Annotated in this window: 47 protein-coding genes, 1 tRNA gene and 1 pseudogene; 19 read left to right on the forward strand and 30 right to left on the reverse strand. The window is 69.8% G+C overall.

The window, feature by feature from the left end:
• The 10 genes and pseudogenes from ACFPZ3_RS68515 to ACFPZ3_RS68560 all read right to left on the reverse strand — a co-directional run.
• A pseudogene (locus ACFPZ3_RS68515) lies at nucleotides 1-327 on the reverse strand (ribulokinase); the annotation flags it as partial.
• Between the two features lie 33 nt (nucleotides 328-360).
• Nucleotides 361-1377, reverse strand: a complete 1017-nt coding sequence (locus ACFPZ3_RS68520) for a LacI family DNA-binding transcriptional regulator (protein ID WP_379525060.1) — start codon at nucleotides 1375-1377, stop codon at nucleotides 361-363.
• Nucleotides 1378-1424: 47 nt separating this feature from the next.
• A complete protein-coding gene (mmsB, locus tag ACFPZ3_RS68525) occupies nucleotides 1425-2684 on the reverse strand; it encodes a multiple monosaccharide ABC transporter permease (RefSeq protein ID WP_379525061.1) in 1260 nt (419 codons plus the stop codon).
• A 5-nt stretch (nucleotides 2685-2689) separates the two neighbouring features.
• Nucleotides 2690-4219: a multiple monosaccharide ABC transporter ATP-binding protein gene (mmsA, locus tag ACFPZ3_RS68530; protein ID WP_379525062.1), complete on the reverse strand. Its 1530-nt coding sequence runs from the start codon at nucleotides 4217-4219 to the stop codon at nucleotides 2690-2692.
• Nucleotides 4220-4273: 54 nt separating this feature from the next.
• Nucleotides 4274-5383 carry a multiple monosaccharide ABC transporter substrate-binding protein gene (chvE, locus tag ACFPZ3_RS68535; protein ID WP_379525063.1) on the reverse strand — a complete coding sequence of 370 codons (1110 nt, stop codon included), beginning with the start codon at nucleotides 5381-5383 and terminating at the stop codon, nucleotides 4274-4276.
• A 194-nt stretch (nucleotides 5384-5577) separates the two neighbouring features.
• Nucleotides 5578-6561: a galactofuranose ABC transporter, permease protein YjfF gene (gene yjfF, locus ACFPZ3_RS68540; protein ID WP_379525064.1), complete on the reverse strand. Its 984-nt coding sequence runs from the start codon at nucleotides 6559-6561 to the stop codon at nucleotides 5578-5580.
• Complete coding sequence (locus ACFPZ3_RS68545) at nucleotides 6558-7571, reverse strand: ABC transporter permease (RefSeq protein ID WP_379525065.1); 1014 nt, start codon at nucleotides 7569-7571, stop codon at nucleotides 6558-6560. Before ACFPZ3_RS68545 ends, yjfF begins: the two co-directional genes overlap by 4 nt.
• Nucleotides 7571-9082 (reverse strand): sugar ABC transporter ATP-binding protein, encoded by a 1512-nt coding sequence (locus tag ACFPZ3_RS68550; RefSeq protein WP_379525066.1) that lies wholly within the window; start codon nucleotides 9080-9082, stop codon nucleotides 7571-7573. Before ACFPZ3_RS68550 ends, ACFPZ3_RS68545 begins: the two co-directional genes overlap by 1 nt.
• Before the next feature lie 146 nt (nucleotides 9083-9228).
• Nucleotides 9229-10215: an ABC transporter substrate-binding protein gene (locus tag ACFPZ3_RS68555; RefSeq protein ID WP_379525067.1), complete on the reverse strand. Its 987-nt coding sequence runs from the start codon at nucleotides 10213-10215 to the stop codon at nucleotides 9229-9231.
• 75 nt (nucleotides 10216-10290) lie between these two features.
• Nucleotides 10291-11271, reverse strand: a complete 981-nt coding sequence (locus ACFPZ3_RS68560; RefSeq protein ID WP_379525144.1) for a LacI family DNA-binding transcriptional regulator — start codon at nucleotides 11269-11271, stop codon at nucleotides 10291-10293.
• Between the two features lie 240 nt (nucleotides 11272-11511).
• Between ACFPZ3_RS68560 and ACFPZ3_RS68565 the strand changes: the two genes are divergently transcribed.
• Nucleotides 11512-14907, forward strand: a complete 3396-nt coding sequence (locus ACFPZ3_RS68565) for an alpha-L-arabinofuranosidase C-terminal domain-containing protein (RefSeq protein ID WP_379525068.1) — start codon at nucleotides 11512-11514, stop codon at nucleotides 14905-14907.
• Nucleotides 14908-14946: 39 nt separating this feature from the next.
• On the opposite strand, the gene ACFPZ3_RS68570 is transcribed toward ACFPZ3_RS68565, so the two are convergent.
• Nucleotides 14947-15690 (reverse strand): metallophosphoesterase, encoded by a 744-nt coding sequence (locus tag ACFPZ3_RS68570; protein ID WP_379525069.1) that lies wholly within the window; start codon nucleotides 15688-15690, stop codon nucleotides 14947-14949.
• A 110-nt stretch (nucleotides 15691-15800) separates the two neighbouring features.
• Here ACFPZ3_RS68570 and ACFPZ3_RS68575 point away from each other — a divergent pair, with 110 nt between their 5' ends.
• Both ACFPZ3_RS68575 and ACFPZ3_RS68580 read left to right on the forward strand, forming a co-directional pair.
• On the forward strand, nucleotides 15801-16004 hold the full coding sequence (locus ACFPZ3_RS68575; RefSeq protein WP_379525070.1) for a DUF4236 domain-containing protein: 204 nt from the start codon (nucleotides 15801-15803) through the stop codon (nucleotides 16002-16004).
• Between the two features lie 113 nt (nucleotides 16005-16117).
• On the forward strand, nucleotides 16118-17596 hold the full coding sequence (locus ACFPZ3_RS68580; protein ID WP_379525071.1) for a pyridoxal-dependent decarboxylase: 1479 nt from the start codon (nucleotides 16118-16120) through the stop codon (nucleotides 17594-17596).
• On the opposite strand, the gene ACFPZ3_RS68585 is transcribed toward ACFPZ3_RS68580, so the two are convergent.
• A complete protein-coding gene (locus ACFPZ3_RS68585) occupies nucleotides 17587-18525 on the reverse strand; it encodes a helix-turn-helix transcriptional regulator (protein ID WP_379525072.1) in 939 nt (312 codons plus the stop codon). The two genes, ACFPZ3_RS68580 and ACFPZ3_RS68585, sit on opposite strands and share 10 nt — an antisense overlap.
• A gap of 68 nt (nucleotides 18526-18593) precedes the next feature.
• Here ACFPZ3_RS68585 and ACFPZ3_RS68590 point away from each other — a divergent pair, with 68 nt between their 5' ends.
• Entirely contained in the window at nucleotides 18594-19115 is a 522-nt protein-coding gene (locus ACFPZ3_RS68590; protein WP_379525073.1) for a nucleoside-triphosphatase, read from the forward strand.
• 152 nt (nucleotides 19116-19267) lie between these two features.
• Nucleotides 19268-20539: a TetR/AcrR family transcriptional regulator gene (locus tag ACFPZ3_RS68595; protein WP_379525074.1), complete on the forward strand. Its 1272-nt coding sequence runs from the start codon at nucleotides 19268-19270 to the stop codon at nucleotides 20537-20539.
• 43 nt (nucleotides 20540-20582) lie between these two features.
• Here ACFPZ3_RS68595 and ACFPZ3_RS68600 read toward each other — a convergent pair.
• A tRNA-Ala gene (locus ACFPZ3_RS68600) sits at nucleotides 20583-20655 on the reverse strand.
• 74 nt (nucleotides 20656-20729) lie between these two features.
• Between ACFPZ3_RS68600 and sigJ the strand changes: the two genes are divergently transcribed.
• Nucleotides 20730-21731: an RNA polymerase sigma factor SigJ gene (sigJ, locus tag ACFPZ3_RS68605; protein ID WP_379525075.1), complete on the forward strand. Its 1002-nt coding sequence runs from the start codon at nucleotides 20730-20732 to the stop codon at nucleotides 21729-21731.
• 1 nt (nucleotide 21732) lies between these two features.
• Here sigJ and ACFPZ3_RS68610 read toward each other — a convergent pair whose 3' ends face one another.
• From ACFPZ3_RS68610 to ACFPZ3_RS68635, 6 genes are all read right to left on the reverse strand, one after another.
• On the reverse strand, nucleotides 21733-22575 hold the full coding sequence (locus tag ACFPZ3_RS68610) for an alanyl-tRNA editing protein (protein ID WP_379525076.1): 843 nt from the start codon (nucleotides 22573-22575) through the stop codon (nucleotides 21733-21735).
• The gene (locus ACFPZ3_RS68615) at nucleotides 22572-23795 is read right to left on the reverse strand and encodes a CynX/NimT family MFS transporter (RefSeq protein WP_379525077.1); all 1224 of its coding nucleotides are present in this window, start codon (nucleotides 23793-23795) and stop codon (nucleotides 22572-22574) included. The genes ACFPZ3_RS68610 and ACFPZ3_RS68615 overlap by 4 nt, the downstream gene beginning before the upstream one ends.
• Nucleotides 23796-23923: 128 nt before the next feature.
• Nucleotides 23924-24595, reverse strand: coding sequence for an SRPBCC family protein (locus ACFPZ3_RS68620; protein ID WP_379525078.1), 672 nt, complete (start codon nucleotides 24593-24595; stop codon nucleotides 23924-23926).
• A 31-nt stretch (nucleotides 24596-24626) separates the two neighbouring features.
• The gene (locus tag ACFPZ3_RS68625) at nucleotides 24627-25004 is read right to left on the reverse strand and encodes a hypothetical protein (RefSeq protein WP_379525079.1); all 378 of its coding nucleotides are present in this window, start codon (nucleotides 25002-25004) and stop codon (nucleotides 24627-24629) included.
• On the reverse strand, nucleotides 25001-25363 hold the full coding sequence (locus tag ACFPZ3_RS68630) for a hypothetical protein (RefSeq protein ID WP_379525080.1): 363 nt from the start codon (nucleotides 25361-25363) through the stop codon (nucleotides 25001-25003). The genes ACFPZ3_RS68625 and ACFPZ3_RS68630 overlap by 4 nt, the downstream gene beginning before the upstream one ends.
• 11 nt (nucleotides 25364-25374) lie before the next feature.
• Nucleotides 25375-26076, reverse strand: coding sequence for a TetR/AcrR family transcriptional regulator (locus tag ACFPZ3_RS68635; RefSeq protein WP_379525081.1), 702 nt, complete (start codon nucleotides 26074-26076; stop codon nucleotides 25375-25377).
• A 44-nt stretch (nucleotides 26077-26120) separates the two neighbouring features.
• Between ACFPZ3_RS68635 and ACFPZ3_RS68640 the strand changes: the two genes are divergently transcribed.
• Nucleotides 26121-27479, forward strand: a complete 1359-nt coding sequence (locus ACFPZ3_RS68640) for a DHA2 family efflux MFS transporter permease subunit (RefSeq protein WP_379525082.1) — start codon at nucleotides 26121-26123, stop codon at nucleotides 27477-27479.
• Nucleotides 27449-27943 (forward strand): 2-thiouracil desulfurase family protein, encoded by a 495-nt coding sequence (locus tag ACFPZ3_RS68645; protein WP_379525083.1) that lies wholly within the window; start codon nucleotides 27449-27451, stop codon nucleotides 27941-27943. The genes ACFPZ3_RS68640 and ACFPZ3_RS68645 overlap by 31 nt, the downstream gene beginning before the upstream one ends.
• On the opposite strand, the gene ACFPZ3_RS68650 is transcribed toward ACFPZ3_RS68645, so the two are convergent.
• The 3 genes from ACFPZ3_RS68650 to ACFPZ3_RS68660 are packed head-to-tail and all read right to left on the reverse strand — an operon-like array spanning nucleotide 27919 to nucleotide 29388.
• Entirely contained in the window at nucleotides 27919-28299 is a 381-nt protein-coding gene (locus tag ACFPZ3_RS68650; protein ID WP_379525084.1) for a hypothetical protein, read from the reverse strand. The two genes, ACFPZ3_RS68645 and ACFPZ3_RS68650, sit on opposite strands and share 25 nt — an antisense overlap.
• Nucleotides 28300-28339: 40 nt before the next feature.
• Nucleotides 28340-28936 (reverse strand): TetR/AcrR family transcriptional regulator, encoded by a 597-nt coding sequence (locus ACFPZ3_RS68655; protein WP_379525085.1) that lies wholly within the window; start codon nucleotides 28934-28936, stop codon nucleotides 28340-28342.
• Nucleotides 28936-29388, reverse strand: a complete 453-nt coding sequence (locus tag ACFPZ3_RS68660) for a hypothetical protein (protein WP_379525086.1) — start codon at nucleotides 29386-29388, stop codon at nucleotides 28936-28938. The genes ACFPZ3_RS68655 and ACFPZ3_RS68660 overlap by 1 nt, the downstream gene beginning before the upstream one ends.
• A 38-nt stretch (nucleotides 29389-29426) precedes the next feature.
• On the opposite strand from ACFPZ3_RS68660, the gene ACFPZ3_RS68665 reads away from it, so the two are divergent.
• The 8 genes from ACFPZ3_RS68665 (at nucleotide 29427) to ACFPZ3_RS68700 (ending at nucleotide 37478) form a co-directional block, all read left to right on the forward strand.
• Nucleotides 29427-30104: a response regulator transcription factor gene (locus ACFPZ3_RS68665; RefSeq protein WP_379525087.1), complete on the forward strand. Its 678-nt coding sequence runs from the start codon at nucleotides 29427-29429 to the stop codon at nucleotides 30102-30104.
• The gene (locus ACFPZ3_RS68670; protein ID WP_379525088.1) at nucleotides 30101-31399 is read left to right on the forward strand and encodes a sensor histidine kinase; all 1299 of its coding nucleotides are present in this window, start codon (nucleotides 30101-30103) and stop codon (nucleotides 31397-31399) included. The genes ACFPZ3_RS68665 and ACFPZ3_RS68670 overlap by 4 nt, the downstream gene beginning before the upstream one ends.
• A gap of 41 nt (nucleotides 31400-31440) precedes the next feature.
• On the forward strand, nucleotides 31441-32427 hold the full coding sequence (locus tag ACFPZ3_RS68675; protein WP_379525089.1) for a lytic polysaccharide monooxygenase auxiliary activity family 9 protein: 987 nt from the start codon (nucleotides 31441-31443) through the stop codon (nucleotides 32425-32427).
• A gap of 157 nt (nucleotides 32428-32584) precedes the next feature.
• Complete coding sequence (locus tag ACFPZ3_RS68680) at nucleotides 32585-33961, forward strand: Dyp-type peroxidase (protein ID WP_379525090.1); 1377 nt, start codon at nucleotides 32585-32587, stop codon at nucleotides 33959-33961.
• Between the two features lie 131 nt (nucleotides 33962-34092).
• Nucleotides 34093-34773: a GAP family protein gene (locus tag ACFPZ3_RS68685; protein WP_379525091.1), complete on the forward strand. Its 681-nt coding sequence runs from the start codon at nucleotides 34093-34095 to the stop codon at nucleotides 34771-34773.
• Between the two features lie 40 nt (nucleotides 34774-34813).
• Nucleotides 34814-36610 (forward strand): Na+/H+ antiporter NhaA, encoded by a 1797-nt coding sequence (gene nhaA / locus ACFPZ3_RS68690; RefSeq protein ID WP_379525092.1) that lies wholly within the window; start codon nucleotides 34814-34816, stop codon nucleotides 36608-36610.
• A gap of 39 nt (nucleotides 36611-36649) precedes the next feature.
• Nucleotides 36650-37120, forward strand: a complete 471-nt coding sequence (locus ACFPZ3_RS68695) for a hypothetical protein (protein WP_379525093.1) — start codon at nucleotides 36650-36652, stop codon at nucleotides 37118-37120.
• A gap of 49 nt (nucleotides 37121-37169) precedes the next feature.
• Nucleotides 37170-37478, forward strand: a complete 309-nt coding sequence (locus ACFPZ3_RS68700) for a hypothetical protein (protein WP_379525094.1) — start codon at nucleotides 37170-37172, stop codon at nucleotides 37476-37478.
• Here ACFPZ3_RS68700 and ACFPZ3_RS68705 read toward each other — a convergent pair.
• Nucleotides 37465-37917 (reverse strand): hypothetical protein, encoded by a 453-nt coding sequence (locus ACFPZ3_RS68705; protein WP_379525095.1) that lies wholly within the window; start codon nucleotides 37915-37917, stop codon nucleotides 37465-37467. The two genes, ACFPZ3_RS68700 and ACFPZ3_RS68705, sit on opposite strands and share 14 nt — an antisense overlap.
• A 45-nt stretch (nucleotides 37918-37962) precedes the next feature.
• Here ACFPZ3_RS68705 and ACFPZ3_RS68710 point away from each other — a divergent pair, with 45 nt between their 5' ends.
• Both ACFPZ3_RS68710 and ACFPZ3_RS68715 read left to right on the forward strand, forming a co-directional pair.
• Nucleotides 37963-38940: a helix-turn-helix transcriptional regulator gene (locus ACFPZ3_RS68710; protein WP_379525096.1), complete on the forward strand. Its 978-nt coding sequence runs from the start codon at nucleotides 37963-37965 to the stop codon at nucleotides 38938-38940.
• A 48-nt stretch (nucleotides 38941-38988) separates the two neighbouring features.
• On the forward strand, nucleotides 38989-39837 hold the full coding sequence (locus ACFPZ3_RS68715; RefSeq protein WP_379525097.1) for a hypothetical protein: 849 nt from the start codon (nucleotides 38989-38991) through the stop codon (nucleotides 39835-39837).
• Here the strand turns inward: ACFPZ3_RS68715 and ACFPZ3_RS68720 are convergent.
• Genes ACFPZ3_RS68720 through ACFPZ3_RS68750 form a run of 7 tightly spaced genes read right to left on the reverse strand, consistent with a single transcriptional unit; the run spans nucleotide 39827 to nucleotide 46828 of the window.
• On the reverse strand, nucleotides 39827-40810 hold the full coding sequence (locus tag ACFPZ3_RS68720; protein ID WP_379525098.1) for an ABC transporter ATP-binding protein: 984 nt from the start codon (nucleotides 40808-40810) through the stop codon (nucleotides 39827-39829). The two genes, ACFPZ3_RS68715 and ACFPZ3_RS68720, sit on opposite strands and share 11 nt — an antisense overlap.
• Complete coding sequence (locus ACFPZ3_RS68725) at nucleotides 40807-41790, reverse strand: ABC transporter ATP-binding protein (protein WP_379525099.1); 984 nt, start codon at nucleotides 41788-41790, stop codon at nucleotides 40807-40809. Before ACFPZ3_RS68725 ends, ACFPZ3_RS68720 begins: the two co-directional genes overlap by 4 nt.
• Nucleotides 41787-42617: an ABC transporter permease gene (locus ACFPZ3_RS68730; protein ID WP_379525100.1), complete on the reverse strand. Its 831-nt coding sequence runs from the start codon at nucleotides 42615-42617 to the stop codon at nucleotides 41787-41789. Before ACFPZ3_RS68730 ends, ACFPZ3_RS68725 begins: the two co-directional genes overlap by 4 nt.
• A complete protein-coding gene (locus ACFPZ3_RS68735; protein ID WP_379525101.1) occupies nucleotides 42614-43594 on the reverse strand; it encodes an ABC transporter permease in 981 nt (326 codons plus the stop codon). Before ACFPZ3_RS68735 ends, ACFPZ3_RS68730 begins: the two co-directional genes overlap by 4 nt.
• Nucleotides 43591-45195 carry an ABC transporter substrate-binding protein gene (locus tag ACFPZ3_RS68740; RefSeq protein ID WP_379525102.1) on the reverse strand — a complete coding sequence of 535 codons (1605 nt, stop codon included), beginning with the start codon at nucleotides 45193-45195 and terminating at the stop codon, nucleotides 43591-43593. Before ACFPZ3_RS68740 ends, ACFPZ3_RS68735 begins: the two co-directional genes overlap by 4 nt.
• Complete coding sequence (locus ACFPZ3_RS68745) at nucleotides 45192-45902, reverse strand: PIG-L deacetylase family protein (protein ID WP_379525103.1); 711 nt, start codon at nucleotides 45900-45902, stop codon at nucleotides 45192-45194. The genes ACFPZ3_RS68740 and ACFPZ3_RS68745 overlap by 4 nt, the downstream gene beginning before the upstream one ends.
• Nucleotides 45899-46828 carry a GNAT family N-acetyltransferase gene (locus ACFPZ3_RS68750; RefSeq protein ID WP_379525104.1) on the reverse strand — a complete coding sequence of 310 codons (930 nt, stop codon included), beginning with the start codon at nucleotides 46826-46828 and terminating at the stop codon, nucleotides 45899-45901. Before ACFPZ3_RS68750 ends, ACFPZ3_RS68745 begins: the two co-directional genes overlap by 4 nt.
• 264 nt (nucleotides 46829-47092) lie before the next feature.
• Between ACFPZ3_RS68750 and ACFPZ3_RS68755 the strand changes: the two genes are divergently transcribed.
• Nucleotides 47093-47446 (forward strand): SPW repeat domain-containing protein, encoded by a 354-nt coding sequence (locus ACFPZ3_RS68755; protein WP_379525105.1) that lies wholly within the window; start codon nucleotides 47093-47095, stop codon nucleotides 47444-47446.
• Nucleotides 47447-47476: the final 30 nt, after the last annotated feature.

Consider the following 47476-nt stretch of genomic DNA (forward strand, 5'->3'; position numbering starts at 1 on the left):
CAGCGGGGTGCCGTCGGCCGTGGTGGGCAGCACGGTGCAGGCGGTGAAGTCGGTGCCGATGCCGACGACCTCCTCGGGCCGCACACCTGCCGCCGCGACCGCCTGGGGCACCGCGATCTTGAGCACGTCGATCCAGTCCTGCGGCGACTGCAGCGCCCAGTCAGGACCGAGGCGCACGTCCGTGCCAGGCAGGGTGGCCTCGATCACGCGGTGGGCGTACTCGTGGACGGCGCTGCCCAGCTCGGCGCCGTCACTCACGCGTACGACGACGGCACGCCCTGAGAGCGTGCCGAAGTCCACTCCTACTACGTATTTGTTAGCGTTCACATTGAACTCCAGGGGTTTCCGGGGGCATGCCCATCATCTACCGACGGGAGCCGTGCTGGACCTCACGACGAAGCTCGGCCGTACGACCAGGCGCTCGAACGCGGTGGGCCCCACATCGATCTGCCGCAGCAGCACCTCGATGCAGTGCCGGCCCACCACGTCGAAGTCCTGCCTGACCGTGGTGAGCGGGGGCGAGAAGAACTCCGACTCGGGGATGTCGTCGAAACCGACCACGCTGATCCGGCCGGGAACCGGCACCCCCTTCTCCGACAGGGCGCGCAGCACGCCGAGCGCCATCTGGTCGTTGGCCGCGAAGACGGCCGTGACCTCCTCCATCGCGGCCAGGCTCTTGCCCGCCTCGTAACCGGCGCGCGGGCTCCAGTCGCCCGCCAGCGGCTCCGGCACCGGGCGGCCCGCCTCCTCCAGCGCGGTCCGCCAGCCCTCCAGCCGGCCCTCGGTCTCCAGCCAGTCGTGCGGTCCGCTGACGTGCCAGACGGTCTCGTGGCCCTGGTCGAGCAAGTGCCGCGTGGCCAGCTTGGCGCCCTCCATCTGGTCGATGCACACCACCGACACGTCGGCCGCGTGCGTGCCCTCGACCGCCACGGCCGGCAGGCCGGCGGGCAGGTTCTCCAGGGCACGCCCGGCCGAGCGCTGCGGCGCTACCACGATGACGCCGTCCACACCCTGCTCGGCGAGGTAGTCGATGGCGTCGCTCACGCTGGTCGCGTCGATCGACTTCAGGCTGACGATGCTGACGAAGTAGCCCGCGGTCCTGGCCGCCTGCTCGATGCCGTAGATGGTGCTGGCGGGGCCGTACAGCGTGGTGTCGAAGGACACCACGCCGAGAGTCCTCGAACGCTTGGTGACCAGGGCCCGCGCGACCAGGTTGCGCCGGTAGCCCAGCCGGGAGATCGCCTCCTCCACGCGGGCCCGGGTGTCGGCCCGGACGTTCGGATGGTGGTTGAGCACCCGGGAGACCGTCTGATGCGACACGCCCGCCTCCTTGGCCACGTCGGCCATGACCGGCAAGCGGCGCTTGGGGGTCGTCACGGTCTCTCCTTTCGCTGTGCCCATTCGCCGGGCTTCGTGGATCCTACTCAGCGGGCGGCGCCGGCCCTGCGCTTCGTCCAGACGTCGAACGCGACCGCCGCCAGGAGCACCGCGCCCTTGACGAGCATGACCCGCTCGCTGGGCGAGCCGATCAGGGACATGCCGTTGTTGATGACCGCCATGATCAGACCGCCGGTGATGGCGCCGACGACCTTGCCCACACCGCCCTGCACGGCCGCGCCGCCGATGAAGGCCGCCGCGATGGCGTCCAGCTCGAAGCTGTTACCCGCGGTCGGGCCCGCCTGGTTGAGCCGGCCGGCGAAGATGATGCCGGCGATGGCCGACAACACGCCCATGTTCACAAAGATCCAGAACACGACGGACTTGACCTTGACGCCGGACATGACCGCCGCCTGGAGGTTGCCGCCGATGGCGTAGATCTGCCGGCCGAAGACCGTGCGGTTGGCCATCAGCGAGTACGCCAGCACGAGGATCGCCAGCAGCACCAGCACCCACGGCAGGTTCTTGAACCGGGCGAGCTGCACGACCAGGAAGAGGATCAGCGCGGCCCCGGCCACCATCTTCAGCGCGAACAGCCCCATCGGCTCGACCGCCTGGCCGTAGCCCTTGCGGGCACCCCTGGTGCGCCACTGGGCCGTGACCATGCCGACGACCGCGACGACGCCGATCAGCAGGCTGAACAGGTCGGCGCCGCCGAGCGGGCCGAGGCCGATGTTGCCGAGGTAGGTGTCGGTGAAACCGTTGGCCAGCGTGCGGACCTGGTCGGGGAACGGTCCGATGCCCTGGTTGCCCAGGACGGTGAGGGTCAGCGCCCGGAACAACAACATGCCGGCCAGCGTCACGATGAAGGCCGGGATGCCGAAGTAGGCGATCCAGTAGCCCTGCCAGGCCCCGATCAGCGCTCCGGCCACCAGCGTGGCGAGCAGGGCCAGCGGCCACGGCCATCCCATGTTCACCATGAGCACCGCGGACAGCGCTCCCGTGACCGCCACCACCGAGCCGACCGACAGGTCGATGTGCCCGGCGATGATGATCAGGATCATCCCGATCGCGAGGATCAGGACGTAGGAGTTCTGGACGATGATGTTCGAGATGTTCTGCGGCGTGAGCAGCGCACCGTCGGTCAGGACCGAGAAAAGCACGATGATCAGTGCGAAGGCGATGTAGATTCCGCTGGATCGCAGGTTGAGCGAGATGCCGCCGAGCGACACCCGGCCCGGCTGCCGCGGCCCTCCCCCATCGCCCTTGGCGCCGACCTGCACGTCGGCGGGCGTGATACTGCTCATCCGAGCTACTCCTGTCCCTTGGTCATGAGATACATGAGGCTTTCCTGGGTGGCCTCCTGGCGTGGAACCTCGCCGGTGATGCGTCCTTCGGAGAGTGTGTAGATGCGGTCGCACAGGCCGAGCAGCTCAGGCAGCTCAGAGGAGATCACCAGCACGGCCTTGCCCTCGTCGGCCAGGCGGTTGATGATCGTGTAGATCTCGTACTTGGCTCCGACGTCGATGCCCCGGGTCGGCTCGTCGAGGATGAGCACGTCGGGCTGGGTCAGGATCCACTTGGAGAGCACGACCTTCTGCTGGTTGCCGCCGCTCAGCTGGCCGACGACGCTGTTGACGCTGGGCGCCTTGATGTTCATGCTCTTGTGGAACTCTTCGGCGACCCGATACTCCTCGTTCTCGTTCACCAGGCCGCGCTTGGCCAGGCTGGGGAGCCAGGCCGCGCTGATGTTGCGCTTGACGTCCTCGATGAGGTTGAGCCCGTAGCGCTTGCGGTCCTCGGTGGCGTAGGCGATGCCGTGCCGGATCGCGTCCTGCACGTTGCGGATCTCGACCGGCTTGCCGTCCTTGAAGACCTTGCCGGAGATGTGCACGCCGTACGTACGCCCGAACACGCTCATCGCCAGCTCGGTGCGCCCGGCGCCCATCAGCCCCGCGAGGCCGACGATCTCGCCGCGCCGCAGCGTGAGCGCGGCCCCGTCGACCACCTTCCGGTCGGGCTGGCTGGGACTGTAGACCGTCCAGTCCTCGATCCGCAGCGCCTCCTCGCCGATCGTCGGCTCGTGGGGCGGGAAGCGGTTGTCGAGGGCGCGGCCGACCATGCCGGAGATGACGCGGTCCTCCGTCACGTGGTCGGCGGCCATGTCCAGGGTCTCGATCGTCCTGCCGTCACGGATGATCGTGACGGAGTCGGCGATCGCGATCACCTCGTTGAGCTTGTGCGAGATGATCACGCAGGTGATGCCCTCGTCCCGCAGCTCGCGCAGCAGGTCGAGCAGGTGCGCGGAGTCGTCGTCGTTGAGCGCCGCGGTGGGCTCGTCGAGGATGAGGAGCTTGACCTCCTTCGACAGCGCCTTGGCGATCTCGACGAGCTGCTGCTTGCCCACGCCGATGTCGGAGATGGGGGTCGTCGGGTTCTCGCGCAGGCCCACCCGCTTCATCAGCGCGGCGGCCTCGAAGTTGGTGCGGTTCCAGTCGATGAATCCGCGATTGGCGCGCTCGTTGCCGAGGAAGATGTTCTCCGCGATCGACAACTGGGGGCTGAGCGCCAGCTCCTGGTGGATGATGACGATGCCGGCGTGCTCGCTGTCACGGATGCCGCCGAACTCGCCGCGGTTGCCCTCGAAGAAGATCTCGCCCTCGTAGTCGCCGTGCGGGTAGACCCCGGACAGCACCTTCATCAGCGTCGACTTGCCGGCGCCGTTCTCGCCGCAGATGGCGTGGATCTCACCGCGTCGGACCGACAGATTGACGTCCTGCAGCGCTTTCACGCCGGGGAACGTCTTGGTGATCCCGCTCATCCGCAAGATGTGCTCGGTCATATTTCCCCTCGCTCAGGGAAAGCCCCGGGGAACACGTCCCCGGGGCTGAGGCCCTTACTTGAGCTGGTCCTCGGTGTAGTAGTTGCCGCCGATGATGACTTCCTTGTAGTTGCTCTTGTCCACGATCACCGGGTCGAGCAGGTACGAGGGCACGACCTTGTTGCCGTTGTCGTAGTCCTTGGTGTTGTTCACCTCGGGCTTGGCACCCTTGAGCACGGCGTCGGCCATCTTCACCGTCTGCTCGGCGAGGTTGCGGGTGTCCTTGAAGATGGTGGAGTACTGCTCGTCGGCGATGATCGACTTGACCGACTGGAGCTCGGCGTCCTGCCCGGTCACGATCGGGTACGGCTTGCCGTAGCCGGAGCTCTTCAGCGCCGACAGGATGCCGATGGACAGGCCGTCGTACGGGGACAGCACGCCGTCGACCTTGGTGCTACCCGTGTAGGACTTCGTGATGATGTCCTCCATGCGCTTCTGCGCCGTGGCGGGGTCCCACCGCAGGATGGCGGCCTGCTTGAAGTCGGTCTGGCCGCTCGCGATCTTCAGGGTGCCGTCGTCGATCTTCGGCTTGAGGACCGACATGGCGCCGTTCCAGAAGAAGGTGGCGTTGTTGTCGTCGGGCGAGCCGCCGAACAGCTCGACGTTGAACGGGCCCTTCTTGCCGTCTTCGACACCCAGGCCCTTGAGCAGCGAGGTCGCCTGCTGCACGCCGACCTTGGCGTTGTCGAAGGTGGCGTAGTAGTCCACGTTCGGGCTGTTGCGGATCAGCCGGTCGTAGGCGATGACCGGGATCTTGGCGTCGGCGGCCTGCTGAAGCTGGGAGGTGATCGCCGTGCCGTCGATCGAGGCGATGATCAGGAGCTTGGCGCCCTTGGTGATCTGGTTCTCGATCTGGTTGGCCTGCGTCGGGATGTCGTTCTCGGCGTACTGGAGGTCGACCTTGTAACCGAGCTTCTCGAGCTGCTGCTTGACGTTGTCGCCGTCGTGGATCCAGCGCTCGGAGGACTTGGTGGGCATCGTGACGCCGATTAGGGCGCCCGCGTTACCGGCGGCGGCCGTGGAGGAGGCCTCGGCGTCGACGGTTTTCGTGCTCGAACCACATGCCGTCATGGTCGCGGCGAGCGCGAGTGCGGACACCACGCCCCCGATTCGTCCCAACCTCATGTGCATCCCTTTCCATGGGGGTCGCGGCAGCGCTGGACGCGTGCGGCTGCCGGTATAGCGGGGGTATTCGATCACAGAACGTGACGAATCAGAACAAAGTTCGCGTTCACTTCCGCCGATTGTTATCGCTAACAAAGTCTATGTCAACGGCGCGACATAACCTGACGGAAACTTTCGGGTAACTTTCCCGCAGGTCAGCGACGCGAGCGCGCGGAGAACAGCCGTTGTAGCAGGATGAAGACGAAGAGCAACATTCCGATGAAGATCTTGGTCCACCAAGACGAGAACGTCCCTTCGAAGCTGATGATCGTCTGGATCAGGCCGAGCACGAGCACGCCGAGCACGGTGCCCAGCAGGAAGCCGCTACCGCCGGTGAGCAGAGTGCCACCGATGACCACCGCCGCGATCGCGTCCAGCTCCATTCCCGCCGCGTGCAGCCCGTAGCCGGACAACATGTAGAACGACAGCAGAACACCGCCCAGCGCCGAGCAGAACCCGCTGACCGTGTAAACAGTGATCTTGGTCCGGCCCACGGGCAGCCCCATGAGCAACGCCGACTGCTCGCTGCCGCCGGCGGCGTAGACGGAGCGGCCGAAGCGCGTGTAGTGCAGCACGTACGCCGCCACCCCCACGACCACCAGCGAGATGATCACACTCGGCGAGATCCACATGTCGGCGAACAGGTCGACCCTGGTCTGCGCGAACGCCGTGAACGTCGGGTCATCGATCGGGATCGACTCGGTGCCGATCGTGTAACACAACCCCCGCGCCAGGAACATCCCGGCCAGGGTCACGATGAACGGCTGGATGTCGAAGGCGTGCACGATGTACCCCATCACCAGCCCCAGCCCGGACCCGATGAGCAACACCAGCGGAACCACCAGGTACGGCGGCCACCCCGGCCCCTCCATGAGGCTGGCCGAGATCATCGTGGACAACGCCACCACCGACCCCACCGACAGGTCGATGCCCCCGGTGAGGATCACGAACGTCATCCCCACCGCCACCACCAGCAGGAACGCGTTGTCGATGAAGACGTTGAGTATCACCTGCCCGCTGGCGAACCCCTCGTAGCGGAACCCGCCCACCACGAACATCGCGAGGAACAGACAGGCGGTCACCAGGACCGGCAGGTACTTGGCGGGAACGGACGCCCGCCCGACGGTCAGCGTGGTCATGTGGTAACCCGCACCTTCTCCTCGGAGGCGGGGACGGGCGGAGCCGTGCGGCCTCTGCGGCGGAACGCCTTCGCGCGGAAGGACGGGGACTGGATGAGGCAGACCGCCGTCACGACCAGGGCCTTGAACAGCAGCGTGGTCTCCGGCGGCACGCCGATCGAGTAGATCGTGGTCGTCAGGGTCTGGATGATGAGCGCGCCCAGCACGGTGCCGCCGAGCGAGAACCGCCCGCCGGACAACGACGTGCCGCCGATCACCACGGCCAGGATCGCGTCCAGCTCGATCCACAGGCCCGCGTTGTTGCCGTCGGCGCTGGAGACGTTCGAGCTGACCATCAGCCCGGCCACGCCCGCGCACAGGGCGGCGAACGCGTACACCATGATGATGATCCCGCGCGACCTGATGCCCGCCAGCCTGCTGGCCTCGGCGTTGCCGCCGACGGACTCGATCAGCATGCCCAGCGCCAGCCGCCTGGTCAGGAACGCGGTGATCGCCAGCACCCCGAGCACGATGAGGATGCCGAACGGCACGGTCAGCCAGTAGCCGCCGCCGATCACCTTGTACGCCGGGCTGTTGACGGTGATGATCTGCCCGTCGGTGATGAGCTGGGCCAGGCCGCGCCCCGCCACCATGAGGATGAGCGTGGCGATGATCGGCTGGATCCCGATCCCGGCGACCAGGAACCCGTTCCACGCCCCGAGCACCAGGCTCAGCCCGAGCGCCAGCGCCACGGCGGTGAACAGGCTGGAGTCCTCGCTGATCTGCAGGCAGGCCAGCGCGCCCGAGATCGCCACCACCGAGCCCACCGACAGGTCGATGCCGCCGGTGGCGATGACCAGCGTCATGCCGAGCGAGACCAGGATCAGCGGGGCGCCGAAGCGCAGGATGTCGATCAGGCTCCCGTACAGGTGGCCGTCCCTGACCTGGATCGAGAAGAAGCCGGGCGTGAACACGTTCACCGCCAGCAGCAGGGCCAGCACCACCAGCGGCCACAGCAGGCGTCTCATCATCAAGCTCGCCCTCCGCTCGCGATGGTCTCCATCAGGACGTCAGTCGTCAACCGCTCGTCGTTGGGCAGCTCGGCCACCAGCCGCCGGTCGCGCAGCACCTCGACCTTGTGGCTGAGCCGCAGCACCTCCTCCAGCTCGGCGGAGATGAACAGCACGGCCACGCCGCCGTCAGACAGCTCCGTGACCAGCCGCTGGATCTCGGTCTTCGCCCCGACGTCGATGCCCCGGGTGGGCTCGTCCAGGATGAGCAGCCGGGGCTCCAGGATCAGCCACCTGGCCAGCACGACCTTCTGCTGGTTGCCGCCGCTGAGGTTGCGTACCAGGTGCTCGGGGTTGGGCGGGTTGATCTTCAGGGCCTTGATGTACCTCCCGACCAGCTCATCCTGCTGCTCGCGCGGCACCGGCCTGGTCCAGCCCCTGGTGGCCTGGAGGGCGAGGATGATGTTCTCGCGCATGGTGAGGTCGGGGATGAGACCGTCGGTCTTGCGGTTCTCCGAGCAGAACGCGATCTTCTGGGTCATGGCCGCGCGCGGCGTGCGTAACGAGGACGGGGTGCCGTTCACCACGATCTCGCCCGTTCCCGCGTGGTCGGCGCCGAACAACAACCGGGCGATCTCCGTACGGCCGGAGCCGAGCAGCCCCGCCAGGCCCACGACCTCGCCCTCGTGGATGGTCAGGCTGAACGGCTCGATCGCCCCGGCACGGCCCAGCCCGCGCGCCTCGACCAGCGGGCGGTCGAACACCTTGGCCTCGCCGTGCAGCCGCTCCAGCGCGGCCAGCTCCTGGCCGATCATCTTGGCGACCAGCTCGACCTGCGGAAGCTGTTTCGTCAGGTACTCGCCGACGAGCCGCCCGTTACGAAGGATCGTCATACGATCCGAAATTTCGTAGACCTGGTCGAGAAAGTGGGAGACGAAGAGGATGGCGATGCCCTCCTCCTTCAGCCGCCTCATCACCCTGAAGAGCTGCGCGACCTCGTCCGCGTCCAGGCTGGATGTGGGCTCGTCCAGGATCAGCACCCTGGCGTCGATGTCGATCGCCCGCGCGATGGCCACCATCTGCTGGATGGCCGGCGAGTACGACGACAGCGGCGCCGACACCTCCAGGCTCAGCTCCAGCCGGGCCAGCAGCTCGCCCGCCCTGACCCGCATGCGCTTCCAGTCGATGCGCCCCAGGCGGCGCGGCTCGCGGCCGAGCAGGATGTTCTCGGCCACCGAGAGGTTCGCGCAGAGGTTGACCTCCTGGTAGACCGTGCTGATCCCGGCCTGCTGCGCCTCCAGCGGGCTGCCGAACGCCACGGGCACGCCGCCCAGGTCGACGGTGCCCGCGTCGGCGGGGTGCACGCCGGTGAGCACCTTGATCAGAGTGGACTTGCCCGCACCGTTCTCTCCCATGAGCGCGTGCACCTCGCCGGGCAGCAGCCGCAGGTCCACACCGTCCAGGGCCTTCACCCCCGGGAACTGTTTGCCGATCCCGCTCATCGTCAGGACCGGCGGGGGCGATATGCCCATCTCGCCTCTTCCGTCTTCATGTTTCGTCACTACGCTCCCTCGGCCCCGCCGTCCAGCTCCCATGCCCCCGCGCTCAGGAAGCCGGAGGCACGGGCGGCGCCCGTACCCCCGGAAAGAACCCCAGCCGGCGTGCGGGGGCAGGTGGATCAGTACTGGCGGGAGGACAGGGCCTGCTTGGCCTGCTCCTGGGTGAACGTGGTCTCCTCGGTCACCACGCGGGTGGGCACCTGCTCACCCTTGAGAACCTTCTTGGCCAGGTCCATGAGCTGCGGGCCGAGCAGCGGAGAGCACTCGACGATGAAGTTGATCTTCCCGTCCGCGAGCGCCTGCATGCCGTCCTTCACCGCGTCCACAGTGATGATCTTGATGTCCTTGCCGGGTACCTTGCCCGCGCCCTCGATCGCCTCGATCGCGCCCAGACCCATGTCGTCGTTGTGCGCGTAGAGCACGTCGATGTCCGGGTTGGACTTCAGGAAGGCCTCCATGACCTCCTTGCCCTTGGCCCGGGTGAAGTCACCGGTCTGCGAGGCGATGACCCTGAACTTCGGCTCGCCCTGGATGACCTCCTGGAAGCCGGCCTTGCGGTCGTTGGCCGGCGCGGAACCCGTCGTGCCCTGCAGTTCGACGATGTTCACGGTGTCCTTGGAGTCCTTGTACTCCTCGGTCAGCCACTGACCGGCCTTCTTGCCCTCCTCGATGAAGTCCGAGCCGAGGAAGGTCTTGTAGAGGGAGGTGTCCTTGGAGTCCACGGCGCGGTCGGTCAGGATGACCGGGATCTTCGCGTTCTGGGCTTCCTTGAGCACCGTGTCCCAGCCGGACTCCACCACCGGCGAGAAGGCGATGACGTCCACCTTCTGCTGGATGTAGGAGCGAATGGCCTTGATCTGGTTCTCCTGCTTCTGCTGGGCGTCGGAGAACTTGAGCGTGACACCCGCGTTCTTGGCCGAGTCCTGGACGGACTTGGTGTTCGCGGTCCGCCAGCCGCTCTCCGCGCCCACCTGGGAGAAGCCCATGGTGATCGCATCGCCACCGCCACCCGTACCGGCGCTGGTGGTGCCACCGCCACTGCCACACGAAGCCACCGACATCGCGGTAAGACCGGCGAGCAACAACGCCGAGATCCTCTTTAACACGTGGGGGGTTCCCTTCTCATGTGAGCGCTAACAACCCAGGTCGGCCGCCAGCGCGTCCTGCCTTCCCGTACGGACTCACACCCGGGTCGTGCTGACCCTGGCGACGAACATGGGCGGCACCACGAGCCGTTCGGGCTCCTGGGGACCACCTTCGAGCTGCCGCACGAGCACCTCGATGCTGTGCCTGCCCACCGCGTCGAAGTCCTGCCTGATGGTCGTGAGCGGCGGCGAGAAGAACTCCGACTCGGGGATGTCGTCGAAACCGACCACGCTCACCCGTTCTGGCACTCTCACCCCCTGCTCGGTGAACGCCCGCAGCACGCCCAGCGCCATCTGGTCGTTGGCGACGAAGACCGCGGTCACGTTCGTCATGCTCGCCAGGCTGCGCCCCGCCTCGTATCCCGAGCGCGGGCTCCAGTCCCCGGCGAGCGGTCGCGGGGCCTCGCGGCCCGCCTGCTCAAGCGCGGCCCGCCAGCCGGCCACGCGCCCTTCGGCCTCCAGCCAGTCGGAGGGGCCGCTGACGTGCCACACCGTCTCGTGGCCCAGCGACAGCAGATGCTCGGTGGCGAGCCTGCCTCCCTCGACCTGGTCCACGCTGACCACGGACACCTCTCCCGCCTCCCCGCCTTCGACGGCGACGGTGGGGACCCCGAGCGGGAGGTCGGCCAGGGCCTGGGCGGCCGAGCGTTGCGGCGCGACCACCACGATGCCGTCCACAGCCTGGTCGGCCAGGTAGTCGAGGGCGTCGCGGACGCCGGCCCTGTCGATCGACTTCAGGCTGACGATGCTGACGAAGTAGCCGGCCGCCCTGGCCGCCTGCTCGATGCCGTAGACGGTGCTGGCCGGGCCGTACAGCGTGGTGTCGAAGCTGACCACTCCGAGTGTTCTGGAGTGCTTGGTGACCAGGGCGCGGGCGACGAGGTTGCGGCGGTAGCCGAGCTTGTCGATCGCTTCGAGCACCCGCGTACGGGTCTCGCCGCGCACGTTCGGGTGGTCGTTGAGCACACGGGAGACCGTCTGGTGCGACACGCCCGCCTCCTTGGCCACATCGGCCATGACCGGCGGTCGGCGCCCCAGGGTGGATCTCACGCCCGTGCTCCCTTCCTGGCTTGGCCCCGACTGTGAACGCTAACAACCCGTCTCGTCAAGGGTCCGCGAGATTACGGTCGGATTACACGAGTTCACCCGGCCGGGCCCTTGACGGGCTGCGTGAGCGGTCCTTAACTGGTCGCGAATCGCCGTTGTTAACGCTCACTTCATTGTTAACGCTAACAGCCCTTGAGGAGCCCCCCGCTCATGCTGCGAATCGCCTTATCCGCCCTGCTCCTAGCGGGTTTGATCGTCGCTCCCCCGGCCGTCGCCGCGGTGGCGGAGCCGATCCCCGAAGGCGCCGTCGTGGACCAGTTCGACGGCACCACGCTCGGCGAGGACTGGGCGGTGTTGTCGCCGGACGACTCCCGCTGGAGCCTGTCGGGCAGCGCCCTGCACCTGGACACGCTGGCCGGTGACACCCACCAGGCCACCAACAACGCCAGGAACCTCTTCCTCGTGGACGTCCCCGATGGCGACTTCGAGGTGGTGGCCAGGCTCAGCGCGCCGGTGACGCTGGACTACCAGAGCGCGGGCCTGCTGGCCTGGCAGGACTGGGACAACTACGTACGCGCCGGGCTGGCCCACGTGGGGTTCGCCGGCGGACCGGTGATCGAGACGGCCACCGAGGTCGGCGCGGCCTTCACCTCGAACTTCGCGGCCAGGCCCGGCTCGGCCGCCGAGATCGTCAAGCTGGCCAGGACCGGCGACGAGTTCGTCTCCTCCTACTGGGACGGCGCCGCCTGGGTCCAGGCGGCGAGGATGACCGCCGCGCTGAAGATCGGGCAGGTCGGCCTGTTCGGGCTCTCGGCGCAGAACGGCACCTCCGTCCGGGCCGACTTCGACTATTTCGCGATCAAGGCGGCCGAGGGCGCGGCCGTGGTGCCGGAGGGGGCGTTCACGTTGCGGGCGGCGGCGCTGCCGTACCTGTCGGCCGACCGCTCTGGCACGGTGCGCGCCTCGGCGAAGGCCCCGATGACGGGCCTCGCCGTCGCGGCGGAGCCCAGCGGCGACGGGGTCAAGCTCAAGGACGTGGCGAGCGGCAGGTACCTGGAGGCGGCGGCCAAGGTCCGGCTGAGCACGAACGCCTCGGTCTTCCGGCTCATGGACGCCGGCGGCGGCAAGGTCACCGTCTCCTCGGGCGACCGGAACCTCTCGATCAGCGACGGGACGCTGGTCATGGGCACCGACACGACGAAGTTCACGGTCGAGGGCTACACCTCGGGCAAGCTCGCCGTGGACACCGGGGCCAAGGGCACCAAGGTCAGCCCCGACCTGTACGGCGTCTTCTACGAGGACATCAACCACGCCGCCGACGGCGGCCTCTACGCCGAACTGGTGCAGAACCGCTCGTTCGAGTTCAACGCGACCGACGAGCGCTCCTACACGGGCCTGACCGCGTGGTCGAAGACCGAGCGCGGCGCCACCGCCACCCTCGCGGTCACCGGTGAGGACCCGCTGAACGCGGGCAACCGCAACCACCTGCGGCTCGACGTGACGGGCGACGGCACGGCGGGGGTGAGCAACGCCGGGTTCAACCGCGGGCTGCCGCTCAAGGCGGGCAGACGGTACGACCTGTCGTTGTGGGCCAGGCGCTCGGAGGCGGGCCCGCTGACGGTCACCGCGGAGGACGGCAGGAGCGTCATTGGCAAGGCGACGCTGCAGGTCAAGGCGGGTGGCTGGGCCAAGTACAAGGCGTCGTTCACCTCCTCGGCCACCACCGACGCCGGACGCCTGATCGTCCAGGCCCCGGCCGGGCGGACCGACCTGGACATGGTCTCGCTGTTCCCCCGGGACACCTTCAAGGGGCACGGCATGCGGACGGACCTGGCCGAGCTGATCGCCGGCCTGGAGCCGCGGTTCCTGCGTTTCCCCGGCGGTTGCGTGACGAACGTGGGCACCTACGACCCGTACAGCGTGAACCAGGACCGGCGCCGCATCTACCAGTGGAAGGAGACGATCGGCCCGGTCGAGGAGCGGCCGACGAACTTCAACTTCTGGGGCTACAACCAGAGCTACGGCATCGGTTACTACGAGTACTTCCAGTTCGCCGAGGACATCGGGGCCGAGGCGCTGCCGGTGTTGTCGGTGGGCGTGAACGGCTGCGGCGAGAACCGGCCGCTGACCGACGAGGCCAAGCTGGCCCAGTGGGTGCGGGACACCCTTGACCTGATCGAGTTCGCCAACGGCCCGGTCACCTCCGCCTGGGGGAAGAAGCGGGCGCGGATGGGGCATCCGAAGCCGTTCGGGCTGGAGTACATCGGGCTCGGGAACGAGGAGATCTACGAGGAGTTCTTCGCCAACTATCCGAAGTTCGCGGACGCGATCAGGGCGAAATATCCCACTATCAAGATCCTCAGTAATTCGGGGCAGACGTCGCAGGGCGGCTGGTTCGACCGGATGTGGCAGTTCGCCCGCGACCAGAAGGCCGACCTGGTCGACGAGCACTACTACAACAACCCCGACTGGTTCCTGGCCAACAACCACCGCTACGACTCCTACGACCGGAGCGGGCCGAAGGTGTTCGTGGGCGAGTACGCCTCCAGGGGCAACACGTTCTACAACGCGCTGAGCGAGGCGTCGTTCATGACCGGCCTCGAACGCAACTCCGACGTCGTGCGGCTGGCCTCGTACGCGCCGCTGCTGGCCAACGTGGACTACGTGGACTGGACGCCGGACCTGATCTGGTTCGACAACGACCAGGCGTACGGCTCGCCGAGCTACCACGTCCAGCGCCTGTTCTCCACGAACGTGGGCGAGCGCATCGTGCCCAGCACCTTCGAGGGCGAGGCCGAGCCCGTCGAGGACATCAGGGGCGCGGTCGGGCTGGGCGCGTGGAACACCGCCGTCCGCTACGACGACGTCAAGGTCACCGCGGCGGACGGCACCGTGCTGCTGGCGGACGACTTCTCGGCCGGCTCCGGCACGTGGTCGCCCGGCCTGGGCACCTGGGCCGTGCAGGACGGGGGTTACGTGCAGAGCGCGCAGGTCGAGGACGCCAGGTCCACGGCGGGCTCGGCCGGCTGGTCGAACTACACGATGGAGGTGACCGCCAGGAAGACCGCGGGGGCGGAGGGCTTCCTGGTGATGTTCGGGGTGCGTGACACCGGCAACTTCTACTGGTGGAACGTCGGCGGCTGGGGCAACACCCAGTCGGCCATCGAGAAGGCCGTCAACGGCGGCAAGTCCTCGGTCGCCACCTCGGCCACCACCGTCCAGACCGGCCGCGACTACCGTCTCAAGGTCCAGGTCAGCGGGCCTACGATCACGACCTGGCTGGACGGGCAGAAGGTCAACGAGTTCGTGGACAGCGCCAGGATCGAACCGCTGTACCAGGTGGTGTCGAGAGACGGGAAGTCCGTGACGCTCAAGGTCGTCAACGCGCAGGACTCGGCGGTGCGCGGCAGCGTGGACCTGGGTTCCGCGCGGTTCCGGCCGACGGCCATGGTGACCTCGCTGACCGGCTCGCCGTCGGACGTGAACTCGATCTCCGACCCCGCGCGGATCGCGCCGGAGCGGCGGCAGGTGAACGGCTTCTCCTCGGCCTTCGCCTACGACTTCCCGGCGTACTCGGTGACGTTCATCGAGCTCACCGAGCGGTAGACCAGGCTGGGGCGGGCCTCGCCGGAGGCCCGCCCTCCCCTACGGCACGACCCTGAAGTGGGTGGTCATCCGTCCCTCGTCGTCGAGCACGTGGAAGGCGATCAGCGGCGGCTGGTCGTAGTCGACGCTGTCGCCCAACCGCGGGCCACGCTCCCACGGCAGCTTGATCGTGGACACCACGCCCCCACCCACCAGCAGCGGCAGCCCGGCGAACGTGGTGGCGGCGGCCGTGTGCGCGTGCCCCACGAGCACGGCGGGCACGTTCGCGCGCCCGGCGAGCAGCGACTCCAGCCGCTCGGCCCGGCGCAGCCCGATCTCGTCCACCGGACCGTGCAGGACCACCGGCGGGTGGTGGAAGGCCACGAACACCGGCAGGTCCGCGCCGTCCAGCACGCCTTCGAGCCAGTCGAGCGTCTCGTCCTCCAGGTCCCCCGCGGCCTGGCCGGGGATGGACGAGTCGCACATCGCGTAGATCGCCCTGGAGGTGCGCAGGACCTGGTTGACCGGCCCGGCCGTGGCCTCCCAGCCCAGCAGGACCCGCCGGAACTCCTGCCTGACGTCGTGGTTGCCCGGGCCGACCAGCAGGGGGTGGCGGGAGCTGAGCAGCTTGGCGGCCGTCTCGTACTCCTCGGCGAACCCGTGGTCGGCGATGTCGCCGGTGACGAGCACGGCGTCGAAGTCGCCTGGCAGCGCGTCCAGGTAACGCAGGACGGCGTCGGCGCGGGGCACGCTCTCGGGCGTGGCGCCGATGTGGATGTCACTCACGTGAGCGATCACGATCATGGGCACGGTCCTTCCTGTTCTCCAGCCCACCGTAAGCCCGCCCTCGCCCGGGAACCCGGCGGCCCTCCCGTCCGTTCTTCCGGGTGAGCGCACGATGGCGGAGGAGGGACATGGGCTGGCACTACCGAAAGTCGATCAAGGTCGGGCCGTTCCGGATCAACCTGTCACGGCACGGCGTCGGTCACAGCTACGGCAACCGTCGCTTCCATGTCTCGACCACTCACGATGGCCGCCGCCACGTGACCGTGCGCCTGCCCGGCGGATTCCAGCTCGGCAAGACGTTCGGGAGCAGGCGCTACCGGCGGCACTACTGACCCTCGGCGGTCTCACGACCGCTTGAGATAGAACGGGCCGGAGGCGAAAGCCTCCGGCCCGTCCCCTTTCGTTCCCCCGCTCCTGGCTTCAGAGTGGGCGAATGAGCCCTCACATGACCCCTGAGGAGTTCCGCCGCCACGGCAAGCAGGCCATCGACTGGATCGCGGACTACCTCGCCGGCATCGAGTCCTATCCCGTGATGTCACAGGTCAAGCCGGGTGATATCCGGCACGCCCTGCCATCGGAGCCGCCCGAGCACGGGGAGCCGTTCGAGAACGTGCTGTCGGATCTCGGGCGGATCCTGCTGCCCGGCGTCACGCACTGGCAACATCCGGGCTTCTTCGCCTACTTCCCCTCCAACGCCAGCGGCCCGGCCGTCCTGGGCGACCTGCTGTCCAGCGGGCTGGGCGTGCAGGGCATGTTGTGGGTCACCAGCCCGGCGTGCACGGAGCTGGAGACGGTGGTGGTCGACTGGCTGGCCGGGCTGCTCGGCCTGCCTGAGCACTTCCGTACGGACGCGGCGGGCGGCGGCGTCATCCAGGACTCGGCGTCGAGCGCGTGCCTGGTCGCGCTGCTGGCCGCCCTGCATCGCGCCGGAGCCGACGGGATCGATCGCGACTACACCTTGTACGTCTCCTCACAGACCCACTCGTCCCTGGAACGGGCGGCGCGCATCGCGGGCCTCGGCACGGCCGGGGTCCGGGTCGTGGACGTCGATCAGGACACGCTCGCCATGGACCCCGGCCACCTGCGCGCCCTCATGGACCAGGACCGGGCGGCCGGCGCCGTGCCCGCCATGGTGTGCGCCACCGTCGGCACCACCTCCACCACGGCCGTCGACCCGGTGGCCGCGATCGGCGAGGTGTGCGCGGAGCGGGGCGTCTGGTTGCACGTGGACGCCGCCTATGCCGGGGTGGCGGCGATCTGCCCGGAGTTCCGCTGGCTCAACGACGGCGTGAGCGAGTACGCCGACTCCTACGCCACCAACCCCCACAAATGGCTCCTGACCAACTTCGACTGCACCGTCCTGTGGACCGCCGACCGCGCCCCGCTGCTCGCCGCCCTCTCGACCCTGCCCGAATACCTGAGGAACGCCGCCACCACGGCCGGAGCCGTCATCGACTACCGGGACTGGCAGGTGCCGCTGGGCCGGCGGTTCAGGGCGCTGAAGTTGTGGTCGGTGATCCGCTGGTACGGGGCGGAGGGGCTGCGCGCCCACATCCGCAAGGGCGTCACGCTGGCGGCGGAGCTGGCGGGGTGGGTCGCCGCGGATCCCGGGTTCGAGCTGCACGAGCCGCACCCGTTCGGGCTGGTGTGCCTGCGCCCGCTGTGGCCGGGGCTCGCGGAGGAGGAGGCGGACCGGGCGACGACACGGCTGATGGAGCTGCTCAACGCGAGCGGGTCGATGTACCTGACGCACACCAGGATCGCCGGCCGGGTGGTGCTGCGGATGGCCATCGGCGGCGTGGCGACGGAGCGGCGGCACGTGGAGCAGGCGTGGGAGCACATCCGCTGGGAGCACGCGGCCCTGTCCAGGACCCTGCCTCGGACGCTGCCTCAAACGCTGCCTCAGACGCTGCCTCATGAGTAGCGCGCGACGAGCTCGGCCCCGATCCTGGCCAGCTCGGCGCGGACCTCCTCCGGCTCCGCCACCTCCACCCGGGCGCCCCACCCGGCGAGCTGCTCGGCGATCGTCACCGCCATCGGCGCCGCGACCCGCACCCGTGCCCGGCCGTCCGCCATCTCCTCAAGGACCCGGCAGTGACGGCCGAAGTGATCGCGCAGGACGGGAAGGAGCCTGGCGGCGATGAGCACGGTGGCCGAGACCGTCGAGCGCCGCCGCTCCATCTCCTCGACGACGCCCTCCCACGCCTGGGACAGCTCGAAGTCGCCGGGCCGCTCGAACTCCAGCTCCGTCACCACGGCCTCGGCGATCCGGTCCACGCGGAAGGTGCGCTGGCCGCGCTCGGTCCCCGCCAGCAGGTACCAGACGTCGTCCTTGTCCACCAGCCCCCACGGATCGACCAGCCGTTCGGTACGGTCGCGGCGGCTCTCGTACACGAGCCTGACCCTGCGCCGCCGCACGGTGGCGGCCTGCAGGACCCGCACCAGCTCGGGCCGCTCCTTGTCCGGCTCGCCCCAGCGGGACGGATCGACCACCACCGCGTCGGCGGCGGCCTCCGCCTCGGCCCTGAACGTCTGCGGCAGCGCCCGCAGCAGCTTGCGCAGCGCGGACTTGACCTCGGGGGCGGCGGGCGCGGCCGGCCCGGCGAGCAGGAACAACGCCTGTGCCTCGTGCGCGGTGAGCCCGCTGAGGTCGGTCCGCGCGCCGCCCAGCAACTGCCACCCGCCGCCCCGCCCCGCCTGCGGGTAGACGGGGATGCCCGCCGTGGACAGCGCTTCGAGGTCGCGGCGCGCGGTGGCCACGGACACCTCCAGCTCCTCGGCCAGCTCCGCCGCGGTCACCCGGCCGCGCGCCTGCATGAGCAGCAGCGCGGCCACCAGTCGATCGGCTCGCATGACCCCTATTCTTGTGGGCAAACCGCTCGTTCATTGAGCACTTTCGCGGCGTCTGCCATCCTGGAGCGGTGTCCAGGCCGCGTATCCTGCTCACCGCCCCGCCCCGCACGGGCAAGACCACCGTCGTCCGCCGGCTCGCCGGGCTCCTGCGGGAGGCGGACGTGCCGGTGTGCGGTTTCCTCACCGACGAGCTGCGCGAGCACGGCCGGCGCGCCGGGTTCGCCGTGGCGGACCTCGACGGCCGCAAGGCCGTGATGGCGCACCTGTCATGGGTCTCGGGGCCGAAGATCGGCCGGTACGGCGTCAACGTGCCCGCGTTCGAACGCATCGCGCTGCCGGCCATGCAGCGGGCGCTGGACGCGAAGGGCGCGGTGGCGCTCATCGACGAGATCGGGCCGATGGAGCTGCTGTCGCCCGCGTTCCTGCCCCGTTGCCTGGCCCTGTTCACGGCCGGCATCCCAGTCGTGGCCACGATCCACCAGCGCAGCCACCCGGCGCTGAAGGCCCACATCGACGCCGAGCTGATCACCGTGACCCCGCAGAACCGCGACGACCTCCCGCGGTCCCTCAGCCGGCTGCTCACCTCCTGACGGGACGGCTCCTCCCGGCGCTGTACGACGACGCGGGATCATGATCCTTCCGTCGGCTCAGGACTCACGACGGGCCTTCCAGTACGCACAACCCTGACCTCGGCGTCGGAGCCAGGTAAGAACAGCGCCCGGTACGCGGGCATACTGGGACAGTGGAAGCGACATGCTCCGAGGACGTCTCGCCCCCGGCCGAGCACACCCGCCGTAGCGAACTACTCCGCATCGCCGCCGAGGTGTTCTCCCGCGCGGGTTATTCCGGCACGTCGCTGCGTGACATCGCCGACGCGGCCGGGATCCTGGCCGGGAGCCTCTACCACCACTTCCCGTCCAAGGAGTCACTCGCGATCGAGCTGATCTCCGCCTTCCACACGGAGATCGACGCGCTGGCCGATGTGCCGGAGAAGGACGCGGCGCATCCGCTGACCGGCATCGTGGAGTTCGCCGAGCAGGTCGGGCGGATCGCCGAGCGGCACCGGGCGGCGGTCCAGATGTGCCGCTACGACGCGCCGTCGAGCGCGACGGAGGCGCTGAGCACACTGGTCAGGCGGGAGCCGCTGGGCCTCAACAGCCGATGGGCGAAGCTGCTGAACGACGCCCGCGAGTCCGGCGCCATCCGCGCCGAGGTGGACCCGCCGATGTTGCGGACCGTGTTGTCCGGCGCCGTCCTCGACCTGGCGCTGCTGGCCGGCCCCGACCCGACCGTCGGCCTCGTGCGCTCGCTGACCTCGCTGCTGCTGCACGGCCTGGCCACCGACCGGCGGGCGCCCGCCCGGCTCGACGCCTCCGCCGCCTCCCGGATCGCCGCGGACCACGTCACGACATGGTCGGCGCTGGCGGCGGCCACCGGCGAGGGCCGCCGCGACCTGATCCTGGCCACCGCCCGCCAGGAGTTCGCCCGCCGCGGCTACGAGGCCACGACGATCCGCGACATCGCGGCCGCCTCCGGGGTGCGGCCGAGCAGCATCTACCGCCATTTCACCTCCAAGCAGGAGATCCTCACCGGCATCGTGGAGCGGTTCTCCCGCTTCCTGCTGGCCGGTTACGAGGCCGTCGCCGGGGCCCGCAGCACGGCGGCGGAACGCCTCGACGCCCTGTGCCGGTTGATGGCGTCGGCGGGGTCGTTGTTCCAGCCGGAGTTCGTGATCGTCAAGGACTGGTGGCGGGTGCTCAACTCGCCCGCCGACGCGCCGCCCGAGGACAACGCGACCCGGCTGCGCCTGCTGGAGAGCGTGATCTCCGACGGGATCGCGGCCGGGGAGTTCGTCAGGCCGCGGGATCCGGCGCTGCTCGCGGTGGCCATGCGCGCCACGCTCTGGGTGCCGCTCGGCGACTCCGCCTCCGCCCAGCGCCACGTCTTCCTGCGGCAGTGCCTGCTCGACGGCGCCGCCTCCGCTGAGGAGCGCGAGAGCATCCAGTCCCTTTGACGACGAAAACGGCGGTGTCTCCGAGGAAACACCGCCGTGTGTGTGGAGCTATGGGGATTCGAACCCCAGACCTCCTCCATGCCATGGAGGCGCGCTACCAACTGCGCCATAGCCCCTTGCGATCAGTAAGTGTAACGGAATCCGGGAGCCCTCGTGTCACGCCGAAGCCGCCGTGATACGTCTAGGAGTCATGCCGCCTTCAGATTTCGCCGAGCCCGCGAAGCCTCCAGATTTCGCCGAGCCCGCGAAGCCCTCTGATTTCGCCGAGCCCGCGAGGCCGTCAGGCTTCGCGGATTCCGCGAGCACCTTCGAGGAGCACCGGAGTCTGCTGACCGGAGTCGCCTACCGGATCCTGGGCAGCGTCGCCGACGCCGAGGACGTCGTCCAGGAGGCGTGGCTGCGCTGGTCGGGGGTGGACGAGGCGGCCGTCGCGGAGCCGAAGGCGTACCTGGTCAGGGTGGCCTCGCGGCTGGCCATCGACCGGCTGCGGTGGGCGAAGTCGCGGCGGGAGTCGTACGTGGGGCCGTGGTTGCCCGAGCCGATCAGCACCGCTCCCGACGTCGCCGAGCAGGCCGAGCTGGCCGACTCCGTGGAGCTGGCGCTGCTGGTGGTACTGGAGACGTTGTCGCCGCTCGAACGGGCCGTGTTCGTGTTGCGGGAGGCGTTCGACCTGCCGTTCTCCGAGATCGGGGAGATCATCGGGCGGGCCGAGCCGACCACCAGGCAGCTCGCGCGGCGGGCTCGCGACCACGTACGGGACAAGCGCCCGCGCTTCGACGTGGACCTGGACGAGCGCCGGCGCATCACCGGGCGGTTCATGAACGCCTCCGCGGAGGGGGACCTCGACGGGCTGATCGAGCTGTTCTCCGACCAGGTGACGATCGTCAGCGACGGCGGCGGCAAGGCCAGGGCGGCGCTGCGGATCATCACCGGCTCCGACAACGTCGGCCGCTACCTGCTGTCGATCAACACGCCGGGCAACATCGCCCGCTTCATGGCCTCGATCGGCATGGCGGACATTTCCGACCTGTCGTTCGGGATGGCGACGGTGAACAACTCCCCCGCCATGATCATCTCGGCCGGTGGGCGGGTGATCTCGGTCATCTCGCTGCTGGTTCTGGAGGGCAAGATCGAGACGATCTACCTGATGGCCAACCCGGAGAAGATCGCCCACCTCGAACCGGCGCCGTAGCTCACGCCGGCGGGGTCAGGCTGGTGCGCATGGTCAGGGCCGCCTCGTCGAGGGAGAGCGTGACCGTGGCTCCGCCCAGCGCCGCCGTAGCGCCCACGTGGGTGCCGCCGCACGGGATGGACGCCTCCCCCTCCGGCAGCGAGCAGTGCCAGGTCCTGCGCGCCGTCAGCCCGGGCCCCGGCACCTCCAGCCGGACCGGGGCGTCGGCGGCGGCCCACGCCTCCAGCTGGTCGTTCACCTGGCGGGCGACCAGCCGGACGACCGCCACGTCGAGGTCCTCCGTGGCGAAGCCCTTCTTGCGCAACGACTTGCCCAGCCGGTAGACGTCCACGCTGCCGTACGGGCCGATCCGCGAGGAGGTGATCGCCGCCTGGTCGAAGTCGGGACGTCCGAGCGAGTCGGCCCGCGCCTCCTTGCGCCAGCGGCCGGCCAGCGCCGCGTTGAGCGCGAGCGCGGCCAGGTGGCAGGCGGTGTGCCCGGCCGAGAGCGCTGCCCGGAAGTCCGCGTCCACCCACAGGTCGACCTCGGACTCCACGGGCAGCGGCCGCTCGGTGACGTGCACGACCAGCCACCGCCAGCCCTCGGCGCCGCGCCGGACCGGGATGTCGGCGCCGAGGAAGACCTCGCCGGTGTTCGACTGTGCCCCTGTAACGCAGTCGACGACCGGCAGGCCCCCGATCGTGCCGCGGTCGGCGGGCTGGTCGGGCCAGGTGTGGTCGAGGGGATGGAACGGCGTCTCGGCCACGACGAGACCGTGCCGGTCCCCCTCTACCGGCACGGTCCCGACGATCATGGAGCGGCCGCTGGTCAGGCCGCCGGGGAAGGTGACGAGGGTGGAATTCATCCGGTCATTGTGGCAGGGCTCCGCTCGTCCTCCAGGTAGCGGTTGCGGCCGACGTACAGGCCGGTGAAGAGCTGCACGACGAGCATCGCGAAGATCAGCGCGTACGGCAGCGTCCACCCCCCGGTCGCCTCCCGCAACACGCCCACGAGCAGCGGCCCCGCGCCCGCGATGAGGTAGCCGGCGCTCTGCCCGAACGCCGACAGCGCGGCCGTGGTCTCCGGCGTACGGGTGCGCAGCGCCAGCATCATCAGCGCCAGCGGGAACGACCCCATCCCCACGGCCACGAACACCACCCAGACCATCGCCGTGGAAGGCGGCGCGAACCACAACCCGAGGAAGCCGACCACGTAGGACGAGACCAGCCCCACCACGGCCGGACGCTGGTCACGGAAGCGGGAGGCGACCATGGGCACGACGATCGAGACGGGGATGTTCAGCGCGGTGAACACGCCGAGGATGACCCCGGCCTGCGAGGTGCTGTAGCCGCTGTCGGTGAGGATCGTGGCGAGCCAGCCGAACATGATGTAGGCGATCATCGACTGGGTGCCGAAGTAGATCGCGATCATCCACGCCAGCTTGCTCCCGAGCAGCCCCCTGATCCCCTTGTCCTGGCTGCCCGTGTCCCGCTCCGGCTCACTGCGCAGCAGCGCAAGCCACGGAATGGCGGCGACGACGGCCAGCGCCGCCCACACGCCGAGCGCGATGTGCCAGTCCCCCGACGCGCGCTCGATCGGCACGGTCGCGGCGGCGGCCAGCATGGTGCCGACCGCCAGCGCCGTGGTGTAGACGGTGGTCATGACCCCGGTGCGAGCCGGGAAGTGACGCTTGATCAGCGTCGGGATGAGCACGTTGCCGACCGCGCCGCCGGACAGCGCGACCGCGCTGCTCAGCAGGAACACCGGCGCCGAGCCGACCAGCGACCTGACCAGCAGTCCCGCGCTCAGCGTGACGAGGGCGAGCAGCAGCAGCCGGTGCTCGCCGATACGCCTGGCCAGCGTGGGGGTGATGACGCCCACGCTGGCGAAGGCCAGCACGGGTAGCGTGGTCAGCAGGCCGGTGGTGACGCTCGACATGCCGAGGGCGCTGGTGAGCTGGTCGAGCAGCGGACCTACGCTGGTGACGCCCGTACGCAGGTTGAGCGCGGCGAGGATGATTCCCAGCACGAGAAGCCAGGCCAGGGGGGTGGTTCTGCCTCGGGTCTCTTGGGCGAGCACGCTCATGCGGGGAAGGTCCTCCACTCATCAAGTCATGGGACGAATCATCTCCTTAACAGGACCGAAATGTACGTTTATTCCTGGTCATGACAAAACCCCCGGAACAAGGTCCGGGGGTTTTGTGCCGGGCGGGTTCAGAGCACCGGCCGCGGGCCCTCGGGAGGCTCTCGGCCGGGCGGCACCGGCCCCGGAGGAGGCGCGTGGCGGGGCGGCGCCGGCCTCGGAGGAGACTCGCGGCCGGGCGGCACGGGTCCCGGAGGGGGCAGCGCGCCCTCGGGCGGATAGTCGCCGCGCCCCACGGTGCCGGGCGGCATGGGCTGGTCGCTCTCGCCGTAGGAGGAGCCGGGCTGATGCGGCCCCGGCACGTCGCCGCGCCAGCCGCCGCTGTCCCTGCCGCTCGACTCGACGAACGTCTTGAAGCGCTTGACGTCACCGACCACGCGCAGGCGCACGAGCTGCAGCCAGTCGCCGGCCGTCTCGACGAAGCCCTCGGGGTCGTACTCCATCTGGAGCGTCACCCGGGTCGTGTCGTCGTCGATCCGGTGAAAGGTCACCACACCCGCGTGGTGGGGCTTGTCCTCACTGCGCCAGGCGATGCGCTCGTCGGGGTGCTGCTCGGTGATCTCGGCCTCGAACTCGCGCCTGACCCCGGCGATCTCCGCCACCCACGCCGTACGCGTGTCGCCGATCTGTTTGACCGACTCCACGCCGTCCATGAACTCGGGGAAGCTCTCGAACTGTGTCCACTGGTTGTAGGCCACCCTGACGGGGACCGCGACGTCTTCGGAATGTTCGATCGTGCTCATGGGGTCTGCCACTGCCCCCGCACAACGGGCGTTAACGCCTGCGCCACAGCCAGAACAGGCCCACGAGAGGCAGCACGAGGGGGATGAACAGGTAACCCTTGCCGTAGGCCGACCACACGGTCTCGTCGGGGAAGGCGGCCTGGTCGAGCAGGCTGAGCGTGCCGATGACCAGCACCCCGGCCAGCTCGATGCCGAGCGAGACCAGCGCCAGCCGGCGCGCGCCGCGCCAGAGCGCGACGGTGAGCAGGATGTAGACGACCGCCGCGAAGGCCGACAACGAGTACGCCAGCGGCGCCTCCCAGAAACGAGAGGCGATCTGCACGCCCGCCCGCGACCCCGCGGCCAGCGCGAACAACCCGTAGACGGCGATCAGCGCGCGCCCCGGCCCGGTGCCGATGGAGGTCGTCACGCCGCGCCCTGCCAGATCTGCAGCAGCCGGGCGGTCATCACCGCGATCGCGAACCCGGCCACGACCAGGATCGCGGGCCCCCACCTGCTCCGCTCGGCCAGCGCAAGGAACACCCCGGCCGGCGGGATCAGCACCTCGCCCCCGACGTATCCGAACAGCGTGACCTTGTCCGCGGGCCCCCCGCCGCCAGCCACCCCCGCGATCACGAAGCCCGCCTGCACCAGCACGGCCACTTCGAGCACGGCGAAGCCGACCAGCAGCACCATGCCCATGGGCCGGTCACGGATCGCGACGATCAGGCTCACCAGCATCAGCAGCAGCGAGCCGGGGATGACGATCGTGGAGACGATGGTGTTCATCGGGGGCAAGGCTATCGCCCGGGTACGCCGCCCCGGATCACGCCCTCGATCCCGTCCAGCACCCAGGAGAGCCCGCGCTCGAAGTTGTCGTCCGCCCCCTGCACACCCTGCTCGATCATCGGCGCCAGCCGGGGGAACTCACCGCTCTCGACGAGCTCCTTGATGTACGGCTCCGCCACCGCCGCCCGCTCGGCGTCGTTGATCCCGCGCTCCCGGGGCGCCCTCCGCTCCACGTGCTCTCTGACCACGAACCCGGTCATGTAGTCGTTGAACACCGCCAGGCACCGCCACGCCGTCAGCCGATCGAGCCCGAGCCCGTCGAACGCCGTCAGCTTCTGCTCCACGTGCCGCATCCCGTTGGGCCCGACGGCCACCCGCTGCGCGATCAGATCGACCCGCCAGGGATGCCGCCGCACCAGCTCGCGCTCGCGCCGGGCGAGCACCATCAGCGCGTCGCGCCAGCCGGCCGGCAACGGCTCCCCGGCCAGCGCCTCGGCGGCGATCTCGTCCGCCATGAGGGCGAGCAGGTCCTCCTTGCGCTCGATGTAGGAGTAGAGCGTCATGGCCCGCGCGCCCAGCTCGGCGGCCACGCGCCTGATCGACACCGCGTCCAGCCCTTCCGCGTCGGCGAGGGCGACGGCGGCGGCCACGATCGCCTCCCTGGTCAGCACCGGGCGGCGGGGTGGCGTGGGTCTCGACCAGATCGATGTCACGGCTCCGATTCTAGACAGCGTACGAAAGTGTTACGGTGTACGACATGCGATACGCCGTACGAACTCCCTTCTGGACCACGGGTCTGGTGGTCCTGCTCGGCGTCGTCATGACGATGCTCGACACCACGATCGTCAACGTCGCCCTCAGCACCCTGGCCCGCGACTTCCACACCACGCTCGCCACCATGCAGTGGGCCGTCACCGGCTACCTGCTGGCCCTGTCCATGACGGTCCCGGTCACCGGCTGGGCGGTGGGCAGGTTCGGCGGCAGGAACGTCTGGCTCGTCTCGCTCGTGCTGTTCATCGCCGGCTCCGCGCTCAGCGCCGCCGCCTGGTCGGTCTGGAGCCTGGTGGCCTTCCGCGCCGTACAGGGGCTGGGCGGGGGCCTGCTCCTGCCGGTCGGTCAGATGATGCTGGCCCAGGCGGCGGGCAAGGAGCGGATGGGCCGGGCGATGGGCATGATCTCCGTCCCCGCGATGCTGGTGCCCGTGCTCGGGCCGCCACTCGGCGGGGTGATCGTCGAGGGCCTCGGCTGGCGGTGGTTGTTCCTGGTCAACGTGCCGATCTGCGCGGTGGCGCTGCTGGCCGCGTTCCTGCTGCTGCCCCGCGAGGCGGGCGCGGGCCCGCGCGGCCTCGACCTGCTCGGCCTGGCGCTGCTCTCCCCCGGTCTGGCCGCCCTGGTCTACGGGCTGTCGGAGGTGGGCAACGGGGCCTCCCTCGCGCATCCGGTGTTGTGGGTCGGCGTGGTGCTGGTGGCCGCGTTCGCGGTGCGGGCGCTGCGGGCCCCGGGGACGCTGCTGGACCTGCGGCTGTTCGGTGATCGCACGTTCGCCGCGGCCGTCGCCGCGATGGTGTGCTACTCGGCCGCGCTGTTCGACTTCACCGTGCTCGTGCCGCTCTACAGCCAGCTCGCGGAAGGCGGCAGCGCGCTGGATGCCGGGTTGCTGCTGGCGCCGATGGGGATCGGCGCGGCGATCACGATGCCGATCGCGGGCAGGCTCACCGACAGCAGGGGACCGCGCGGGGTCGGCGCCGCCGGGGTGCTCGTGGCGGTGGCCGGGATCGTGGCGTTCGTGCTGCTCGGTGGCGGCCTGGTGCCGATGTTCGTGCTCGGGCTCGGGCACGGGTTGGTGTCCACCTCGGTGGTCGCGGCCGCGTTCAAGACGCTGGACCGGGCCACGATCCCGGCGGCGACCACGCTGAGCACGATCGCGATACGCCTGGCCGCGCCGTTCGGCGTCGCCGTGCTGGCCGTGCTGTTGCAGGTGTTCACCAGGGCGGGGGTGGAGCAGCCGTTCACGTACGTGTTCTGGGTGGTGGTCGCGCTGGCCGCCGTCTCGTTGTTGCCGATCGCGCTCATAGGATCGAAGACGTGGAGAAGATCCTCGTCAGCGCCTGCCTGATGGGCCGCAAGGTGCGCTACGACGGCCGCGCGAAGACCAGCTCCGACGCCTTGCTCGCCGGGTGGCGGGAGGAGGGGCGGCTGGTGACGTTCTGCCCGGAGGTGTCGGGCGGGCTGCCCGTCCCCCGTCCCGCCGCCGAGATCGAGGGCGGCGCGGGCGGGGCGGCCGTCCTGTCCGGCGGCGCGCGCGTGGTGGCGACGGACGGCTCCAACGTGACGGCGGAGTTCGTGGCGGGCGCGGAGGGGGCGCTCGGCGTCGCGCGTGCGCACGGCATCCGGATGGCGGTGCTCAAGGAGGGCAGTCCCTCCTGCGGCTCGCTGTCGATCTACGACGGTACGTTCCAGGGGCGGCGCACGCCGGGGCAGGGCATCACGACGGCGCTGCTGGAGCAGAACGGCATCCGGGTGTTCAGTGAGGACCATCTCCCTGAGGCCGCCGGCTACCTGCGCACCCTGGAGACGTAGAAGGAGCCGGTCAGGCCGGCGGCGAGGGCCAGCGCCATCGCGCTGTGATACCAGGTGAGCAGCGCGGTCGCCGCGCCCGGGCTCAACGTCAGCGACAGGATCCCCAGCATCACCCCGCCCAGCGCGGCCGACTGGGTGTAGATCAGCCCGTCCCACGCCCAGGCCCGGCCGGACAACGCGCCGTACGCCCCGGTGAGCATGGCCGCGGCGCACAACGTCTCGACGATCGTGGCCGGCACGATCACGGGTTCGCGCACGGGGCCGAGCGGCAGCCCGGCGTGCAGGAGCGCGAACAGCAGGAAGATCAGCGCGTGGAGCAGCAAGAGCCCGCCCAGTGCCCGGCGAAGTGCGTCCATGCCTCCACGCTCCCACCGCGCGCCGATCACGGAATCGTCCTCAGGGAGGCTGCTCCGCTACGCCGTTCGCGGTAGGCAGCAGCCGTCTCACCAGGCGGATCACCTCGTCGATGGTCACCTGCGCGTCCAGGGCGGACTCGCACGCGGCCACCTCGCGGCCCGCCTCGCCCATCATCGTGGTCAGCAGCACCACCAGCACGTGGCTCTCCCGCGTGTCCGCCAGGCCGAGCAGGCGCTTGTTGCCGCCGATCCAGTTCCAGCCCCGCTGCCTGCGCAGGGTGGTGAACTCGGCCGGCCCGTCGCTCTCCAGGAACAACCTGGCCACCTCGCGCTGCTCCCACGACCCCTCCAGGTAGGCGCGGGCGCCCGCCAGGAAGCGCTCCGCGGTGCCCTCGGCCGCCTTGGCCGCCCGGGAGGTGCGCTCCTCCTGGCCGCGCGTGAACTGCTCCCACAACGCCAGGAACAGGCCCGGTTTGCCGCCGAAGTGGTGGTAGAGGCTGCCGACGCTGATCCCCGACGCCGCCACGAGATCGGCGACCGTGGCCTCGGCGTACCCCTTGGCCAGGAAGACCTCGCGCGCCGCGCGCAGCAGCGCGTCGCGGGTGCCGCTCGACCGGCTCCAGCGTCGGCTCCTCACTAGTACTCCCAGGTGTCGGTACGCCGCTCATGGCTGATGCAGAACACCCCCGTGCCGTGCTCGCCCTTCACCAGGTCCACCCGGATCCAGCCCTCTGCGCGGGCGACCTTGGCGGTGAAGCCGCCGGCCGGGGTGGCCGAGACCAGGCGGCAACCTTCGTCCCCGAGCGTGAACGTCACCTCGCCGCCTTTCACGGTCACCACCTTGAGCGGTTTGCCTGGCGCCGGCGTTTTCGTATTTGTCGGCCTTTTCGTGGTGCGGCGGGGTGTCGGAGTAACGGCAGGAACGGGCGAATTGTCGGGTGGAGCGATGGTTGGCGCGAGGAATGGTTGAACATTCACATCATCCACGAACTCATTACGCAGCACACCCCGCACGCCGAACCACGAGACCGACACGGCGACGACGGTGGCCCCACACCAGATCGCGGCATATCGCATGGCTCGACGCATGAGAGGCATTATGTACGTCCCCGGTACGGTAGGTGCGCATGGCGACGGTTCTCGTAGTCGAAGACGATGAATTCGTCAGATCGGCGATCATCCACGAGCTCGGCCGGCGGCAGCACGCCGTCCGCAGCGCGGGTTGTGCCCTCGACGCGCTCAGGGAGATCTCGCAGTCCCCTCCCGACGCCGTCATCCTGGACCTCGGCCTGCCCGACCTGGACGGCTCGGAGGCGCTGCGGATGGTGCGCGGCATCTCCGACGTGCCGGTCATCGTGGCCACCGCCCGCGACGACGAGGCCGAGATCGTCAGGCTGCTGCGCGCGGGCGCCGACGACTACCTGGTCAAGCCGTTCTCCGGCGACCATCTCAGCGCCCGGCTCGACGCCGTGCTGCGCCGGGCCAGATCCGCGCCCGAGCCCCGCACGCTGCGGGTCGGCGGCCTGGTCGTGGACGTGGCCCGGCGCGAGGCCGCGCTCGACGGCGGCCCGCTCGCGCTCACCAGGCGCGAGTTCGACCTGCTCGCCTACCTCGCCGCCCGCGCCGACCGGGTCGTCACCCGCAAGGAGCTGCTGGCCGAGGTCTGGCAGGTGGCCTACGGCGACGACCAGACGATCGACGTGCACCTGTCGTGGTTGCGGCGCAAGCTCGGCGAGAGCGCCGCCCAGCCGCGCTACCTGCACACCGTGCGCGGGGTCGGCTTCATGTTGTCCGCGCCTCGATGAGAAGGACCTTGGCGGTGCTGATGGTGGCCGTCACCTCGATGGTCGCGCTGGCGTTCCTGGTGCCGCTCGCGCTGATCGTCAAGGAGACCGCGCAGACCAGAGCAGTGGCGGGCGCGGAACGGCAGGCGTCGGCGCTGGTGCCGGTGCTGGCGGTGACGACGGGGCGCGACGACCTCGGGCACGCGATGGCGCGTACCGAGGCGGGGCGGCGCGGCCTGCTCGCCATTCACGTCAACGGCGGCGCCACGGTGGGCACCTCCCGGGCGCCCGCCGCCGAGGTGGCCGGGGCCGCCGCGCAGACCAGGGCGAGCACGGTCGAGCTGGACGGCGGGTACGTGCTGCTGCGCCCCGTGGCGCTGGACGGCGACCGGGGCGCGGTGATCGAGGTGTTCGTCCCCGCAGACGACCTCAACCAGGGCGTCTTCACCTCCTGGGCGGTGCTCACCGGCGTGGCCGTGGTGCTCGTGCTCGGCTCCGTGCTGGTCGGCGACCGGCTCGGGGCCAGGGTCGTACGCGCCACGCGCCGCCTCGGCACGGCCGCCACCGCCCTCGGCTCCGGCGACCTGAGCGAGCGCATCCACCCAGAAGGCCCGCCCGAGCTCAAGGCCGCGGCGAACGCGTTCAACGCCATGGCCAACCACGTCACCCACCTGCTCGCCGCCGAACGGGAGCTGGCCGCCGACCTGTCCCACCGGCTGCGTACGCCGCTGACCGCGCTCAGGCTCAGCCTGGACCAGCTCGGCCCGCGGGCGGAGCCCAGCAGGCAGGCGCTGGCCCGGCTGGAGGGCGAGGTGACCACGATCATCTCGGCGGCCAGGCGGCCCGCGCGGGCGAACCGGTCGTGCGACGCGGCCGAGGTGTTGCGTGAACGGCTGGCGTTCTGGTCGGCGCTGGCCGAGGACCAGGGGCGGCCGTGGGAGCTGGTCGGGGCCACGTTGCCGGTGCGGGCCCCCGTACCGGCGGGGGAGCTGACGGCGGTGGTGGACGCGCTGCTCGGGAACGTGTTCCGGCACACGGCGGAGGGGACGGCGTTCAGCGTCACGCTGCACGAGGGCAGAGACAGCGTCGGTGTCCTGGTCGCGGACGCGGGGCCTGGAATCCCCGATCCCGAGGCGGCGCTGGAGCGGGGGGCCAGCGGGAGCGGGTCCACGGGGCTGGGGCTGGACATCGCGCGGCGGCTGGCGGAGTCGACCGGCGGGGTGATGCGGCTCGATCGCTCGTCGCTGGGCGGGGCTCAGGTGCAGGTGTGGTTGCGGCTTGAAAAGCTGTCTAAGCCAGCCTTAAAGGACCCTTAAGGCCGATATTTCCGGCGTTCGGGTGGCCCATGGTGTTCTGCATGCAGATCAACCGCAAGGCGTTCGTCGCCACCGCTCTGGCCGCCCCCACGCTCCTCGTGCTCGCCGTCGCCCCCGGCGCGGCCTACGCGCACGGCACCATGAGCAACCCGCCCAGCCGCTTGATGGTCTGCTACAGCGAGGGCCCGGAGAGCCCGAAGACGGCCGCGTGCAAGCAGGCCGTGGCGATCGGCGGCACGCAGCCCCTGTACGACTGGAACGAGGTCAACATCGCCGACGCCGCCGGCCGGCACCGCGAGATCATCCCGGACGGCAAGTTGTGCGGCGCGGGCCGCGACAAGTACCGGGGCTTCGACCAGGCACGGACCGACTGGCCGGCGACCACCATGACGAGCGGCGCCTCCCACACCTTCAAGTACCGGGCGACCGCGCCGCACAAGGGCGCCTTCGAGCTGTACATCACCAAGGACGGCTACGACCCGGCCAAGCCGCTGAAGTGGTCGGACCTCGAGGCCAAGCCGTTCCACACCGTGCAGAACCCGACGGTGGCCGACGGCTTCTACACGATGACGGCCAAGCTCCCGTCCCGGCAGGGACGCCACCTGATCTACGCGATCTGGCAGCGCAGCGACAGCCCCGAGGCGTTCTACTCCTGCTCGGACGTGGTCTTCGGGCAGAGCAACCCCTCCCCCGCGACCACCCCCACCGGCACCCCGACCGCCACCCCCAAGCCCACCCCGACGGCGGCCCCCACGCAGTCTCCTGGGAACGGCACCGCCATCGCCGCGGGCGTCGGCGTGACCCCCGTCACCGCGAAGGCGGGCGGGCAGGTGAAGGTGACGGCCGTGTGCGGCGGATCGCAGGTGCGGGACGTCACCTCCAACGCCTTCGCCACGGCCCGCAACCGGCCCGGCGCGTCCACGGCCGGATGGTCGCCCAGCCTGAAGGCGGCCAGGGCGGGAAAGCACGCGGTGACCGTACGCTGCGCGAACGGCGGCATGGCCAGAACCACGCTCACCGTGAATTGATCAGGAAATTCGGCTGGCCGCTTTCCGGGAAACTTTCTCATCCCCTCGCGAGTCTTACTGGTGGGGCGCGTTGAAAGACGGGGGATTTCTGGGAGCTATTCTCCCGTGACGCGCCAGGGGGCCCTATTTCATCGGAAACGGGGAAAGGGACACGGCAATGCCTGTCGACCTGAACAACGCACAACCCCTGGCCTGGGACTCGGCCACGCTCGACGCGGACACCAAGGCGATGCTCGACAATCTCCAGCCGAACATCCTGCGCGCACACGTGCGCGAGCACCTGTCCTTGCTGTTCGTCCGGTTCAACGACGTGGCGGAGGGCAAGGCCTTCCTGCGCCACATCGCGACCACGAAGATGAAGTCGGCGCGCAGGCACATGGAGGAGGTGCGCGACTTCGCCGCAGGTCGCCGCCGCGGCACTCCTTACGTGGGCATCGGCATCAGCAAGGCCGGCTACCGCGACCTCGGCCACTCGGTCGAGGACGTGCGCGAGTTCGCCGACCCGGTCTTCCGCGACGGCATGAAGCGCCGGGTGGGCCTGGTCGAGGACCCGCCGGTGGACCAGTGGGAGCGCACCTACCAGCGGGAGATCCACGCCGTCATCCTGATCGGCGACGCCGAGCCGGGACCGGTGGCCGCGCTGCGCGAGGAGATCCTCGGCGACCTGCCGGAGAGCGCCCGGCTGCTCGGCGAGGAGAGCGGGCAGGGCATGCGCAACCCGGCCGGCGACGGCATCGAGCACTTCGGCTACGTGGACGGCCGCAGCCAGCCGCTGTTCGTGAAGGACGAGGTGGACAAGGAGCCGAAGAAGCACTGGGACCCGGCCTTCCCGCTGGGCAACGTCCTGGTGCCCGACCCGTTCGCGCCGAACCCCGTCCGTCACCACGGCAGCTACCTGGTGTTCAGGAAGCTGGAGCAGAACGTGCGGGCGTTCAAGGAGATCGAGCGGGACCTGGCCGACGACCTGGGCCTGAAGGGCGATGACCGCCACCGCGCCGGCGCCATGCTCGTCGGCCGCTTCAAGGACGGCACCCCGCTGACGCTCAAGCCCAAGGCGGCCGGCGGGCCGGTGAACAACGACTTCACCTTCGACGACGACGAGGAGGGCTCGAAGTGCCCGATCGCCGGGCACATCAGGAAGACGAACCCGCGCTCGTTCGGACGTGACGTGCTCATGGCCAGGCGCGGGCAGACCTACGGCGAGCGCGCCGACGACCCGTCCGACGACTCCCCGCCGGAGGACCGGCCCAGCGGGGAGGTCGGGCTGCTGTTCATGGCGTTCAACAGCAGGCTGATCGACCAGTTCGAGTTCACGCAGCAGACCTGGGCGAACAACCCCGACTTCCAGGTCCCCGGGGTCACCGGCCACGACCCGGTCATCGGGCAGGGCGATCGCCATCTCAAGGTGACCTTTCCCAAGGTGTGGGGCAAGCCGGAGTTGTCCGTCCCGCAGGCCCAGGTGGGTCAGACGGTGACGATGAAGGGCGGCGAATACTTCTTCGCGCCGTCCCTGGCGTACCTGCGCAACCTCTAGGAAACACCGCTGGGGGCCGCGCGGCCCCCAGCGGTTTCGCCTGTTCGGCCGGGGAATGAGCAGAAGGATGTACGCCGGGTTCAGCCCGCCGGAGGAGGCGGGCAGGGGCCGGGAATCAGCATGATTTCCCTATGACGATCGCACTGCTGCTCACCCTCGCGGCCCTGGCGGTGGTCGACAGCACCAGCTTCGGCACCCTCGGCATCCCCGTCTACCTGCTGCTGACCTCCGACCGGTCGCGGGGACCCCGGCTGCTGATCTACCTGACCACCGTGGCGCTCTTCTACTACCTGGTGGGTGTGGCGCTCATGCTGGGGCTGTCCACGGCGATGAACGCCTTCGGCGACGTGCTGGAGAGCCGGCCGGTGCGCATCGTGGAACTCGTCCTCGGCGTGGGGCTGTTCGTGCTGAGCTACCGGTTCGACCCGAAGTGGCGGGCGAAGCGGGGCAAACCCCAGCGCACGTTCGAGCCCCGGACAGGCGGGCCGCGGACGATGGTGATGCTCGGGCTGACCGCCGGGGCGCTGGAGGTGGCCACGATGGTGCCGTACCTGGCGGCGATCGGGATCATGACGACCGCCGGCCTCGCGGTGACGCAGTGGGGGCCGCTGCTGGCGGCGTACGTGCTGGTCATGATCTTGCCGCCGCTGGCGCTCATGGGGCTGCGCGCGGTGGCGGGGAAGTGGCTGGAGCCGAAGCTGGAGCGGCTGCGCGCCTGGCTCACCAAGCACTCGGCGTCCATGCTGAGCTGGGGAATCGCCATCGTCGGGATTCTGCTGGCCAGGGACGCGGCCGTCTACCTGTTCACCTAGCCGCCTGACTTAGGATCAGATCTCCGGGGGGAGATCTGAGATGTTGCGGGCGTTCCTGAGGACCGAGGCCGGCAGCACGAGCGTGCTGCTCGTGGCCACCGTGCTGGCGCTGCTGTGGGCGAACTCACCGTGGAGCGGCACCTACGAGGCGTTCTGGCACACGCCGACAGGGATCTCCTTCGGCGACGCCCACTTCTCGCTGGACCTGCGGCACTGGGTCAACGACGGGCTGATGAGCGTGTTCTTCTTCCTCATCGGGCTCGAGGTCTCCTACGAGGTGCGGCTCGGGCAGCTCAGGGACCGGCGGCTGATCGCGGTGCCGGCCGTGGCGGCGTTCGGCGGGATGCTCGTGCCGGCCGGCGTCTACCTGCTGCTCAACTTCGGCGGTCCTGGAGCCGGCGGGTGGGGGGTGCCGATCGCCACCGACACCGCCTTCGTGCTGGGCCTGCTCGCCGTGGTGGGGGCGCGGTGCCCCGATCCGCTGCGGGCGTTCCTGCTGACGCTGGCCATCGTGGACGACGTGCTCGCGATCATGATCATCGCGATCTTCTACACCGCCGACCTGTCCGTGCCCGCGCTGCTCGTGGCCGCGCTGCTGCTGGCGGCCATCGTGACGTTGCGATGGCTGAAGATCTGGCGGGCGCCGGCGTACATCCTGCTGGCGTTCGCGCTGTGGGTGGCCACGCTGGAGAGCGGGATCCACCCGACGCTGATCGGCATCGCGCTCGGGATCCTCGTCTTCGTGTACGCGCCCACCGACCACAAACTGCTGCTGGCCGGGGAGGCCGTGCAGGAGTTCACCAGCGAGCCGAGCGCGCAGGCCGCCAGGGAGGCCGCGCGGCGCGTCCAGCGGGCCGTGTCGGTGAACGAGCGGCTGCAACTGCGGCTGCAGCCGTGGAGCAGCTATGTGATCGTGCCCATCTTCGCCCTGGCCAACGCCGGGGTGCGGCTCGACGGCGAGACCCTGCGCGAGGCCGCCACCTCGCCGGTCGCCATCGGGATCGCGCTGGGACTGCTGGTGGGCAAGTTCGTCGGGATCGCGCTGGGCACGTGGCTGCCGCTGCGGTTCGGGTGGGGGATCCTGCCGGGGAACCTGGTGTGGGGGCAGCTGCTGGGCGGGGCCGCGGTGTCGGGGATCGGGTTCACGGTGGCGCTGTTCATCGTGGACCTGGCCTTCGAGGGCTCGCCCCTGCACGACACCGCCAAGATCGGGATCCTGGCCGGGTCGCTGCTGTCCGCCGTGATGGGGTGGGTGATCTTCAAGCTGGCGTGGGACCGCGGCGGGGTGTGCGCGCCGCCCGACGCCGAGCCCCCCGAGGAGCTGCCGAACACGCTGTCCGTGCCGGTCGCGCCGGAGGACCACGTGCGAGGGCCCGCGAACGCCCGGGTGACGATCGTCGAGTACGGCGACTTCGAGTGCCCCTACTGCGGCCGGCTCCACCCCGTCCTGGAGGAGATCCGCAGGAAGAACCCCGACGTCCGGCTCGTGTTCCGGCACTACCCGGTGCGCTCCCTGCACCCGCGCGCCACCTCCGCCGCCATCGTGGCGGAGGCCGCCGCCGACCAGGGCAGGTTCTGGGAGATGCACGACATCCTCTACGACAACCAGCGTTTCCTCACCGACGCCGACCTCAACCACTACGCCGCGGAGCTGGACGTGACCCCCTGGACCGACGTGCCGCGGCATTCGTCGAGGATCGCGGCGGACGAGGCGTCCGGCCGCGAGAGCGGGGTGCGCGGCACGCCCACCCTCTTCCTGAACGGCATCCGCTACGAGGGCGGCCACGACCTGGGTTCGATCACCCGGGCGGTGGCAGAACTACGCCAGTCCGCGTAACGTCATCAAGTCGTCGCCTACCGCGCTGGAGACTCCTTGATGTCCTCGCTCGCCTCCCTTTTCAGTATCCTCCCCCAGATCGTCATGGTCATCGTGCTCCTGGGCGGTGCCATCCTGATGGCGGTACGCAGAGGGGAGCACGGTCGCGGGGCGGTGCTGGGCATGGCGGGCTGCATCGTGCTCTTCCTGGGAGTGGTGTGCAACGGCATCCTGGTCTTCGCCACTCCCTCCTTGGTCTCCAGCATGGGAGTCAGCGGGATCCAGCCCCTCTTCCTGGTCGTCAACCTGGTCATCCTGATCTTTCAGGTTGTCGGCACGGTGCTGCTGATCTCCGGCGTGGTCGCGCGCAGGAACCCGGCTGCTCCGGCTCAGCAGGGGCAGTGGCAGCCCGAATGGCAGCCCCAGTCCCCCTACCAGCAGCAGCCCCCGCAGCAGCCGGCGCCTCAGCAGCAGCAGCAGCCGGGCTGGCAGTCGCCGCCGCAACCGCCTTTCGGCGGCGGCCAGGGCTGAGTGACAATGGGGGTGTAAGCGACACTCCGCAGCGTGTCCGAGGACATCCATGACGCGAGAACCACCGGAGCCCGATCCGAACCAGACGATCAGGCGCCGTTACCCCCATCCCACCGACCTGCCTTCCCAGGGCCCACCGGACGCGCCCGGCACGCGGCGGCTCCCGTACACGCCGGACATGTTGCCCGACGTGTCGCACTACGAGACCAAGCCGCCGAGGTCGACCTGGTGGTGGGTGATCGTGGCCGGCGGCCTCGTGCTGCTCATCGCCGCCGTGGCCGTGGCCGTGATCTTCTGGGTCCGCGCCGACACCGGCACCAAGGCCCTCCAGACCGGGACGGCCGTCACGCCCGGGTGAGGTCCATCGTCCAGTTCGTCTCCCAGGTCCGCCCGTCGTCCTCCGAGAACGCCTGCTCCCAGCGGGCGGCGTCGCCGCCGGAGACCGTCCAGACGAACCGGCAGCGCACCGGCCTGCCCTCGCAGGTCTCCTCGCCGAAGAACTCGCCCCGATCGCCCTCGAACCCGCCCACCATGGGCCGGGTGTCAAGCACGCCGCTGGTGCTGCTCGCCCAGTAGATGGACCACAACCCGCTCTCCGCGTCGCGCACGCGCACGGTCAGCCCGCTGGAGCCCTTCGTCGGGAACTCGATCTCGTCGAAGCTGGCCGCGCCGCCGAAGTGCCGGGTGGCCACCGAGACGCCGGGGAACTCCTCCCATTCGGTGCTGCCGGACAGGGGCTTGGCGAGCCGGCGGTTGGTGACGTTCCAGTGGCCGGTGAGGAAGTCGAAGTCGTTCATGAGCCACACCGTATGGCATAGTCACTGACAGGTAGTGTCAGTGATATGCGAGCTTCCCGCCTGGTCTCGATCCTGCTGCTCCTCCAGACGCGCGGCCGGATGACCGCGCAGGAGCTGGCCGAGCGGCTGGAGGTCTCCATCCGCACCATCTACCGCGATGTCGAGTCCCTGCACTCCGCCGGCATCCCCCTCTACGGCGACGCGGGCCCCAAGGGCGGATACCAGCTCCTCGACGGTTACCGCACCCGGCTCACCGGCCTGACCACCGACGAGGCCGAGTCCCTCTTCCTGGCCGGCCTGCCGGGTCCCGCGGCCGAGCTGGGGCTGGGCGCGGTGGTGACGGCCGCGCAGCTCAAGCTGATGGCCGCGCTCCCGGTCGAGCTGCGCGACCGCGCGGGCCGCATCCAGGAGCGGTTCCACCTCGACGCGCCCACCTGGTACCGCGACCGGGAGCCGGTGACCTACCTGCCCGCCGTGGCCGACGCGGTCTGGAACGAGCGGCGGGTGCAGGTCAGATACCGGCGGTGGAAGGCGCCGCAGGAGGTGGAGCGGCGGCTGGAGCCGTACGGGCTGGTGGTCAAGGCCGGGCGGTGGTATCTGGTCGCGCGGGCGGGCGAGGACGTCCGCACCTATCGCGTCTCGCAGATCCTCGACCTGCATCCGCTCTCCGAGGGGTTCACCAGGCCGGAGGGGTTCGATCTGGCCGCCTACTGGCGGGACTACCTGGCCGAGTTCGAGACCAGGCTGCGGTGGGGCGAGGCCCTGGTGCGGCTCTCGGCGCGCGGCATGGAGCGGCTGGCCGATCTCATGACGCCCGGCGTGGTGGAGGCGGCCAGGGAGAGCGCGCAGGGGCCGGACGAGGAGGGGTGGACGCGGGTCACGGTGCCGATCGAGTCGATCGAGCACGCGGTGGGCGAGTTCCTCAGGCTGGGCACGGATGCCGAGGTGCTCTCCCCCGGTGAGCTGCGGGATCGGCTGGCGGTGACGACGTACGAGCTGGCGGAGCGTTATCGCGCGTCCTGAGGGGGATATTTCGGGGTACAGACCTCCCGGCCCCAGAGAGCGCGCGCCATGGACCTCCACGAGCGCCTGCTGGTCCAGGTCAGCGCCAGGGACGTCTACGACGCGGTGGCGCTGGCCGGGCATCCCGGCTCCGGCCTGGTCTTCACCGGCCAGGCCGCGCACGACGCGGTCCGCATGGTGCGCCGGATCGGCTACGACGGCCCCCTCCTGGCCGACCGCCGCCGTTACGCCGGGTCGGCCCGGGTACGCGGCACGGCGGCGCTGTCCCCCGACTGGATCGCGGACCAGGTGGAGGCGGGCGCGACGGCCCCCCTCACCGATTCCGGATATATCGGTAAAGGGGACCACGAAGCTCTGCACACCATCCTCGAACAGGCCGTCCATTGGGAGGGCACGATCGCGGTGTTGCCCGTGCACGCGCGATGGGTCATCGAGGATCGCCTGCCGCTGCTGCGGACGGTCGCCGACTACGGGGTGCCGGTGGCGCTGGTGGTCGAGGACGGGCCCGCCTACCGGCCGGTTCCGCTGCCCCTGCTCTCTGCCGGGATCACGGCCCTGGCGGCGCTGGCGTACGGGGCCGAGTGGGCCGCGATCGGGGTGCGCGAGGTGCTGCGGCACCTGTACCCGGAGCCGCACGAGGTGCGCGGCGGCTGGCGGCGGGGCGGGGCGCGCAACGCGTTCGTGCCGGAACTGCTGGAGTTCGTGCCGGTCGAGCGGCTCGGTGAGGGCACGTGCGGCTGCTCCACCTGCCACGGCCGCCCGCTGCGCCGCCTGGCCGGAGCGGAGGAGCTGGAGGTGAACACGCACAACGCCAAGGCGCTGCACCGCCTGCACAACCGCCTGCTGCGCTCGACCCACCGGGAGCGGTGGTGGCAGGAGCTGACGCTCACTGCCTGACCGCGGCCTGATAGCAGTGCGTCCAGCGCCCCTCCCCCAGGTCCGTACGCTCGGGGGCCTCCTCGGAGCACACCGGCAACGCGATCGGGCACCGCGGATGGAACCGGCACCCGCCCGGCGGATCGATCAGGCTCGGCGGCTCACCGTGCCGCTCGGCCGCCGGTGGCGCCAGCCGGTCGGGATCGGGCGCGGAGTCCAGCAACAGCCGCGTGTACGGATGCCGTGCCCCCTGTGTGAGCTCCTCACTCGGCCCGCTCTCGATCAGCCGCCCCGCGTACATGACCGTGATGTCCTCGGCGAAGTAGCGCGCGCTGGCGATGTCATGCGTGATGTACAGGAGCGCCAGTCCGCTCTCCTGGGCCAGCCCCTCCAGCAGTCGCAGCACGCCGAGCCTGATCGAGACGTCCAGCATCGACACGGGCTCGTCGGCGATCAGCGCGACGGGCCGCACCGCCAGCGCCCGCGCGATCGCCACCCGCTGCCGCTGCCCGCCGGACAACTCGTGCGGCAGCTTGTCCATGAACTGCTCGACGGGCGTGAGGCTGACGCGTTCGAGCAGTTCGGCGACCAGTTCGCGTTCGTGGGCGTCGGAGCGGGCGTGCCCGTGCAGGCGCAGCGGCCTGGCCAGGTGGTAGCGCACGCGGTGGAAGGGGTTCAGGGAGGCGAACGGGTCCTGGAAGATGAGCTGGACCTGCCGCCGGTAGTCGCGGAAGGCGGCGCCGCGATGGGCGCGTACGTGCTCGCCGCGCAGCAGCACCTCGCCCGACGTGGCCGGATAGACCTGCGCGAGCAGCCGCGCCACCGTGCTCTTGCCGCAACCGCTCTCCCCGACCAGCGCCGACACCGACCCGGCGCGCAACGCGATCGACACGTCCTCGACGGCCCGCACGGGCGGCCTGCGCCCGAACCTGCCCCGGGGCCCGTGGGCGGCGGCGAAGTGTTTGGTGAGGTTCCGCCCCTCCAGGATGATCATGACACTCCCGTCCCGTCGTTCAGCAGGCACGCCACCTCGCCGCCCTTGCGGGGCACGAGCGCGGGCATGGTGGCGGAGCACTCGTCCATGGCCAGCCCGCACCTGGGGTGAAAGGCGCAGCCCGGAGGTGGTGAGCGCAGGTCGGGCGGGGTGCCGGGGATGCCGAGCAACTCCTCGCGCGGCCCGCGCAGGCGGGGGAACGAGCGGAGCAGCCCCCCGGTGTACGGATGCCGCGCCGCCCGATGCAGCCCCTCCGCGGTGCCGGTCTCCACGACCCGGCCCGCGTACATGATGGCGATCCTGTCGGAGATCTCCATGAGCAACGACAGGTCGTGCGTGATGAACACGACCGCGAAGCCGTACTCCTCCCTGAGCGCCCTGATCTCTCCGAGGATGTCGCGCTGCACCACCACGTCGAGCGCGGTCGTCGGCTCGTCCATGATGATGATCTCGGGGTTGAGCGCGAGCGCGATGGCGATGGCGGCCCGCTGCCGCATGCCCCCGGACAGCTCGTGCGGATAGGAGCGACGCCTGTCGGCGCTGATCCCGACGCGTTGCAGCAGCTCCACGACCCGTTCCGCACGCTCGGCCCGGGACATCTCCGGCTCGTGGATGCGCAGCACGTCCTCGATCTGGGCGCCGACGGTGCTGACCGGATTGAGCGAGTTCATGGCGCTCTGGAAGACGACGGCCAGTTCCTTCCAGCGGAAGGCGCGCAGCTCGTTCTTCCGCAGGGCGAGCACGTCCACCTCGGTGCCGTCGCGGCGGTGGTAGACGACCGACCCGGACGTGATCGCGGCCGGGGGCCGCAGCAGGCGGGCCACGGCATTGGCCAGCGTGGACTTGCCGCTGCCGCTCTCCCCGGCGAGGCCGAGTATCTCGCCGCGGCGCAGGTCGAGCGAGACGCCGGCGACCGCGTGCACGGCTCCGGTGCCGGACAGGTAGTCCACGCCGAGGTCGCGGATCTCCAGGACGTTCATGCGCGGGCCTTCCGGGGGACCTTGATCGTACGCAGCCGGGGGTTGGCGATCTCGTCGATGCCGAAGTTCACCAGGGCCAGGCCGGTGCCGATGAGCGCGATGCACAACCCCGGCGGGATGAACCACCACCAGGCCCCGATGAGCAGCGCCTGCCCGTTCTGCGCGAAGTAGAGCATGCTGCCCCAGCTCACCGTGGACAGGTCGGCCAGGCCCAGGAACGACAGCCCGGCCTCGGCCAGGATCGCGGCGACCACGGTGGCCAGGAAACTGGTGGCGATGACGGGCAGCAACACCGGCATGATCTCGTAGAACACGATGCGCAGCGGGCCCTCGCCGCTCGCCCTGGCGGCCTGGACGAAGTCACGCCGCCGTACGGACAGGGTCTGGGCGCGCAGCACCCGGGCGCCCCAGGCCCAGCCGGTCACCGCGATCACCACGGCGACCGAGGCCACGCCGCGCTGCGGCAGGTAGCCGGCCAGCACGATGATCAGCGGGAGGGCGGGCAGCACCAGGAAGATGTTGGTGAGCACGGACAACACCTCGTCCACGACGCCGCCGACGTACCCGCCGATCAGGCCGACCGCGATCGCGAGCATGGTGGCGATGAGCGCGGACAACACGCCGACGCCGAGGGAGACGCGGGCGCCGTACACGGTCTGGACGAGGATGTCCTGGCCGGTCTGCGTGGTGCCCAGCCAGTGCTCGGCGGAGGGGCCCTGGAGCCCGGCTTCGCTGGTCGCGGCGGGGTCGGCGCTGATGAGCAGCGGCCCGAGGACGGCCACCAGCGCGAAGAGGACGAGGATCCCGGCCCCGATCTTGATCTTCATTCGGCCTCCTGCCTGGTCCTGGGGTCGAGCACCACGTACGCCAGGTCGGCCAGGAAGTTGGCGACGAGCACGGCCAGCGAGATGACGAGGAAGATGCCCTGCATGAGCGGGAAGTCCTCGTTCTCCACCCCTTTGAGCAACATCGAGCCGATACCGGGATAAGAGAAGACGATCTCCGTCAGCACTGAGCCGCCCACCACGAAGCCGAGCGAGAGGGCGAAGCTGGTGATGTTCGGCAGGATCGCGTTGCGGGCGGCGTAGGCCCACATGACCCGCCGCGACGTCAGCCCCTTGGCCTCGGCCATCACCACGTAGTCCTCGCCGAGCGTGGTCACCATGACGTTGCGCATGCCGAGGATGCGGTCGGCCATCGACGCAAGCACGATCGTGATCGCCGGCAGCGCCGCGTGGTAGGCCACGCTGCCCGCGAACTCCCCGGTGAAGCCGGGCATGACATCCAGCCCGTACGCCCGGCTGACCGGGAACCACTGCAACGTCACGCCGAAGACGAACACCAGCGCCAGCGCCACCCAGAAGTACGGCACCGCGTGCATGAACGTGGCCGCCGGCAGCACCCCGTCCAGCCAGGTGCCCCGCTTCCACGCCATCAGCACGCCCAGCGAGGTGCCGACCAGGTAGCTGATCAGCGTGGCGATCCCGACGACCCCGATCGTCCACGGCAGGCTGTCGGAGATGACCGTGGACACCTCGGTGGGAAAGAACGTGATCGAGCGGCCGAGTTCCCCTCGTGCGAGATTGCCCAGATAGTCCAGGTACTGCTGCCACAGGCTCGCGTCGCTGATCCCGAACGCCCGCCGCATCGCGTCGATGGCGGCCGGCTCGACGTTCCCCTTCATCCGGGCCACCAGCAGCTCCACCGGATCCCCCGGCATGAGCCGGGGGATCAGGAAGTTGAGCGTGACTGCGGCCCAGGCCGTCAGGAGGTAGAAGCCGAGCCGCCGGGCCAGGAACCTCACTTGGGAGCCGGCTTCAGGTGCAGCAGCACCACGGCCGCGTCGGGCGAGGTGTAGGGGGACGGCATCGCGTACGGGTCCTGCTCGGAGGGCCAGCCCACGTACTTGTCCGTCCGGTACTGCGCCCACGACGGGCTGTAGAACAGCGGCAGCGTCGGCAGCTTCTCCACCATGATCTTGCTGAGCCCCTGCGTGACCTTCTGCTGCTCGGCCTCGTCCTCGGTGGCGGCGTAGGCGTCGATCAACCGGTCGGTCTCGGCGTCCTTCCACCGCTGGTAGTTGCCGGTGGCGGCCTCACCCACGGGCGTGGCCAGCCCGCCGAAGAGCATCGAGCGCATCTGGAAGTACGGGGTCGGCCCCGACGGTGTGGCCCTGATCGACAGGTCGTAGTTGCCCTTGCCGACCTTGGACACCCAGTCCGCGAACGCCACGCCCCTGGTCTCGACCGTGATGCCGACCTTGGCCAGGTCCTCCCTGATGAGCTGGGCCGCGTTCACCCAGTCCGTGAACGGCGAGGGCACCAGCAACGTGAACTTGAGCTGACCCGGATCGATGCCCTTGAGCAGCTCTTTCGCCTGTTCGACGTTCACCTTGAAGGCCGCACCGCGATATTCGGGGGACACGTACGCGTCCCCGCCCGGCATCGGCACCCCGGTCGGATGCGCGACCTTCGTGTACCCCCGCTCGGCCACCCGTACGATCTTGTCCCGATCGACGGCCAGGCTGATCGCCTGGCGCACCTCGGGCTTGGCCAGCACGGGGTTGGTCAGGTTCGGCAGCAACGTCACCACGCCCTCGGGCGGGAAGTAGAACTTGTTCTGCTCCGGCTTGCCCTGCACGTAGATCTTCTGGATGTCCGGCACGAACGCGCCCGCCCAGTCCAGCTCGCCCTGCTGCAGCGCCGTCTGCACGGCATTGGCCGTGTACGCAGGGAAGCGCAGCACCGGCACCTCCGGCTTGCCCGGCTGCCAGTAGGACGGGTTCTTGACGAACTCGTAGAGCTGCGCCGAGAACTTCGACAACGTGTAGGGCCCGGTGCCGACCGGCTTCGGGTTGGTGAAGGTGACCGGGTCCTTCTGCTTCTCCCACAGGTGCTTGGGCACGATGGGCGTGTTGCCGGCGATGTTGAACAGCTTGGCGTACGAGGTGTTCTTGAAGTCCACGCGCACCTGGTCCGGCGCGAGCGCCTTCGCCGCCTCGACCTCCAGCGCGTTCCTGTTGAGCTGCGGGTTGTCCTTCAACATCTGGAACGTGAACGCCACGTCGTCGGCCGTGAACGGCTGCCCGTCCGACCACTTCACGCCCTGCCGCAGCGTGAACGTGACCGACTTGCCGTTGTTCGACCACTCGTGCTTCAACGCCAGCCAGGGCGTGATCTCGCCCGGCTTGAGCTTGTTGAAGTACATCAGGGTCTCGTGGATCATCCCGCTGGTGCCGAAGTTCACGCCTTCGAGGTGGTACGGGTTGAAGTCCTCCTGGAAGGTGCCCGCGTCCACGGCGTGGATCACCAGCGGCGGAGCACTCGTGCTCTGCGTGGCGGTGCCGCCGCCGCTCGAACATCCGGCCACCGCCAGTGCGGCGAGGACCGCCAGAACGCGTCTCATCGGGGGGCCGCCTTTCCGAAGTACTTCGTCCGGAGGTCGCGCGAGCCCTTCGGTGCGGCGAAGGCCTGGGCGCGGCCGAATCCGGCTGGCGCGCCGCGCACGATGGTCAGCGCGCGGTAGTAGTCCACGTACGGGAAGCCGTAGGTCTCGCCCCTGGCGTAGGCGTAGCCGGTGATCGCCTGCGACCAGATCTCGTACGCCTCCTCGTCCAGTTCGACGAACACGTCCGGCGCGTAGCCCTCGGCGTCCTCCCAGTTGTCGGCGTAGTAGAGCTCGCTCGCCCAGTACGCCGGGTGCTCGCGTTCGAGGGTCTTCAGGCCGCCATAGAAGCGGGCGTCCTCGACGATCCGGTGCGTGCGAGCGTGGTCCTTGTGGATGGAGGCGCTCCAGTGCGTCAGGATGACGTCCGGCCGCAGCTCCCTGATGAGGTCGCCGACCCGCATCTTGACCTCGTCGTCCTCGGGCAGCAGGCCGTCCTCGTGGTCGAGGAACCTGACGCCCGCGCCGATCCGCTCCGCGAACGTCTCGGCCTCCTCGCGCTTCTGCTTGGCGTAGTCGGGGACGGACATCCGGGGATGGCCGCGCTCGCCGAGCGTGAGGTGCAGCAGCGTGGCGCGGTCGCCGCGCAGGACGTGCTGGGCGAGCACGGCGCCCGCCGTCAGGTCGAGGTCGCCCGCGTGCGCCCCGATGGCCAGCACATGCGTCATGCCGTTCGCCTCATCACGTGGAACCGCCTGGTGATCTCGTAGCCCGCCTTGCTGTAGAGGTGGCCGGCCGGGCTGGTCTCGCCGGTCCACAGGAACCAGGACGAATGCAGCCCTTCGGCTCGCATCCTGGTCATGGTGAGATGGAGCAGGATCTTGCCCAGGCCGGTGCCGCGTTGCCCGGGGTCGACGCCGAAGGGGCCGAAGCGCTCGGGGATGCCGCGGTAGGCCGCGTACAGGGCGAAGCCGACTATGTGCTCTTTTTTCGCGATAATGATGCGTTCGAGGTCGCGGTGCTGCCGGATGGCCTCGCCCCAGTCGGGATTGAAGGCGTCGGCCGCGAAGCGGATCAGTTCGGGCAACTCGCCGGCGGTGGGGCTGCGGAACTCGTACTCGTCCCGCTCGCGCCGCAGCGCGTGCACCTCGTCAGGCGTCTGGTAGCCGACCAGGGTGCGGTCCATGGCGACCGGCGAGTACAGCGTGCGGAAGCCGAGCTCCTCCAGCAGCCGGTGGCCGTCCGGGTAGCGCTCGGGGTCCGCGCCCGGCAACACGTAGTTCGGGGTGTACGACGAGAAGTCCACCTTCGTACGGCCGGTGCCGTGCAGGAACGCCAGCGCCTCCGTCATCAGCCGCCGGCCGAGCCCGCCGCCGCGATGCTCGGGGACGACGAAGAAGAATGGGATCCAGCCGAGGTCCGGCTCCAGGTCGGTGCCGGGGGCTAAGGGGGTCAGGCGGCGCACGGCGTACGCGCAACCGACCACCTCGCCGCCTTCGACGGCCACACGCAGGCCCTCGGGGTCGAAGTTGGGGTCGAGCAACACGCAGTCGCGGAACCAGCCGGATGACGTCGGATCGGCCGGCATGCTGCGATTCGAGGCGTCGACCAGGGAGATCTCGTCGCCGGACAGGAAGGGGCGGAGGGTGACCATGGGGGTGGACCTTTCACCTTTCAGAGCTCCCGCCACAGCTTTCCCACTGTTAACCGCCCAGGTCAAGAAGATTTAAGAAGAAATTTTTCCTCATGTCGCACATCTAGAAAATTAGTTTCTCCTGCGGTATGTATGAGATGTGTGCCCCTTTAGGGGATGTGTGCAATGTCATACCGGGAAGGGAATCGGCGCACGCCACCGGGGGTTACACGTGATCGACTGACCAAACAGGCCAGCCTCGTAACGCCATTGGCGGAGGTTCTCATGAAGGCATGGTCACGCTGGCAGGACTGGGTCACCCTGGTCGCCGGCCTCTACGCGGCACTCTCCCCGATCTGGGTCGACGGCGCTTCGGGCGCCACACCCTCACTGGTCGTGCTGGGCGCACTCACCGCGATCACATCGCTCGTGGCACTCGCGAATCCGGGTGCCCTGGCGACGGAGTGGATCAACGCCCTGTGGGGCGTGCTGCTGTTCATCGCGCCGTGGGCCGTCACGTACCTGCAGAGCCAGGGGGCGTCGTGGACGTCCTGGGTCGTCGGGGTCGTCACAGTGGTCCTCAGCCTGACCGCGGTGCCCGCCAGCAGGGCGGCACACCGTCAGGCCGTCCAGCACTGACGACGGTCGTCACCATCCGAGGCCGGGCCC

This window comes from Nonomuraea insulae, assembly GCF_042656245.1.

What these genes read in the sequence shown, in the direction of transcription:
- mmsB (WP_379525061.1), bottom strand. Translation starts at nt 2,684, where the DNA reads ATGAGCAGTATCACGCCCGCCGACGTGCAGGTCGGCGCCAAGGGCGAT.
- mmsA (WP_379525062.1), bottom strand. Translation starts at nt 4,219, where the DNA reads ATGACCGAGCACATCTTGCGGATGAGCGGGATCACCAAGACGTTCCCC.
- chvE (WP_379525063.1), bottom strand. Translation starts at nt 5,383, where the DNA reads ATGAGGTTGGGACGAATCGGGGGCGTGGTGTCCGCACTCGCGCTCGCC.
- yjfF (WP_379525064.1), bottom strand. Translation starts at nt 6,561, where the DNA reads ATGACCACGCTGACCGTCGGGCGGGCGTCCGTTCCCGCCAAGTACCTG.
- ACFPZ3_RS68545 (WP_379525065.1), bottom strand. Translation starts at nt 7,571, where the DNA reads ATGATGAGACGCCTGCTGTGGCCGCTGGTGGTGCTGGCCCTGCTGCTG.
- ACFPZ3_RS68550 (WP_379525066.1), bottom strand. Translation starts at nt 9,082, where the DNA reads ATGGGCATATCGCCCCCGCCGGTCCTGACGATGAGCGGGATCGGCAAA.
- ACFPZ3_RS68560 (WP_379525144.1), bottom strand. Translation starts at nt 11,271, where the DNA reads ATGGCCGATGTGGCCAAGGAGGCGGGCGTGTCGCACCAGACGGTCTCC.
- ACFPZ3_RS68565 (WP_379525068.1), top strand. Translation starts at nt 11,512, where the DNA reads ATGCTGCGAATCGCCTTATCCGCCCTGCTCCTAGCGGGTTTGATCGTC.
- ACFPZ3_RS68570 (WP_379525069.1), bottom strand. Translation starts at nt 15,690, where the DNA reads ATGATCGTGATCGCTCACGTGAGTGACATCCACATCGGCGCCACGCCC.
- ACFPZ3_RS68575 (WP_379525070.1), top strand. Translation starts at nt 15,801, where the DNA reads ATGGGCTGGCACTACCGAAAGTCGATCAAGGTCGGGCCGTTCCGGATC.
- ACFPZ3_RS68580 (WP_379525071.1), top strand. Translation starts at nt 16,118, where the DNA reads ATGACCCCTGAGGAGTTCCGCCGCCACGGCAAGCAGGCCATCGACTGG.
- ACFPZ3_RS68585 (WP_379525072.1), bottom strand. Translation starts at nt 18,525, where the DNA reads ATGCGAGCCGATCGACTGGTGGCCGCGCTGCTGCTCATGCAGGCGCGC.
- sigJ (WP_379525075.1), top strand. Translation starts at nt 20,730, where the DNA reads ATGCCGCCTTCAGATTTCGCCGAGCCCGCGAAGCCTCCAGATTTCGCC.
- ACFPZ3_RS68610 (WP_379525076.1), bottom strand. Translation starts at nt 22,575, where the DNA reads ATGAATTCCACCCTCGTCACCTTCCCCGGCGGCCTGACCAGCGGCCGC.
- ACFPZ3_RS68615 (WP_379525077.1), bottom strand. Translation starts at nt 23,795, where the DNA reads ATGAGCGTGCTCGCCCAAGAGACCCGAGGCAGAACCACCCCCCTGGCC.
- ACFPZ3_RS68620 (WP_379525078.1), bottom strand. Translation starts at nt 24,595, where the DNA reads ATGAGCACGATCGAACATTCCGAAGACGTCGCGGTCCCCGTCAGGGTG.
- ACFPZ3_RS68630 (WP_379525080.1), bottom strand. Translation starts at nt 25,363, where the DNA reads ATGAACACCATCGTCTCCACGATCGTCATCCCCGGCTCGCTGCTGCTG.
- ACFPZ3_RS68640 (WP_379525082.1), top strand. Translation starts at nt 26,121, where the DNA reads ATGCGATACGCCGTACGAACTCCCTTCTGGACCACGGGTCTGGTGGTC.
- ACFPZ3_RS68650 (WP_379525084.1), bottom strand. Translation starts at nt 28,299, where the DNA reads ATGGACGCACTTCGCCGGGCACTGGGCGGGCTCTTGCTGCTCCACGCG.
- ACFPZ3_RS68660 (WP_379525086.1), bottom strand. Translation starts at nt 29,388, where the DNA reads ATGCGTCGAGCCATGCGATATGCCGCGATCTGGTGTGGGGCCACCGTC.
- ACFPZ3_RS68665 (WP_379525087.1), top strand. Translation starts at nt 29,427, where the DNA reads ATGGCGACGGTTCTCGTAGTCGAAGACGATGAATTCGTCAGATCGGCG.
- ACFPZ3_RS68670 (WP_379525088.1), top strand. Translation starts at nt 30,101, where the DNA reads ATGAGAAGGACCTTGGCGGTGCTGATGGTGGCCGTCACCTCGATGGTC.
- ACFPZ3_RS68675 (WP_379525089.1), top strand. Translation starts at nt 31,441, where the DNA reads ATGCAGATCAACCGCAAGGCGTTCGTCGCCACCGCTCTGGCCGCCCCC.
- ACFPZ3_RS68680 (WP_379525090.1), top strand. Translation starts at nt 32,585, where the DNA reads ATGCCTGTCGACCTGAACAACGCACAACCCCTGGCCTGGGACTCGGCC.
- ACFPZ3_RS68685 (WP_379525091.1), top strand. Translation starts at nt 34,093, where the DNA reads ATGACGATCGCACTGCTGCTCACCCTCGCGGCCCTGGCGGTGGTCGAC.
- nhaA (WP_379525092.1), top strand. Translation starts at nt 34,814, where the DNA reads ATGTTGCGGGCGTTCCTGAGGACCGAGGCCGGCAGCACGAGCGTGCTG.
- ACFPZ3_RS68695 (WP_379525093.1), top strand. Translation starts at nt 36,650, where the DNA reads ATGTCCTCGCTCGCCTCCCTTTTCAGTATCCTCCCCCAGATCGTCATG.
- ACFPZ3_RS68700 (WP_379525094.1), top strand. Translation starts at nt 37,170, where the DNA reads ATGACGCGAGAACCACCGGAGCCCGATCCGAACCAGACGATCAGGCGC.
- ACFPZ3_RS68705 (WP_379525095.1), bottom strand. Translation starts at nt 37,917, where the DNA reads ATGAACGACTTCGACTTCCTCACCGGCCACTGGAACGTCACCAACCGC.
- ACFPZ3_RS68710 (WP_379525096.1), top strand. Translation starts at nt 37,963, where the DNA reads ATGCGAGCTTCCCGCCTGGTCTCGATCCTGCTGCTCCTCCAGACGCGC.
- ACFPZ3_RS68715 (WP_379525097.1), top strand. Translation starts at nt 38,989, where the DNA reads ATGGACCTCCACGAGCGCCTGCTGGTCCAGGTCAGCGCCAGGGACGTC.
- ACFPZ3_RS68720 (WP_379525098.1), bottom strand. Translation starts at nt 40,810, where the DNA reads ATGATCATCCTGGAGGGGCGGAACCTCACCAAACACTTCGCCGCCGCC.
- ACFPZ3_RS68725 (WP_379525099.1), bottom strand. Translation starts at nt 41,790, where the DNA reads ATGAACGTCCTGGAGATCCGCGACCTCGGCGTGGACTACCTGTCCGGC.
- ACFPZ3_RS68730 (WP_379525100.1), bottom strand. Translation starts at nt 42,617, where the DNA reads ATGAAGATCAAGATCGGGGCCGGGATCCTCGTCCTCTTCGCGCTGGTG.
- ACFPZ3_RS68740 (WP_379525102.1), bottom strand. Translation starts at nt 45,195, where the DNA reads ATGAGACGCGTTCTGGCGGTCCTCGCCGCACTGGCGGTGGCCGGATGT.
- ACFPZ3_RS68745 (WP_379525103.1), bottom strand. Translation starts at nt 45,902, where the DNA reads ATGACGCATGTGCTGGCCATCGGGGCGCACGCGGGCGACCTCGACCTG.
- ACFPZ3_RS68750 (WP_379525104.1), bottom strand. Translation starts at nt 46,828, where the DNA reads ATGGTCACCCTCCGCCCCTTCCTGTCCGGCGACGAGATCTCCCTGGTC.
- ACFPZ3_RS68755 (WP_379525105.1), top strand. Translation starts at nt 47,093, where the DNA reads ATGAAGGCATGGTCACGCTGGCAGGACTGGGTCACCCTGGTCGCCGGC.